Source organism: Pseudooceanicola aestuarii (genome assembly GCF_010614805.1).
Classification (GTDB): domain Bacteria; phylum Pseudomonadota; class Alphaproteobacteria; order Rhodobacterales; family Rhodobacteraceae; genus Pseudooceanicola; species Pseudooceanicola aestuarii.
The window spans coordinates 169,983-227,653 of the sequence record NZ_JAAFZC010000001.1 but is presented as its reverse complement, the minus strand read 5'-3'; the positions used below and the strand labels follow the sequence as shown (position 1 = coordinate 227,653).

The window sequence follows — 57,671 nt, the reverse complement described above, 5'->3', positions numbered from 1 at the left end:
GTCAAAGACGATCTCCGCTTCCACTTCCTTGCCCGAGAGGATCGGCAACAGCGCGATCACGTTCTCCGAAGCGGCCAGGCCGACATCGCCCTGGCTGCCCATCCAGACCGGCGCGCGGGTGACGACATCGCCCTGGCGCATGATCTCGCGCTCGGCGAATTGGCGGAAGGCCCAGTTGACCAGCGCCTGCGCCTCCTCGGCACGCTCCTTGGTGCTGCTCAGCCCGGCGAAGGCGAAGACGATGCGACGGTTGCCCTGTTTGGCCGAGCCGACAAGGCCGTAGCCGGCTTCCTCGGTATGGCCGGTCTTCAGCCCGTCGGCGCCGATCCCCAGCCCCAGCAGCGGGTTGCGGTTGCGGATGTTCTGCGGCGCGCGTCCGTCGAATTCGAATTCCTGTTCGGCGAACATCGGGTAGAAGTTCGGGAAATCCTCGATCAGGTGGCGGGCCAGCAGGGCCAGGTCGCGCATCGTCATCCGATGGCCGGCCTGGGGCCAGCCGTTGGAATTGGTGAAGGTGGAGCCGGTCATGCCCATCTGCTGCGCGCGCTGCGTCATGTAGCGGGCAAACCCGGCCTCCGTCCCGTCTGGGCTGAGGGCCTCCGCGATCACGGCGCAGGCGTCATTGCCCGACAGCACGATGATGCCGCGCAGCAGGTCCTCCACCCGGACGCGGTCGGTGGTGTCCAGGAACATGGTCGACCCGCCATAGCTCATGGCGTGGCTGGAGACGGGCAGTTCCTCGTTCAGCGACAGGCGGCCGTCGCGGATCGCCTCGAAGGCGACGTAAAGCGTCATCAGCTTGGACATGGAGGCCGGCGGCACCGGCTGGTCCGCATTCTTGTCCAGCAGCACTGTGCGCGTGCCGAGGTCCATGACAAAGGCGGTCCTGGCGCGGGTGTCAAAGGCCTGCACCTGCGCGGCGCAGAGCAGGATCGCGATGGTGGCCGCGGCGGCCTGTCGGAGCGTGGAAAGCATCAAGGGCTCTCTCCCTGGCGTGGTCCAAACGTTCGGGCCGGGGCCCGGAGGGGCAATGCGGCAGGCCCGGACGACCCGGACAGCAGCCAGTTCAGGTGATAGCCGCTGCCACTGACGGGGTCCAGTGCGGCGCCTTCATCAGTTCGTGACGGCGTAGGCGTCGGCGAAACCGGCCTGCTTGATCGTCTTCAGCAGGACCGCGCGTTCGGTGGTGGAACTGGCCGGGCCGACGATGACGCGGTAGAAATCCTTGCCGCGCGAGGATTGCTTGCGCACCAGCGGGACGATCCCGCGCTGGCGCATCGCGGTGGCGGTATTCCGCGCATTCTGTTCGACGCTGAAGATCCCAAGCTGGATGAACGGCTTTTCCAAGCTGGAGGCCGGCCTGGCAGGCGTGGGCGCGGCAGGAGACCGGGCCGGTGTGCCGGCGGGCTGCTGCGTGGTCTGCACGTCGTTCGCGCTGGCGGAGGCGGTATCGGGCCCGGAGGTCGTTTCGGAGCTGTCCTTGCGCCGCAACCAGCCGAAAAGTCCCCCCTTGCGCGGGGCCTCGGCAGGGGTGGCCTGTGCGGCGGAGGCGACAGCGGTCCCGGAGGCCGCCCCGGTGGCGGCCAGCGTGGACGGGGCGGCGGCGCCGGCCCTGGCGGCGGGCTGCGCGGCCTGGCCTGCGGCGCGTTCGCCGGCGGAGGTGTCGGGCGCGGCCTCGATCGCCCGCGCCGTGGCGGCGGGGTCCAGGCGGGTTTCCTGCACCGTGTTGGCGGCGGGCAGGGCGGCGGGCGCGGTGCTGGCGGGCGCGGTCTCCACATCTGCCTGCGGGGTCACGGTTTCCCGCCGCAAGGCGGTGACGTTCAGCCGTGTCGGGGCGCCGGCCAGGATTCCAAGCGCCGCCGCCGCGTCCGAGGAAACCTGAAGCCGGGGGCCGGGGTTGTCCCGCTCGCGCCGGAACAGAGCGCCGATGACGAACTTGTCGTTGGTGGTGTTGCGGATCAGCACCCGTTCGGGATCCTGCACATCGGGATGGGCGACCCAGACGCCACCCAACGAGGGCCTGCCGTCCCACAATCCGGCCTCGGTCACCTGAAAGACTTCGGGGGCCTCGATGTCGCGTTCCACCAGCTTGGTCGCGCGCCCCACCTGCGGCTCTCCGCCATCTGCGGTTTCGGATTTCTGGAACAGCGGCAATTGGTTGTCGCCGGTGCAGCCCGCGAGGGTCAGTGCTCCGCTCAGCAGCAACGCGGCGCGCAACCCGTTGCGCCGGGCGCGGGCGGCACCACCCGTGTCGCCGCCGCGCCCTGCCAGATCGCGCGCGTCCCCTGTGCCGGAGTCCTGCATGTTCCTGCCCCTTGCCTGCTGCGGGCTGCCCCGCCGACCGATGGTTCGGTCACTGCCGTGATGCCTCGGCCCCGGATCTGCCCGAGGCGTCATTGTTTTGCGTCAGTCTAGCGCGCCGCGCGCGATCTGGAAAGGTCCGACACGTATCCCCGTCGCGAGGGGAAGCAGCGGCCCGTGCCGCGCCGGCGTGCGTCCGCACAATGCCCGCGCTCGCGCCCCGCCGCACCGGCGCAAGCAGGAGGCGACGCCACCGCTGCGCGGATGCCCTTCCAGAATCGCTCCGCCCGGATTAATCCCCGTCAGAACGGAGGAGTGGCAGAGTGGTCTAATGCACCGGTCTTGAAAACCGACGTAGGTGAAAGTCTACCGTGGGTTCGAATCCCACCTCCTCCGCCATTCCCGAACAAAAATGGGCACTACTGTAGGTCCGGTGTTTCCGGCTGCATGGGTAAGAGCTGCTGACTCGATATCTCTTTGATCTATAAGGATCTTCACGCTGTTTTCGTTGACTGTGATCTTGTCGATGACGGCGCGCAGGTACTGGCGTTTGAACTGGAGGTTACCCTCGGCGAGCTGTTTTCTGACGAAGTCGGCGAACTTCTTCACGGCCTTCTCGGTCAGTTCGGCAGTCGGCTGGAGCTCGGCCAGCGCGCGGTCCTCGGCGGCTTTGGCGAGGTTTCGTTTATCCGTGAGCTCGGCCTGCCGCTCCTTGAACGTAGGTTCGGAGGGATCGATCGCGCCTGTCTCCATTGCATCGTAGAAGCGCCTGAGCCTTTTTTCCGCCTCGTTGAGTTCGGCACGGATCCGGTCCAGATGACCGCTGTTCTCGTGGCGCCTGATCGCTTGGCGATCCATTAGATCCGAGAGCATTTTCGCGGACCCGCTGGCTTGAGAACAGGTGCGTGCTGACCGTCTCGATGATGAACTGGTCGAAGGCTTCCATGGGAACGCGCATTCCTGGGCATGTGGACTTGCCCCGGCGCCTCTCCCCGGAGCAGTTGTAGTAGCGATATTTTCCGCTCTTGCCCCTTGCGAGCTTCATGCCGGAACCACAGTGACCGCAGACAGCTACTGTCGAGAGGAGGATGTCACTGGTGGTGTCCCGCGGAGGTTTCTTCTTGGGGCTTCTTCCGCGCAGGATCCTCTGCGCCATGTCGAAGCGGTGCGCAGGAATGATCTCCGTAATCGGAACGTGGACTGCGGTATCGATGCCTGCCTTTTTTCCGTACAAGTAGTCCCCTTTGACCGCGCTGTCCGTCACCCGCTTGTGAACCATACCGATAGTCCAGTATTTTCTACGCCGGGTTCGATAACCGTTCTCGTTGAGCCAGGCTGTGATCGACTTGACACCCATGCCCGGCATGGTTGTCGTTGCCCAAAGGCGAAGGCCCGCCGGGTCACGGCGGGCCTTGGATGGTGGGTCTGCGGGTCGCGCCGGCCGCGGGCTTGGCGCGGCGGGCCGCTCAGGGGATCAGTCGGGCGACGATGGCATCGGCGGCCTCCTCCGGGGTCATCTCCGTGGTGTCGATCGTCAGCTCCGCGCCATGCGGTTCCTCGTAGGGGCTGTCGATCCCGGTGAAGTTCTTCAGCTGACCGGACCGGGCCTTGGCATAAAGGCCCTTGACGTCGCGGGCCTCGGCCACTTCCAGCGGGGTGTCCACGAAGACCTCGATGAACTCGCCCGGTTGCATCATGGAGCGGACCATCTCCCGCTCGGAGCGGAAGGGCGAGATGAAGGCCGTGATCACGATCAGCCCCGCATCGGTCATCAGGCGGGCAACCTCGCCCACGCGGCGGATATTCTCCACCCGGTCCGCCTCGGTAAAGCCCAGATCCTTGTTCAGCCCGTGGCGCACGTTGTCGCCGTCCAGCAGGAAGGTGTGGCGGTTCATCCGGGCCAGCTTTTTCTCCACCATGTTGGCAATGGTGGATTTGCCGGACCCCGACAGCCCGGTCAGCCAGACAACGGCGGGTTTCTGGTTCTTCATCGCCGCATGGCTTTCGCGGCTGATGTCGGTCGCCTGCCAATGGATGTTCTGCGCCCGGCGCAGGGCAAAGTGGATCATCCCCGCCGCGACGGTCTGGTTGGTCATCCGGTCGATCAGGATGAACCCGCCCAGATCGCGGTTTTCCGCGTAGGCGGCAAAGGGGATCTCGCGGTCGGTGGTGATATTGGCCACACCGATGGCATTCAGATCCAGCGTCTTGGTCGCCAGATGTTCCTGGGTGTTGACGTTGATCTCGTATTTCGGCGCCTGCACCGTGGCGGAAACGGTCTGGGTGCCGATCTTCATCGCATAGGCGCGGCCCGGCACCATTTCCTGTTCGTCCATCCAGATCAGCGTCGTCTCGAACTGGTCGGCCACCTCCAGGGGCGATTGCGCCGCCACGATCACCTGCCCGCGCGAACAGTCGATCTCGTCCTCCAGGGTCAGGGTGATCGCCTCGCCGGCCAGTGCGCGGCCGCGATCCCCGTCGAAGGTGACAATCCGCGCCACCTTGGATGTCTTGCCCGAGGGCAGCACCCGCACCGGATCGCCGGGCTGCACCTGGCCGCTGGCGATCAGACCGGCGAACCCGCGGAAATCCAGATCCGGCCGGTTCACCCATTGCACCGGCATCCGGAAGGGGGCAGCCTGCGGCTCGCGGGTGCTGTCGATCTCCACCGTTTCCAGATGGGGCAGCAATGCGGTGCCGTCATACCAGGGCGTATTGGCGGAGGGCGCGGTGATGTTGTCGCCCTTGTAGCCGGAGATCGGGATCGGCACGAAGGTCTCGATCCCGATGGAGCGGGCGAATTCCGTGTATTCCGCAACGATGCGGTCGAACACGACCTGATCGTAGTCAACCAGATCCATCTTGTTCACCGCCAGCACGATATTGCGGATGCCCAGCAGCTGCACGAGATAGCTGTGGCGCCGCGTCTGGGTCAGCACGCCCTTGCGCGCATCCACAAGGATCACCGCCAGATCGGCGGTAGAGGCGCCGGTGACCATGTTGCGGGTATATTGTTCGTGGCCGGGCGTGTCGGCGACGATGAACTTGCGTTTCTCCGTCGCGAAGAACCGATAGGCCACGTCGATGGTGATGCCCTGTTCGCGCTCGGCCGCCAGCCCGTCCACCAGCAGGGCGAAATCGATCTCCTGCCCCTGGGTGCCGACCTTCTTGCTGTCGGCTTCCAGCGTGGCGAGCTGATCCTCGAAGATCATCTTGCTGTCGTACAGCAGCCGCCCGATCAACGTGGACTTGCCGTCATCCACCGATCCGCAGGTGATGAAGCGCAGCATCGTCTTGTGCTGGTGAAGGTCGAGATAGGCGTCGATATCCTCGGCGATCAGCGCCTCGGTCTGGTAGATCGCGTCGTCTTGGGCGGGGGTCTTGTCGGTCGTCATGGGGTCACCTGGAAATCTGGAAGGGCCGGGAAGGGGGCAGGGCGATCAGAAGTATCCGTCCTGCTTCTTCTTCTCCATGGAGGCAGCCTGATCATGGTCGATCGCGCGGCCCTGGCGTTCGGAGGTGGTGGTCAGCAGGGTTTCCTGGATGACCTCGGGCAGGGTGGTGGCGGTGCTTTCCACCGCGCCGGTCAGAGGGTAGCAGCCCAGCGTGCGGAACCGGACAGAGCGCATCTGCGGCGTCTCCCCCTCGCGCAACGGGAATCTGCCGTCATCGACCATCAGCAACATGCCGTCGCGGGTCACCGTGGGACGGGGCGCGGCGAAATACAGCGGCACGATCTCGATCCCCTCCAGATGGATGTATTGCCAGATGTCCAGCTCCGTCCAGTTTGAGATGGGGAAGACGCGCATCGATTCCCCCTTGGCCTTGCGGGCATTGTACAGGCGCCACAATTCGGGGCGCTGGTTCTTGGGATCCCAGCGGTGCGAGGCGGTGCGAAAAGAGAACACCCGCTCCTTGGCGCGGGATTTTTCCTCGTCCCGGCGGGCGCCGCCAAAGGCGGCGTCGAACCCGTGCAGGTCCAACGCCTGTTTCAGCCCCTCGGTTTTCCACATGTCGGTATGCAGAGAGCCGTGATCGAACGGGTTGATGCCCTGCGCCTTGGCTTCGGGGTTCTGGTGCACGATCAGCTCCATCCCGGCCTCGCGCGCGGCGCGGTCGCGCAGCTGGTACATGGCCTGGAACTTCCAGGTCGTGTCCACATGCATCAGCGGAAAGGGCGGCGGCGCGGGAAAGAACGCCTTTTTCGCCAGATGCAGCATGACCGCGCTGTCCTTGCCCACGGAATAGAGCATGACAGGGTTCTCGGCCTCGGCTGCCACTTCGCGCAGGATGTGGATGCTTTCGGCTTCGAGGCGCTGAAGATGGGTGAGGGGTTTCGCGGTCATGCTCGAATCATCTCTTGCTGAGGGGGTTTCGCCTAGCTAAGGCGCGGCGCCTCTTGGCGAACCTCCCAAATGGGAGGTATGCTGCCCGCATGGCACATGTGGATGAACAGACGGCCCTGATCCGGGCGCTTTTCGCGGCTGCCGCAGGAGGCGCGACGGAGTGCGAGGCGGCCGATGGTGGCGACAGTGCGGTCGCCGGGGCGCCCTGGCAGGACATGTTGCAGCGGCTGCGACAGGTGACCCGAGCGGATGGCGCCGCGCTGTGGCTGGATCCCGCGCGGGGGCGCGGCCCCTCCTGGGTCCACGGCACGATGGCCGGGCCGGAGGCCGCGATTCGCCGCAGCCTGCGGTTCGATCGGGTTTATGGCGCCGACGAACTGCCCGGCGATCCGGGCGATGCGGGGGCCCTGCGCGTGGTCAAGGCGCGGGCGGGCACGCATCTTCAGGCGACGTTGGGCATCGCGCGGCAGTCGCACCGGCAGGATTTTCGCAGTGCCGACGGGCAGCAGCTGAACGCGCTGGCGCCGTTTCTCGGGCAGGCGGCAGAGATCTGGGCCCGGCATCAGGCCGCCCGCGAGCGGGCCGCGCGCGACGCCGGGCTCGCCGCCGGGCTGGGGGCCGGGTGGCTGCTGCTGGATGCGACAGGGCTGATCCTGGACCTGTCGCCTGCCGCCCGCACCTGGGGTGCGGCGCTGGGTCTGCAACTGGCCGCGCGGCGGCGGCTGGATCTGGCAGATGGAGCGCGGGCGCTGGCGCTGCGCGGCGGCCTGACGGCCTGCCTGGCGGGGGAGGGGCCGGTGCCCCTGACCCTGTCGCGCGATCCGCTGGTCGAACTGGTCCTGACCCGCGACCCCGGCCCGGGGGACGCGGCGATCCTGGCTCGCCTGCGCCATTCCATGCCTTGTGCCGCGATTCCGCCCGCAAGGATCGCCCGCCATTTCGCCTTGACCCTCAGCGAAGCCAGGCTGACCGCGCTGATCTGCGACGGCCATTCCCTGCGCGACGCGGCCCACCGCCTGGGCTGGACCGAAGCCACGGCCCGCACCTGTTCAAAGGCGATCTTTGCCCGGCTGGGCGTGTCCGGTCAGCCCGGCCTGGTGCGGCGCGTCTTGTCCGGTGCCCTGTGGCTGGAGGCGTGAGCGCGCGACAAAATCGGGCAGGGGCGGCGGGGAATGGCCGGATCGTCATCGAACTGCAATGTCGCTGTGGACCTTTGGTCGGCGGCAATGACAGAAGAAACTGCGAAAGATGGGGGCTTGCATGAGCGAGATACAGACGGCGGAGCATCTGGCAGAGCGGCCGCAGGAAACCTGGTTCCTGGCGCAGCTCAAACCCAATTGCGCCGCGATCGCCGACAAGAACCTGACCCGGCAGGGCTTTGCGACCTTCCTGCCGATGGAGGAAGAGACCCGCCAACGCTCCGGGCGCTTTGTCACCGCGCGCAGGCCGTTGTTTCCGGGATATATCTTCGTGGCTTTCGACGTGGCGCAGGGCGTGTGGCGCAAGGTGAACTCAACCTACGGGGTGACGCGGCTGATCAGTTTCGGCGGCGGCCCGGCACCGGTGCCCGCCGATCTGGTCGCAGGGTTGAAGGCGCGTTGTGACGACACCGGCCAGCTGGTCCCCGACGCCACGCCGCAGCCCGGCGACACGGTGCGCGTGACCCATGGGCCCTTTGCCGATTTCGTGGCGCGGGTCGAATCGATCGCCAAGGATCAGCGCGTCTGGGTGCTGATGGACCTGATGGGCGGAGAGACCCGCGTGGCGGTGAATCCGCGCCACCTGCGCGCCGGATGACCGACCGGTGCGGGCAGGGTGAGGGCGGAAGGTTCGGGCGCAGGTCGCCCCTCCTCCGCACCGCCTGCCTGCCTGCCTGCCGGAATGGCGCACACCCGCATGGCAGCTACAGGCTAGTCCTTCGTCGCGGAATCGTCTTCGGATAGCAGGGCGGACAGGTCCATCCCGCGTTTCTCGGCGGCCTGGCGCACCGCCTGCCGCAGGGCAGGGCTGCGGCGCAGGAACCGGCGAAAGCGGAATTCGTCCAGTACCAGGAAGGTCGTCGGCGCGATGGTGCGGACCTCCGTCCGGCGGGGTTTCTGCATCAGCACGGCCATCTGGCCGAACATCTCCCCCTGACCAAGCCGCCAGGTCTGGCCCGCCGTCTCCAGCTCCACGGCGCCGGAGGCCACGAAATAAACGCTGCGCGCCGGATGGTCCTTGCGCAGGATGACATCGCCCGCATCGGCGAATTGCGCCACCAGCGCACGGCCCAGGCGTTTGCGCGTCGTCTCGTCCAGGTCGGCGAACAGTGGCAGGCGTTGCACCAGTTCCGCCCGGCGCAGGGTCAGGTCCAGCGGCGGGCGGCCTTCGGCGGCGGCGCGCCGCGCGCCGAGATCCTGCAACAGGACGGTGTGCAGTTCCGCGCCGATCAGCCCGTCCTCGCGCATGGCACCGTATTCGGCCTCCTCCAGGCGCAGGGCGGTGCGGCGCAGGAAACGGCGCTCCAGCTCCTCGGCATAGCCCGGATATTGCAGGCGCAGGCCTTCCAGCGCGGTTTCCATCCGTTCCACCCGGCGCGACAGCAGCTCTTGCAGCAGATCGGTGACGCGGCGGCCATGGATGCGGCGCAGACGTTGGTCGAGGAACCGCCCCAGGTCGCGTAAGATCAACCGTTGCGTCAGCAGCAATTCGAACCGGTCCGCCGTGACCCGCGCCAGGGGGGCGGAAATTCGCAGCCGGTTGCGCAGCCAGACCGCGATGCGAAACGTCGGGCCGTAGCCGATCGCCCGGCGCGCCGCGCGGTTGTAGCCCGATCGCCCGCCGGAGCGTGCCGCCTCGATCAGGCGGTCACTGTCGGACAGGATCTGTTCCGCCAACCGGGCCGAGATCATGCGGTCCCGCACCCGCGCCAGGATGGTGTCCCGCTCCGCCCCGGCCAGCGCGATCAGGCCCAGGGTGATGCGGTCGCGGTCCAGGATTTCGCCACCGTCCTCCGCCGCCTTGACCGCCGCTTCAAGGGTGTCGCCGAATTGCTTGGCCTCGGCGCGGACGATGTCGCGGGACAATTCGTAATTCTCCGCCGTGCGGGAGACATCGGCCCGCACCGTCTGCAAGGCCACGGCGACGACCTGCCGCGCCAACGCGCGGTCGATGGGCGACAGCCGGTCCAGTCCCAGCCAGCGGATCACGCTGCGCAGCGTCGTCCCCTGTACCAGCAGCGTGAACAGGGCAAAGCCGGTGGCCAGGATGCCGACCAGCCGCTTGACCTCCAGCGGGACGCGGACGCTTTCGGTCACGGCCAGGGCCAGCGCCAGCGTGACGGCGCCCCGCAGGCCGCCCCACAGGATCGCCACCCGGTAGGGCCGTTCCACCACCGGCGACAGGCGGGTCACCGACAGCAGGGGCATCAGCCCGAACAGGATCAGCCCGCGCGCCGCGATGGCGGCCGCGACGACCACGCCGATCAGGCCAAGGTCGGTGAGGCGGATCTCCTCCATCAGGCGGGGGATCAGCAGCGCGGCCAGGATGAAGATCAGGGCGCCGCCCCAATGGGCGAGCAAATCCCAGACCTCCCGCAGCTGGGTCCAGGCTTGCGGCGGCAGGCGCCCCGGCGCAGTCAGGTTCAACGTCAGCCCCGCCGCAACCACGGCGATCACGCCCGAGGCGCCGATGCTTTGTTCCGCGCCGATATAGGCCAGATAGGGCAGCGCCACCGAGATCGAGATCTGCGCCAGCACGTAGCGTTCGAACAACGCCATCACCCAGACCGCCAGCCGTGCCGCGACCCAGCCGGTGACCGCGCCGCCGCCGATCAGCAACGGGAATTGCGCCAGCGCATCGCCCAGGGCGGGGTTGGGCACGCCCAGCATGACAAAGCTCATGAACAGGCCGAACAACGCGATGGCGGCGGCGTCGTTCAGCAGGCTTTCGCCTTCGATGATGCGCGCCAGCCTCTGCGGGGCCGAGATCGAGCGGAAGATGCTGACCACCGCCGAGGGGTCAGTGGTCGACACGATGGCGCCGATCAACAGGCAGGCCGCCAGCGGGAGCGGGCTGACAAGCGCCAGCGCATAGCCCACCACCAGCGTGGCCACCACCACGGCCACCACCGCCAGCACCAGGATCGGCACCCAGTCGTCCAGCATCCGCCGCAGGTTCATGCCCAGCGTTGCCTGGAAGATCAGGGTGGGCAGGAAGACGTAGAGGAACACATTCGAGCGGATCGGCAAGCCAAGGATCGCTTCGGCCACCGGGTTCAGCGCATCGGTCAGATCCGTCCGCAGGAAAAAGATCGCCCCGGCGCCGATCAGGATGCCCAACAGCGCCAGGATCACGCTATAGGGTAGCCGCAACCGGGCCGCCAGCGGCTCGGCCGCGCCGATGACCAGAAACAGCGACGCGATGACAGCAGTGATCAGAACGATATCCATATGGGGCAGATAGCGTGTCACCCGCGCGCATGGAATCACTGGCGGTGAAAAATCTTCGCCTGTGGCAGGTTTGGTCTGAGATCGGTCGGGGCTTGCCAGGGCGGGGCCCGGCGCCGTAGCAGAGAACCCGGGCCGAGGCGGACTCCCGTCGCAACACCCCGCCCGCGCCCCGCGCCACAGGAGACGCCCCATGATCGACCTGCCCCGCCCGCCCGCCTTTGGTCTGCAGGACCGCGTCGCCCTGATCACGGGGGCGTCCTCGGGGATCGGGCAGGGGGCGGCGGTGGCCCTGGCCGATGCCGGCGCGCATGTGGTCTGCGCCGCACGTGGAGCGCAGGCGCTGGAGGGGACAATCGCCGCGCTGCATGAAAGGGGCTATTCCGCGGAGGCGCTGGTCCTGGACATGGCCGATCTGGATGCGCTGCGCCCGGTGCTGGCGACGCGGCGGTTCGACATCGTGGTGAACTCCGCCGGGACTGCGCGGCATTCCCCGGCCGTGATGACCGATCCTGCGGATTATGACGCGGTGATGGGGCTGAACCTGCGGGCGGCCTATTTCCTGTCGGCCTGGGCGGCAGAGCGGATGATCGCCGAGGGGAAACCGGGCAGCATCGTGCATGTCGGCTCACAGATGGGGCATGTCGGCGGGATCGACCGCGCGGTCTATTGCGCGACCAAGCACGGGCTGGAGGGGATGGTGCGGGCCATGGCCGTGGAATGGGGGCCGGCGCAGGTGCGGATCAACACCGTCTGCCCGACCTTCATCGCCACGCCGCTGGGCGCGCGCACCCTGGACGACCCAGCGCGCCGGGCCTGGGTGGAAGACCGGATCAAGCTGGGCCGCGTGGGGGAGGTGGAAGACGTCGCCGGCGCCATCCTCTACCTGGCCTCCGACGCGGCGGCGCTTGTCACCGGTACGGCGCTGATGGTCGATGGCGGTTGGACAGCGGATTGATCGCGCTGCGGCGCGGCAGACTGCCCGCCGCGCCCGCCGCCCGGCAGGGGCGTCGAAAAGGCCGCCGGGATGTATCGATGTCGGATGGCCTGTCGGAGCCGTGCGCTGCCAAGGCGCGCGGCCATGGCTTGACTTTGCGGCGCCGATGCCCCAAATCCCCCCTACGCTGCGCTGCCGCGTGAGCATGCCGTGCCCCTGGGCACACCAGCGTACCAACTTCCAGTTCCCAATCACGCAGGGTTCTTGACGCCGTGGCCGGACAGGCCGGGATACGCCCGATCGTCCAGAGGCCCCGTCGCCCTCCGTTGGTCGTGCGATCCCCGCCTGGCCAAGCATAACATCCGCCGGGCCTGCCCGTGCGGAGATGAAGGAATAGACTTGTCCGAATTCGACACGCTGGGCCTGTCCCAGGCATTGAACGACGCGATTGCCCAGGCCGGGTTCTCCGAACCTACCCCCATTCAGCAACGCGCCATCCCGCTGGCGCTGGACGGCCATGACGTACTGGGCCTGGCCCAGACCGGCACCGGCAAGACGCTGGCCTTTGGCCTGCCGCTGGTCGATCACCTGCTGGCCCAGCCCGGCAAACCCGCGCCGAAAACCGCCAAGGCGCTGATCCTGGCCCCCACCCGCGAACTGGTCAACCAGATCGCCGACAGCCTGCGGCGGCTGACCGACCACACCAAGGTCAAGGTTGCGACCGTGGTCGGGGGGCAATCGATCAACCGCCAGATCAACATGCTGCAACGCGGCACCGATATCCTGGTGGCCACGCCGGGCCGCCTGATCGACCTGATGGATCGCGGCTCCGTCGATCTGGGCCAGGTGCGTCATCTGGTGCTGGACGAGGCCGACCAGATGCTTGACATGGGCTTTATCCATGCGCTGCGCCGTATCGCGCCGAAACTGGGCACGCCCCGCCAGACCATGCTGTTCTCCGCCACCATGCCCAAGCAGATGGAGGAGCTGAGCCGCGCCTATCTGACCAATCCGCAACGGGTTCAGGTCTCTCCGCCGGGGAAAGCCGCCGACAAGGTCACGCAATCGGTGCATTTCCTGCCCAAGGCCGAGAAGCCGACGAAACTGCGGGAAATCCTGTCGCGCGATACCGATGCGCTGACGCTGGTTTTTGGCCGCACCAAACACGGCGCGGAAAAGCTGATGAAGGGGCTGGTGGCCGATGGCTATAACGCCGCCTCCATCCATGGCAACAAGAGCCAGGGCCAGCGCGACCGTGCCATCAAGGCGTTTCGCGATGGCACCGTTACCGTTCTGGTGGCGACCGACGTGGCCGCGCGCGGTATCGACATTCCCGGCGTCGCCTACGTGATCAACTACGATCTGCCCGAGGTGCCGGATAATTACGTTCACCGCATCGGCCGCACCGCCCGCGCCGGGCGCGAGGGGGAGGCGATCGCCTTCTGCTCCCCGGAGGAAGGCGATCTGCTGCGCCAGATCCAGAAGTTGATGAAGGTCGATATCCCCGTCGCCTCGGGCACCGCGCCGGCGCCCGGAACGGGAGAGGGCGTCAGCCGCCGTGGCGGTGGCAACCGTCGCGGCAAGGGCGGGGGCGGTGGCGGAAAGCCCGCCAATGGCCAACCCGCGGCCAAGCGTCGCCGCCCGCGCCGGCATCGCGCGGCCTGATCTTTCGAACGATGACGTAAACGCAGGCGGCCCCGAACCGGGCCGCCTGTTTGCTTGTCCGGGGCGCCGGGCCTTGCCGATGGTTCGGCGTCCCGCCTGGCGGGACGCGCCGACACCGGCGCCAGGCACCGCGCCGCATGTGCCGTCGTGCGGTCGCACCCGCATGGCGGGAAACGCGCGACCCTGACGGCCCTGCCGATCCGCCGTTCGGAGAAAAATTCGCCTTGATCAAAGCGGGATAGCGCTTTTGCGGGGTTGAGTGACCCGCAGGTGTTGCCGTTTTTATAGGCAATCCCATATGGTGGCGCTATCCGAACGGGTACGGGTGCTGCGAAACGTGGCGAACCGGCCCGGATTCGCCACCCAATCGCGAAGGAGGTACTGCACCCGTTCCGCGTCCAGGCAGCTGATCGTCCGCTCCGCCCCGATTGCTGGCGGACCGGTACCAGCCGCCGCCGACAGTCCTTTCCGTGGCTGCGGGTGACGCGGGGAAACCTTTGGACTCTGGCGAAAAACAAGGCAAATCGGCCCGGCTTTGCGTTCTGCCGCCCATCTGGTGGCTTGGCGCGGGGCAGGGTCGAGGCGGACGCGGATCCGGGACAACCGGATCGTGGCAAGACCGCTATCGAGCCGAAACCACAACACAGGGAGACTGCAATGTCTTTTAAGAAACTACTTTCCTCCGGCGCCATGCTGTGCGCGCTGGCAGCGGGCGCCCAGGCGCAGACGCTGGTCTATTGCTCCGAAGGCTCCCCCGAGGGGTTCGACCCGGCGCTGTTCACCGCGGGCACGACCTTTGATGCGTCCAGCCACCCGATCTACAACCGTCTGGTCGAGTTCAAGACCGGCACCACGGAAGTGGTCCCTGGCCTGGCGGAAAGCTTCGAAGCGTCCGAGGATGGCCTGGAATACACCTTTCATCTGCGGGAAGGCGTGAAGTTCCATTCCACTGACGGCTTCACCCCCTCGCGCGATTTCAACGCCGATGACGTGCTGTTCTCGTTCGAGCGTCAGATGAACGAGGATCACCCCTATAACGGCGTCTCCGGCGGCACCTGGGAATATTTCGCCGCCATGTCCATGTCCGACCTGATCGAGAGCATCGAGAAGGTGGACGACATGACCGTGAAATTCACGCTGACCCGTCCCGAAGCGCCGTTCATCGCCAATATGGCCATGGATTTCGCCTCCATCCTGTCCGCCGAATACGGCGATGCGATGATGGATGCCGGCACCCCGGAGATGATGAACCAGGCGCCCGTCGGCACCGGCCCGTTCACCTTCGTGGCCTACCAGAAGGACGCGGTGATCCGCTACGCCAAGAACGCGGATTACTGGAAGGAAGGCCTGCCCAAGGTCGACAACCTGGTCTTCGCGATCACGCCCGACGCATCGGTCCGCTACCAGAAGCTGCAAGCGGGCGAATGCCACGTCATGCCCTATCCCAACCCTGCCGACGTGCAGGCGATGCAGGACGATGAGGGTATCGAAGTCAAGGAGCAGGAAGGCCTGAACGTCGGCTACCTGGCCTACAACACCAAGGTTGAACCGTTCGACCGTCCCGAGGTCCGCAAGGCCCTGAACATGGCGATCGACAAGCAGGGCATCATCGACGTGGTGTTCCAGGGCTCCGGCCAGATCGCCAAGAACCCGATCCCGCCGACCATGTGGTCCTACAACGACGCCGTGGAAGACGATGCCTACGATCCCGAGGCCGCCAAGCAGGCGCTGGCGGATGCGGGCGTGGAAAATCTGTCCATGAAGATCTGGGCGATGCCGGTGCAGCGTCCCTACAACCCCAACGCCCGCCGCATGGCGGAGCTGATGCAGGAAGATTTCTCCAAGGTCGGTGTTGACGTGGAAATCGTCTCCTACGAATGGGGCGAATATCTGGACCGTTCCAAGGCCGAAGACCGTGACGGCGCCGTCCTGCTGGGCTGGACCGGGGACAACGGTGATCCCGACAACTTCCTGGCCGTGCTGCTGGGCTGTGACGCCGTGGGCGGCTCCAACCGCGCGCAATGGTGCCATGAGCCGTTCGACGACGTGGTGCAGCAAGCCAAGTCCGAAACGGATCAGGCCGAGCGGACGCGGCTTTATGAGGAAGCACAGCAGATCTTCAAGGATCAGGCACCCTGGGCCACAATCGCCCATTCGGTCGTCTACATGCCGATGCGTCCCGAGGTCGAAGGTTACGTGGTGCACCCGCTGGGCGGCCACATCTTCACCGAAGTGGGCCTGAGCCAGTAAATCAACGCAAGAACGGGGCCGGAGACGGCCCCGTTCGCCAACCGGGGGTCTGATGGATCGTTTTTTCGAATATCGCGCACTTGCCCGTCAAATGGGGGTTCAGGCGGTGGGGCTGGTGCCCGGGCCGAATTTCACCCGTGCGCTGGGCGTGAGCTTCCACACCAACGAACGGCCCTTTCTGGTCGTCATCCCGGCGGAAGGCGCGCCCGCGGCCATCATGCCCAATCTCGAACTCGGATCATGGTCCGATGCCGGCTTCGAAGGCGAGACCTTCGATTGGCGCGATCAGGACGGCTACCAAAGGGCGTTCGACACTCTGGCCGCGCATCTGCCGCTGACCTCCCTCGCGGTGGAGGGGCAGGCGATGCGCGTGTTCGTGGCCGAGGCCCTGCGCCGTGCCAATCCCGGTATCGCCCTGCGCGACGGGGAACGTGAAATTTCCGGCCTGCGTCTGATCAAGACGCCCGCCGATATCGCTGCGCTGACCCGCGCCATCCGCATTTCCGAGGCCGCGCTGGAGGATGTCCTGTCCACTGTCGCCGCAGGCCAGACGGAAAAGCAGATCGAGGCGCGGCTGATCCAGGCGCTGTTCGCCCACGGGGCGGATGACATGTCATTTGGCCCGATCGTCGCGGCGGGGGCCAATTCGGCGAAACCCCATGCCCATGCGGGCGATTATGCGGTGCAGCCGGGCGATGCGCTGCTGTTCGATTTCGGTGCCCGCAAGGACGGATTTGCCGCCGATATCACGCGCACCGTTTTTGTTGGCCACGTCCCGGAAGAGGGGCGGGCCGTCTACGACACCGTGCTGGCCGCCAACCTCAAGGGCCACGAGGTGACCCGCGCGGGCGTCTCCGCGCATGAAATCGACGATGCCGTGACCGGCGTGCTGGAGGCCTCTCCCTTTGCGGACCGCATCCGCACCAAGACCGGGCACGGGTTAGGCCGCGACGTACACGAGGCCCCCTATATCATGCGGGGCAACCACGAGGTTCTGGAGGCTGGAACGGTCTTTACCAACGAACCGGGACTATACCAACTGGGCGGGTTCGGCGTTCGGATCGAGGATGACGTGCTGGTCACCGATACCGGCTGCCGATCCCTGACGACCTTCCCCAAAGACCTTAGGGTGGTGGGCTGATGCTGAAATATATTCTCTCGCGACTTGCGACTTTCATCCCGACCTTCCTGGGGGTGACGCTGATCTCTTTCGCGTTCATCCGCGTGTTGCCGGGTGATCCGATCATCGTGATGGCCGGTGAACGCGGGCTGAGCCAGGAACGCTATGACGAGCTGGTGCAGCAATTCGGCTTTGACCGGCCGATCTACGTTCAATTCTGGGATTACTTCACCGGGGTGCTGCAGGGCGATCTGGGCAATTCCTTCGTGACGAAGAAACCCGTCTGGGATGAATTCTTCGCCCTTTTCCCGGCGACGCTGGAACTGTCGCTCTGTGCCATCGTGCTGGCGATCTGCCTGGGCCTGCCCGCGGGGGTGATCGCGGCGGTAAACCGGGGCAAGTTCTTCGACCGGGCGCTGATGTCCACCGCGCTGGTGGGCTATTCGATGCCGATCTTCTGGTGGGCGCTGCTGTTGATCATCGTCTTCTCCGGCAACCTTGGCTGGACGCCGGTGTCGGGACGGATCGATCTTTTGTATTACTTCCCGCAGGTCACCGGCTTCATGCTGATTGATTCCCTGTTGTCCGGGCAGGACGGCGCCTTTGTCTCGGCGCTGCGCCACCTGATCCTGCCGTCCTTCGTGCTGGCGACGATCCCGCTGGCGGTGATCGCCCGGCAGACCCGGTCCGCCATGCTGGAAGTCCTGTCCGAAGACTACATTCGCACCGCCCGCGCCAAGGGGCTGCGCCCCTCGCGCGTGAACGGGCTGCATGCGCTGCGCAACGCGATGATCCCGGTGATCACCGTGATCGGCCTGTCGGTCGGCACGCTGCTGGCTGGCGCCATTCTGACGGAAACCATCTTTTCCTGGCCGGGCATCGGCAAATGGATGGTCGATTCCATCTTCCGCCGCGACTACCCGGTCGTGCAGGGCGGGCTTCTTCTCATCGCTGTCATGGTCATGCTGGTGAACCTTACGGTCGACCTTCTCTATGGCCTCATCAACCCCAAGATCAGGAAACGCTGACATGGCCGACGCATCCTCGCAGACCGCCCGCAATGTCATCGACGACCGCCCCGGCCGCCTCAAGGAATTCTGGCGCTACTTCAAGGAGAACCGGGGCGCGGTTATCGGGCTTTACGTCTTTGCCGCCTTCGTGCTTATCGCGATCCTGGCCGATGTGCTGGCGCCGCACAGCCCGACGCAGCAATTCCGTCAGTTCACGCTGGTGCCCCCCGTCTGGGCCGAGGGCGGAAGCTGGCAATTCCCGCTGGGCACCGATCCGCTGGGCCGGGACATGCTGTCGCGGTTGCTGCATGGGGCGCGCTTCTCCTTCTTCGTGGGGATCGTGGTGGTCGTGGTCTCTGCCACGGGGGGTATCCTGATCGGGCTGCTGGCCGGGTTCGCGCCGAAATGGCTGGACACGATCATCATGCGGGTCATGGACATCATCCTGGCGTTCCCTTCGCTGTTGCTGGCGCTGGTGCTGGTTGCGATCCTGGGGCCGTCGCTGCTGAACGCGATGATCGCCATCGCGCTGGTGCTGCAACCGCATTACGTACGGCTGACCCGCGCCTCGGTCATCAACGAACGGACCAAGGAATACGTGATCTCAGCCCGCGTCGCAGGCGCCGGGCTGTGGCGGCTGATGTTCATCACCGTGCTGCCCAATTGCCTGGCACCGATCATCGTGCAGGCCGCGCTGTCGTTTTCCACCGCGATCCTGGATGCCGCTGCGCTTGGCTTCCTCGGGATGGGGGCGCAGCCGCCGACGCCGGAATGGGGCACCATGCTGGCAGAGGCCCGCGAATTCATCCTGCGCGCCTGGTGGGTCGTGACCTTCCCAGGCCTCGCCATCCTGATCACCGTGCTGGCCATCAACCTGATGGGCGACGGCCTGCGCGATGCGCTTGACCCCAAGCTGAAGAGGAGCTGACCGATGTCCCTTCTCACTATCCGCAACCTGTCGGTGGACTTCGCCACCGCCTCCGGCGCGTTCCGCGCGGTGGACGGCGTCGATCTGACCGTGGAAGAGGGCGAATTGCTCGCCATCGTGGGCGAAAGCGGCTCTGGCAAATCCGTGTCGATGCTGGCCACGATGGGCCTGCTGCCCTGGACTGCCACGATCACGGCGGACGAGCTGTCCTTTGACGGGCATGACCTGCGCCGCATGTCCGCCGCCGCCCGCCGCCGGGTGATCGGCAAGGACATGTCGATGATCTTTCAGGAGCCGATGTCCTCGCTGAACCCCTGTTTCACCGTGGGGTTCCAGATCAAGGAGGCGCTGCGCCAACACCTGCAACTGGACCGTCGCGCGCGCCATGCCCGCGCGGTCGAGCTGCTGGAGATGGTCGGCATTCCCGATCCGGCGAAACGGCTGTCGGCCTTTCCGCACCAATTGTCGGGCGGGATGAACCAGCGGGTGATGATCGCCATGGCCATCGCCTGCAAGCCGCGCCTTCTGGTGGCGGACGAACCCACCACCGCGTTGGACGTGACCATCCAGGCCCAGATCCTTGATCTGCTGACCGACCTGCAAAAAGACACCGGCATGGGTTTGATCCTGATCACCCATGACATGGGCGTGGTGGCCGAAACCGCCGAACGCGTCTGCGTGCAATATGCCGGCCAGAAGGTGGAGGACCAGCCGGTCGGGGATCTTTTCGACACGCCGCACCATCCCTATACCGCCGCCCTGCTGGCCGCGCTGCCCGAACGGGCGACCGAACGGCGCCTGCCGACCATTCCGGGCGTGGTGCCGGGGCAGTTCGACCGGCCGCAGGGCTGCCTGTTCTCGCCGCGCTGCAAATTCGCGGATGACACCTGTCGCGCCGTGGCTCCGCCGGTGCAGCCGCCCGAACTGGGCCGCGCGCGCTGCCACTACCCGCTTGCCACCGAACAGCATGAGGTCACCGCATGAGCGTCGTCACAGCCGAGGGACTGAGCCGCCACTACGAGGTTGGCGGCGGCCTGTTTTCCAAGCCGCAGACCGTGCGCGCGGTCGAAGGTACCAGCTTCTCCATCGAGGCCGGGAAAACCCTGGCTGTGGTGGGTGAATCCGGCTGCGGGAAATCCACGCTGGCCCGCATGGTTACGCTGATCGAGGAGCCGACCAACGGCAGTCTGACGATCGACGGTGTGCCGGTCACGCCGGACAAATGGGCATCCATGCGGGAAACCGTGCAAATCGTGTTCCAGAACCCCTATGGGTCGCTGAACCTGCGCCACAGGATCGGCGCCATCCTCGAAGAGCCGCTGAAGATAAACCGCCCCGAGATGTCAGCCAGGGATCGCGAGGCCAAGGCCCGCGAAATGATGGCCCTGGTCGGCCTGCGCCCCGAGCATTACGACCGCTACCCGCATATGTTCTCCGGCGGGCAGCGGCAACGGATCGCCGTCGCCCGCGCCCTGATGCTGGAACCCAAGCTGCTGGTGCTGGACGAACCCGTCTCGGCGCTGGACCTGTCGATCCAGTCGCAGATCCTGAACCTGCTGCTGGATCTTCAGGATCGGTTGCAGCTGGCCTACCTGTTCATCAGCCACGACCTGTCGGTGGTGCGCCATGTCGCGGACGAGGTCATCGTGATGTACCTTGGTCGTCCCGTGGAGCGCGGCCCCAAGGACGATCTCTTCGACGCACCGCGCCACCCATATACCAAGGCACTGCTTTCCGCGACGCCGATGGCCGACCCGCACGGCACCCGGCAGCGGATCAAGCTGGAGGGCGAATTGCCCTCGCCACTGGCGGTGCCGGCCGGCTGCCCCTTTGCGCCGCGCTGCTGGAAGGCGCAGGACAAATGCCGGGCAGAGCGTCCGCCGCTTGAGGGAACGCCGCGCCCGGTCGCCTGTTTCTTTCCCGAAAACTGAAGCTGCTTCGCTGGGGGGCAGGGCACCCGCCTCTGCCCCCCTGCGTCTGGCCTCCCCCCGCCGGGTGCCCCGCCCCGCTCCCTTCGGGCGCGAAATACCGCCGCGCGGAGCGCACCGCCCGGCACGGGCGGTCCCCACTCGCGCCGCTCTTTCCCTGCTCCTGACATGCCCGAGTTTGCACAAATATCGGGCAGCTTCGCCCTTTCCGCCCTGTCAGGCACCGGGACCGGGGGCTAGGGTGCCCGGATGAACAGATCTCTCGACAGCCGATATTCCTGGGCGCGGCTTGCTTTGTCACTTCTGATCGCGGTGGTCGGCAATGCCGGCATGTGGTCCGCCGTCGTCGTCATGCCCGCCGTCCAGGCCGAATTCGCCACCGGCCGGGGGGAGGCGTCGTTGCCCTATACCTTGACGATGATCGGCTTTGCCCTGGGAAACATGTCCATCGGGCGGGCGGTAGACCGGTTCGGTGTCGTCTGGTCGATGAGCGTGGCGGCCCTGATCTGTTCACTGGGTTATGTCGCGGCGGCGGCCAGCCCCGGAATCGGCCTGCTTTCGGCAGCGCAATTGCTGATTGGGCTGGGTACGGCCGCCTATTTCGGGCCGCTGATCGCCGATATCTCCCTGTGGTTCCGCCGTCGTCGCGGCATTGCCGTGGCCATCGCGGCCAGTGGCAATTACCTGGCCGGGGCGATTTGGCCGATCCTGCTGGCCGGGGTACTGGCCGATAGCGGCTGGCGCGCGGCCTACCTGGTGCTGGGGGTCTGCGCCACCGTTCTGATCGTGCCGCTGAGCCTGGCGCTGCGCCGGCGCCTTCCGGCGGCGGAACTTTCCGCCGAAGCCCAGGGATCAGCCTTGTCGGCGCGCCGCCTGTCGTGGTCGCCCGCCAAACTGACCTGGGTTCTGGGCGTAGCCGGGGTAGGCTGCTGCGTGGCAATGTCGATGCCGCAGGTGCATATCGTTTCGCTTTGCGTCGACATGGGGTTCGGCCCGGCCGTCGGGGCGGAGATGCTGTCGCTGATGTTGCTGGGCGGGGTCGGGTCGCGCCTTGTCAGCGGGGTGTTGGCGGACTGGCTGGGCGGGGTAAAGACACTGCTGATCGGCTCGGTCCTGCAAATGTTGGCGCTGGCGCTCTATCTTCCGGCCGGGGGGCTGACATCGCTATACGTGGTCAGCCTGGTGTTCGGCCTGGCGCAGGGAGGGATCGTCCCGTCCTACGCGATCATCGTGCGGGAATACATGCCGGCGCAACAGGCCGGGGCGCGGGTCGGCTTCGTTATCATGCTGACGATTTTCGGGATGGCATTGGGCGGCTGGCTGTCGGGTCTGATCTACGAGGTCTCTGGCAGCTATACCCTCGCCTTCCTGAACGGCATCGCTTTCAACGGAGTGAATATCGCGATCATGTTGCTGATCCTGTATCGCAGCCGTCCCACCACGCCCCGCCCCGTGGCCGAGCCGGCGCCGACCCCAATCTGACTCTCGCCCCGTGAGGTTGAAATTTATGCAGTTCTCATGGCGTGAGGCTATGATGGACCTCATTTCAAATCGCGAATGTGCAAATCTCCGACGGGGCGAGGCGGCACTTTTGGGGAATGGAAACGCGAAACGGCCCGCCGTTCAGGGCGGGCCGTTCTATCCTGTCCGGCGGGGCGGCGCTCAGCCCGCGTCGCGGGACACCACGCGCAAGGTGCTGCGGCTGGCCCGGCCGGTCAGTCGTTTCAACGTGCCCGCGCTCCAGGTGGCGAGGCCGGCTGCCACCAGGTGTCGGGCGCATTGCACTTTCATCAAGGGACGCACCGGCGCATAGCCCTCGCCTTCCTGGTGCAGAAGCAGGGGGCGCAGGCTGTTGCGATCCGCAGCCGACAGCGACCGCAGGGCGGCCACGCCAGGGTAGAAGGATTCCGTGGGTGCTCCTTCGGCAAACAGCACCTGATGCCGGTCGAAGAACAGGTGATGATAAGTCACGCGGCGGCGGCCGTTCTGCTGGCGCACACCCGGCAGATCCAACAGCGCCTTGGCCGCGACCAGTTGGCCGTCTTCGGCGTCGGGCACCAGCATCCGGTGCTGCGGCGAAACGACCAGCTCCCGCCGGGGCAGGCCCGCGCCCAGGCTTCCGGGTTTGAACTGCACCGGCTTCTGGTCATTGCTTTCGGCGGCCCAACCATGCGGAGAAGCGCGCTTCCATCGGATCGGCTGCGGGCCGTGGTCCAGCGTGTCGATCAGGTCGCCCTCCGCTAGGTCCTCGACGGCGATGTCGCCCTTGGGGGTGCTCAGCCGGGTGCCTTCAGCGAAACACAACACCGTCTCGATCTGGCTGAAGTTGACGACCGTCCCGTCGCGCAGGGTGGCATAGCCGGTCAGCCCGCCGTTTTCGTCGTCGTCATCGGTGATGACGACCGATCCCCAGTCCAGCTGCCCGTTGAAATCGAGCGTATCGCCCAGCGTCTCGTCGCCTTCGCCACCTGTAATGGAGATCGTGCCGCCGCCGGTCAGCGCATCGGGATCGATGCGAAAGACGTCATCTCCGTCATCGCCGCTGACCGTGTCGTCGCCACCGGCCAGGATGGTGTCGTTGCCACCGCCGCCGCGGATGAAATCTTCCCCCGAACCGCCGGAAATCTCGTCATTGCCGGCGCCGCCGATCAGCGTGTCATCGCCCTGGCCGCCGAGGATGGTGTCATCCCCGCCACCGCCGTCTATCTGGTCATCGCCGGATTCCCCATCCAGGGTATCGTTGCCGGCGATCACCGGGGTCACGACGGAATTGGTGATGTCCTGCCCGTTAAAGCCGAAGCCAGCCGTGACGCCGGGGTAGATCAGGGTGAAATTGATCTCGGACTTGCCGTCGAACATCGCCTGGAACCAGGCGTCCTGGTCATTGGGGTTGTTCTGTTCTGTCCCCTTGGCCGTCACCATGCCGTTGGACTGGCTGACCTCCAGGGAACTGTCCTGAGACACCGCGAAGGAGGAAAAATAGCCCGCGTCCAGTACAAGGTTTTCAGCGGTGCCGGTGCTGCCGGAATTGTCGTCCAGATCGCTGAAGGTGGCCGAGCCGGACAGGACCAGCGGTTCGCCGGTGGCCTGGTCCAGGAATTCGATGCGGATCTCCGCCGTCTCGCCCTGCTGGCTACTGCCGCCCGATAGAAGGATCGTCTGATTCGTCGTTCCGTTGGTCAGGTTGACGTTCAGGTTGCTGCTGGACTTGTCGACCAGCGTGACGCGCATCGCGACGTTGGTGCCGTCTTCCAGCTGGGCGGCATTGTCATAGATGACCGAGGTGCCGTCATTCGCGTTGGAGGGGTTCCCGCCCTGGGCGGAGCCGTCGCGCACCTCGTTCGGGGACATGGTCAGGCTGCCGACCTCGAATGATTCGGTGACGCCGATGGGCGATTCCGCATCGCCGTACAATACGTCGTTGCCGGAGCCGCCGCTGATGGTGTCGTCCTCGGTCCCGCCTTCGATCGTGTCGTCGCCGCCGCCGCCGTCAAAGTTGTTGGCATTTTCGTCGCCGCGGCCCCAATCGTTGCCGTCGGGAAGCACGAAGTCGAAGAAACTGAACTCCGTATTGCCGCCCATGCTGGCATCGGCGGAGGCATTGGTGGTCGCGTCCCGCACGGTGAAATCCGACGATCCGTTGTCGATCGTCAGCTGGCCGGACATCTGGTTGACCGAAACGGTGAAATTGCTGGGAAGCGAACTGAAATCGAACGTATGGCCACCAGAGCCATAGTTGATGGAGGACCAGAAAGAGGGACTGTTCCAGTTCGCAGTCGTGATACTTATGGTGGCCATGCCCTATTCTCCGGAATAGCGATACAGACGGAATTTCACTTGAATTACGGGTGTACACGGCAAGTTGGGGTCAAGTTGAGGCGATGAGGCTGTAAAAATGTGGCAATGAGACTTTGCCGCAACTGCATAATTGTCCCGCATTTCCGCCTAACTTGCCCCGTTTCGCCGCCCTGCCCGGGGACCGCTTCAGCCACGGATGGGGCAAGCAACTGGTTTCAGGAGGGTTTCGATTTTCCGGCCGTTGCGCCTTCGTCCCGCACCGGCGGGGCCATGCGGGGTCGGTGCCGGTCGCGGAAATGTGGCAGCTTTGCCCCAAGGGCAAGTCGCGGGACAGTTCATTTTTCGTAATACTCCCGGAACCAGGTGACGAAACGGGTCACCCCGTCGGCGAATCCGGTGTTGGGTCGGTAGCCGGTGAGGCTGTGCAGCAGGGAGGAATCGGCCCATGTGGCCGGCACGTCGCCGGGTTGCATCGGCATGTAGTTGCGGATCGCGGGGCGCCCGGTTTCCTGCTCGATGGCATCAATGAAATCCAGCAGACGCACCTTGTCCGAATTGCCGATATTCACCACCCGGTAGGGTGCCACCGGGCTGAGACTGTCGCCCGGGGCGATTTCCGTCGGGCTGGCGGGGCGGCGGGGCACCGCGTCGATCAGCAGCCGGATGCCGCGCACCAGGTCGGCAACATAGGTGAAATCGCGGGACATGTCGCCGTGGTTGTAGATGTCGATCGGCCGGCCATCCAGGATCGCATCGGTAAAGCGGAACAGCGCCATGTCCGGTCGGCCCCAGGGGCCGTAGACGGTGAAGAACCGGAACATCGTCACCGGCAGGTCGTGCAGATGGGCATAGGAATGGCCCATCGCCTCGTTCGCCTTCTTGGTGGCGGCGTAGATGGTCAGGGGCAGATCGGCCTGCTGTGTTTCCGCGAAGGGCATGTCGGCATTGCCCCCGTAGACGGAGGAAGTGGAGGCCATCAACAGGTGGTCCACACCGCGCCGGCGCGCCGCCTCCATCACGTTGAAGGTGCCGATCAGGTTCGCCTGTACATAGGCGCGGGGGTTTTCAAGCGAATGCCGCACCCCCGCCTGGGCGGCGAGGTGGATGATGACGTCGGGGGCGAATTCGTCGATGGCGGCAGAGAGAGTGTCGTCATCTTCCAGCATCGCCTCCGTCGCTGTGAACTGCGCGGATTGCATCAGCATGGCATGACGGCGACGTTTCAACCCGACATCGTAATAATCGGTCATGCCGTCATAGCCATGAACGGCAAACCCCTCGGACAGGAGAAGGTCGGCAAGATGACAGCCGATAAACCCGGCAGAGCCGGTGACAAAGGCGCGTCGCATGGGCGCAAAACTCGTTAACATCGGGAACAGGAAAAACACGTCACAAAACACTGGCAGCCTGCCGGTCGTGGCGGATGGCTTCAAGGATTGCTTACCTAAAGTTTGATCTATCGCGCGGCGGCAACCAGGGAGGCACCGCAAGGGGCGCCCGCGGAGGCGGCTCAGTCCAGGCCGCGGTGCGGGGCCAGGCGGCTGGGCACTTGCCGGGCCCAATCGGCGTAATCGCCGCTGGTGGCAACTTTGTGCAGATTGTCCAGCGCGGCCAGCGGGTCGCGGGCGTCGTGATCCACCCGCAGGGTCAGTGGCGCATGGGAGGGGTGCAGCACCAGCAGCGCGGCAGACAGCAATCCGCGACTGTCGCCCCCCGCCCGCTGCGCAGCGTGCAGCGCGGCCAATAGCCGGTGACCGGGCGTGCCGCGCGTATCCATGTAGGCGTCGATCAATCGATCCAGAATATCCACGTCCGTCAGCATGTTACCGGCGGCGATCCCGTGTTCGAAACGTTGCGTGCCCATCTGCGGTGTATTTTCCGCCCCGGTGAACGCGCCGGTGCCGCCTTGGGGGTCCAGTGCGCTCAGCTGGCGTTGATCGCGACCGGGATCGGCGGCGGTGATGGCCGCAACCGCAGCCGCCGCATCCTGCCCGTCGGCCATGGAGGCCAGCACGTCCTCCCCCCAGAAGGTGGAGGGGGCAGCGCCCTGGCTGGCCGACAAACCGGCTTCCAATCGCCCGCGCAAGACCCACCCGCCCACGCAGAGGCTGCCGGTGGCCGCTGCGGCGGCCAGGGTGCCTGTTTCCGGGTCGCGGGCGAGAAGAGAGAAGGTCATGGCAATCCTGATTGGGTATCCGAACATTTATCATGATAATTTGACCGATGCAAATTATCATGATAATTTAAGCTAAGAAGAACGTCGCAAAGACATCCGCAACCCCGACACAGATCCATCAACAGGGAGTCCCCACATGAACCTTACCGCTTGGACCCGCCGCGCGGTGGTGGCCGCCATGGGTGCCACCATGCTGTCCGCCCCGCTGGCGCTGCCGGTCGCGGCGCAGACGCCGCCGGGCGTGCTGATCGTCGGCCAGATCGCCGAGCCGAAGTCGCTTGACCCGTCCACCGTGACGGCGGTCAATGATTTCCGCATCCTCTACAACATGTACGATGGGCTGGTGCGCTACAAATCCGGCACGCTGGAGGTCGAACCGGCCCTCGCCACCAGCTGGGAGATCAGCGATGACGGCAAGACCTACACCTTTGCCCTGCGCGAGGGGGTGAGCTTTCACGACGGCAGCCCGATGAACGCGGAGGCGATCAAGTTCAACTTCGACCGGATGCTGAACGAGGATCACCCCCAGCACGACACCGGGCCCTTCCCGCTGGCCTTCTTCTTCTCCGCCATCGACAGCGTCGAGGCGGTGGACGACATGACGGTGAAATTCACCCTGAACGAGCCCTACGCGCCGTTCCTCTCCAATCTCGCCTATACGCCGGGGCTGATGGTGTCCAAGGCGGGCGTCGAGGCGCAGGGCCAGGATTTCGGGCGCATGCCGTCGGGCACCGGGCCGTTCAAATTCGTCGAATGGCGGTCGAACGAGGCGGTCGTGGTGGAGAAGAACCCCGATTACTGGGACGGCGCGCCGCAGCTGGAGGCGGTCGTCTATCGCCCGATCACCGACGCCAACACCCGCACCGCCGAGATGCTGGCCGGGGGCATCGACCTGATGGTCGAGGTGCCGCCCGTCACCCTGTCGGAATTTCAGGGGGAGGAATTCAAGATCGTCGAACAGGCCGGTCCGCACGTCTGGTTCCTGATCCTGAATGCCAAGGAAGGGCCCTTCGCGGACAAGAAGGTCCGGCAGGCCGCGAATTATGCGATCAACAAGTCGGCGCTGGTCGATGACGTGCTGGAAGGCACCGCGCAGGTTGCCGCAGGCCCGACGCCGCCGGCCTTTTCCTGGGCCTATAACGAGGCGCTGGAACCCTATCCCTATGATCCCGAAAAAGCCAAGGCCCTGATCGCGGAGGCCGGTGCAGAGGGCGCGGAGCTGACGTTCTACGTCACCGAAGGCGGGTCCGGCATGCTGGATCCGGTGGCCATGGGCACGGCGATCCAGGCGGATCTCGAGGCCGTGGGCTTTGACGTGAAGATCGAGACCTACGAATGGAATACCTTCCTGGGCGAGGTCAATCCGGGTTTGGAGGGCAAGGCCGACATGGCGGAAATGGCCTGGATGACCAATGACCCGGATACGCTGCCTTTCCTGGCGCTGCGCACCGATGCCTGGCCGGACAAGGGCGGGTTCAACTCCGGCTATTATTCCAACCCGGAGGTCGACAAGCTGCTGGAGGACGCCCGCGTCGCCACCAGCCAGGAAGAGCGCGCGACCCTTTACAAGGAGATGCAGGAAATCGTGCAGGACGACGCACCCTGGGTTTTTGTCGCGAATTGGAAGCAGAACGCCGTCACCTCCGCCAATGTGGAGAACTTCCAGCTGGAACCGTCGTTCTTCCTGCTGCTGCGCGACGTGGTAAAGAACTGATCCGCTCCTGATGTCAGGGCGGGGGCCGTTCCGATGGCCCCCGCAACCAGAAACGCCACGACACACGCCGCCACCCTGCGAGGCACGCCATGGGCAGCTACATCCTGAAACGCCTGATCTCCGCCATTCCGGTTCTGCTTGGGATCACGGTGATCGTGTTCCTGATCATGGCGATGATCCCCGGCGATCCGGCGACGGCGATTCTGGGCAGCTATGCGACACCGGAGAACGTGGCCAAGCTGAACCGGGATCTGGGGCTGGATAAGCCTCTGGTACAGCGGTATTTCATCTGGCTCGGCTCTATGTTGACCGGGGATTTCGGGCGCAGCTTCTCCCTGAACCGTCCGGTGCTGGACGAGATAATCGAACGCTTCAACGCGACGCTTATCCTGGCGGGCACGTCCTTTGTGCTGTGTTCGATCCTTGGCATCCTGGCCGGTGTCGTCTCTGCCGCGCGTCAATACGGGCTGGCGGACAAGGCGATCACCTTTGTCGTGCTGATCGGGATCTCGGTGCCCAGCTTCTTTCTGGGGATGATGATGATCCTGGTCTTCGCGGTGAACCTGCGATGGCTGCCGGTGTCGGGGATGTATGCGATCTACGGTGGCGGGGATCTGCCCGATTTGATCAATCACCTGATCATGCCCGCCACCGCCCTGGCTGCCGTGGCCACCGGGGTCATTGCCCGGCTGGCGCGTTCCGCCATGCTTGAGGTGCTGCGGCAGGACTACATCCGCACCGCCCGCGCCAAGGGCGTGTCGGAGCGTCGGGTGCTGATGGGCCATGCCCTGCGCGCGGCGATGGTGTCGATCATCCCGGTGCTGGGCATCCAGGCCGGGTTCGTCCTGTCCGGGTCGGTCTATATCGAAATGGTGTTCCAATGGCCCGGCGTCGGGCGAATGCTGGTCGATGCGATCCTGAAACGGGACATCCTGCTGGTGCAGGGCGGTGTCGTCTTCGTCGCTGCCTGCTACGTTTTGTTCAACATCGCGGTGGACGTGGCGCAGGGCCTTCTGGACCCGAGGATCAAGACATGAGGCGCACGTTGTCCCTGCTGTTTCGCAACCGGCTGGCGGCCTTCGGCGCCGTGGTGCTTGCCGCGATCCTGCTGCTGGCGCTGATCACGCCGTTGCTGCCGATGCCCGCGCCCAATGTCACGGATACGGGAAACAGGTTCCTGCGGCCGATGTCGCCGGGCCATCTGCTGGGCACCGATCACCTGGGCCGGGATCTGCTGTCGCGACTGATGTACGGCACGCGGATGTCGCTGGCGGTGGGGATCGCGGCGGCGGTGGTGGCGGCGAGCATCGGGTCGGCGATCGGCATCGTGGCGGGCTATTTCGGGGGACGCACCGACAACATCATCATGCGCGGCGTCGATATGCTGATGGCCTTTCCCTATATCCTGCTGGCGCTGGCCATCGTGGCGGCCCTGGGGCCGGGGCTGATGAACGCGCTGATTGCCGTGGCGGCGGTGAACGTGCCGTTCTTTGCCCGCAACATCCGCGGCGTCACCGTCTCTCTCTCCGGGCGCGAATTCGTCGATGCGGCGCGGCTGGCGGGGATGGGCCACGGCCGCATCATCGCGACGGAGATCCTGCCCAATGTTCTGCCCGTCATCGTCATCGCCATGTCCACCACTGTCGGCTGGATGATTCTGGAAACCGCCGGGCTGTCGTTCCTGGGGCTGGGCAGCCAGCCGCCGCAGGCCGATCTCGGCTCCATGCTGGGAGAGGCACGGGCGGCGCTGATCACCGCGCCGCATACTTCGGTGGTGCCGGGGGTGATGATCTTCCTCATCGTGATGAGCGTGAACCTGCTGGGCGACGGGGTGCGCGATGCGCTGGACCCGCGCCTGCGCTCCGGCGCGCTGTCGCGGCCGCGGGCGCGCACCCAGGTCGATCGCCAGGGCCCGGTCCCCGAGGCCGAAGGCGCCGGCGTGCTGGAGGTCCAGTCGCTGGACACCCGGTTTCACGTCGGCCCGCGTGTCTTTCGCGCGGTCAACCAGGTCTCCCTGTCGGTGCGGGCCGGCGAATGCCTGGGCGTCATCGGGGAAAGCGGGTCGGGCAAATCCGTCACCGCGCTGTCGATCACCGGGCTTGTCGCCTCGCCGCCAGGCGTGATCACCGGCGGCGCCGTGCGTTTCGCGGGGGAGGATCTGCTGGCCGCGCCCTATGCCCGGCTGCGGCAGCTTCGCGGTGACCGTATCGCCTATATCTTTCAGGATCCTCTGTCGACACTGCACCCGCTCTACCGTGTTGGCGATCAACTGGCAGAGGCAATCCAGGCCCATCACAACACCACCGGCGCCGAGGCCCGCGCCCGCGCCCTGGATCTGTTGAAATCCGTGCGCATCCCCAATCCGCAGGCCCGGCTGCGGGACTACCCGCACGAGATGTCGGGCGGGATGCGTCAACGTGTCGGGATCGCCATGGCGCTGGCCAATGACCCGGACGTGATCATCGCCGATGAACCCACCACCGCGCTGGACGTGACGGTTCAGGCGCAGATCCTGGCGCTGCTGGACGATCTGCGGCGGGAACGCGGGTTGGCCATCGTGTTCATTACCCATGATTTCGGCGTGGTCGCGCAGCTCTGTGACCGGGTGGCGGTCATGTATGCCGGGCGCATCGTGGAGGAGGGGCCGACCGCTCGTGTGCTGGACGCGCCCGCCCATCCCTATACCCGACGGCTGATCGCCTGTGTGCCCGAACTGGGCGGTGGCCGCCGCCGGCTAGAGGCCATCGCGGGGCTGCCGCCGGTGGTCGACGACCTGCCGCCCGGCTGCGCCTTTGCGCCGCGCTGCGACAAGGCCCGCGCCGAATGCCGCGCGGGGGAGATCCCGCTGGCCGGTCGCGCGCCGCGCGCGGTGCGCTGCCTCTTCCCGGAGGAGCCCGTGCAATGACCGATTCCGCCCAACCGGCGCTGCGCGTCAGCGACCTGTCCAAGACCTTCGCCCGGCCCGCGCCCCCGTTCGGCAAGGCGCAACCGGGGGTGCGCGCGGTGCGGCCGCTGTCCTTTTCCGTCGCGACGGGGGAGACGCTGGGCATCGTCGGCGAATCCGGCTGTGGCAAGTCCACGCTGGCGCGGATGCTGGTCGGTCTGCTGGGCCCCTCCACCGGTGCGATCGAGATCGCGGGGCAAGCGCTGGACACCGGCGATCCGGCGGCCTTCGGCCGTTTGATCCAATATGTCTTTCAGGATCCTGTCAGCAGCCTGAACCCGCGCAAGACCATCCGCCAGGTGATGGAGGCGCCGCTGAAGAACCTGCACCGCATGGCCCGTGCGGATCGCGGCGCGCGGATCAACCAGATCTTCGACAGCGTGAACCTGCGGCCGGAGTTCCTGTCGCGCTATCCGCATGAATTCTCGGGCGGACAGGCCCAGCGGATCGGCATCGCCCGCGCCCTGGCCGCAGCGCCGCGCATCATGGTTCTGGACGAGCCCGTCTCGGCGCTGGACGTGTCGGTGCAGGCGCAGGTTCTGAACCTGCTGGCCGATCTGCGGCGCGAATTCGGCCTGACCTACCTTTTCATCAGCCACGACCTTGCGGTGGTGGAGGCGGTCAGCGACCGGGTCATGGTGCTGTATTTCGGTGCCGTGGTGGAAATCGGACGGGCGGAGACGATTTTCAACGCGCCCAAACACCCCTATACCAGACTTCTGGCGGATAGCGCACCGGTGGTCGGCCGCCCTCTGACCGCGCCGGAACAGAAGGGCAGCGAATTGCCCGACCCGTTGAACTCGCCGCCGGGCTGCGCCTTTGCCGGCAGATGCCCGCGCGCCACGGATCTTTGCCGGACCGAAGATCCGGCCCTGGAACAGATGGAAGAGGACCAGTTTGCCGCCTGCCACCACCCGATCACCCCGTGACGCCAAGGTCAGCCGCCCCGTCCAGGTCGCCGAGGCGATCAAGGACTGGGTCGTCGAACAGGGTCTGCGTGCCGGAGACCGCCTGCCCGGCGAGGCCGAGTTGATCCAGCGGTTCGGCATGGCCAAGAGCACGATCCGGGAAGCGATGCGCATCCTGGAGGCCCAGGGTCTGATCAAGACCCGCACCGGCCCCGGCGGCGGCAGTTTCGTGCACGAGGTCAGCCGCCAGCGCGCCCGCGCCCTGCTGGGCAATTACTTCTACTTCAAGAACCTGACCATCGGCGACATCTACCAACTGCGGCTCGCGCTGGAGCCGCAATTGGCCGGGCAACTGGCCGGTCAGCTGGACGCGGCTGTGCTGGACCGGCTGGCGGCCCATATCTCCGATTATTCCGACCCCTCCACCAGCGTGGAGGAAGAGCGGGCTCAACATATCGCATCGCTGGAATTTCACGCCATCCTGGCAGAGCAATCGTCGAACCCGCTGCTGGGCTTCGTTATAGATTTCATGGTCAGCCTGCTGTCCGACCTGACCGTCTATCGCAAACTCTACGCTCCGCCCAATATCGAGCTGTGGCGCCGGGGGCAGGATTATCAGGCACGCCTGTTGATGGCCCTGCGCGAAGGCGATTCCGGCGCGGCGGAGGCGATCATGCGCGCCCATATGGAAACCGCCTGGTCACTGATGCGCGGCCAGGAAGTGCGTATGGCACAGCGCTTCATGCCAGAGTGACCATTGGGCCGGTGCGCGGGCCCTCCGACGGGGCCTGTCCGCAGATCTTGCGCGGTCCGCCGCAGATCGGGCCCGCGACCGGGCAGGGGCGGTTCAGCTGCCGCGATAGGTCGAATAGCCGAACGGCGACAGCAGCAGCGGCACATGATAATGCACCGCCTCCGACATGCCGAACCGGATCGGGATCACGTCCAGGAACCGGGGATCTTCTGCCGGGGTGCCGATACTGTCCAGCCACGCCCCGGCGGCAAAGACCAGCTCATAGGTGCCGGTGACGAATTCCGCCTCTGGCAGGATCGGGCTGTCGGTGCGGCCATCGGCATTGGTGGTCATGCTGGCCAGCCCCTCCCGCCCTGAGCGGGTGATGCGAAACAATGAAATGCCCAAGCCCTGTGCAGGTTGGCCCCGCGCGGTGTCCAGAACATGGGTGGTCAGGTAGCCGGGCATGGTTGCGCTCCCTCGGGTGGTGATTCCTGTTGCCTGTGCGCAGGTGTCGGCGCAGGCTTTGCCAAACGACTATCTCATCGTTTCAGACAATTGCGAAGACCCCGCGCCAGTCGCGCGGGCGGAAAGGACGGATGTGACCGACAGGACAATGACGCCGCAGGGCGGGGCGGAGGAACCGCAGGGCAGGGCAGGGCCAGGGGCGGCGACGGTCGACAGCATCGTCATCGCCGCGCTGGACGCGGGCGCGTTCGCGCCGTTCGGACAGGTGATCGACACGCAAGGCGATCCCGACCGGATCATCAACCAGGGCTTGTGCGGGCGCTACAACGATCGGGCCGCGATGGAGTTCGGCACCGGGCGCGCCGGGATCAGCCTGTTCCGCGCAGAGCCGCGCGCATTGCCCCTGCGGCTGGACATGGTGGAGCGTCATCCTGACGGCTCCCAGGCGTTCATCCCGATGTCGATGGATCCGTTCCTGGTGATCGTGGCGCCGGATCACGACGGCATTCCAGGCCGCCCGCTGGCCTTTCGCACCGCGCCGGGACAGGCGATCAACCTGGCGCGCGGCACCTGGCACGGGGTTCTGACCCCGCTGCATGCGCCGGGCCTGTTTGCCGTGGTGGATCGCATCGGCCCCGGCGACAATCTTCAGGAACATTGGTTCGGGGCACCCTATACCGTCCGGCTCCCCACCCCTGCCGCTCCGGCGGCGGACTGACCCTCAAGGCAGAAGGACCGCACCAGACCTCACCCGATAGCGGCGTGCATCGCCGCCCCCCGAATGGCGCAACCGTCGACACAGGCGGAGCCAGGACAAACGACAGACCCAACGACAGGGAAGGGCCAGACATGGCAGACATATCCATCGGCACCGCCGAACAGCTACGTGATCCGAATTTCACACCACCCCTGCACAAAGCCGTGCCGATGGGCATCCAGCACGTGCTGGCGATGTTCGTCAGCAACGTGACCCCCGCGATCATCGTCTGTGGCGCGGCGGGCTTCGGCTTCGGCTCTGACAGCGCGGATTTTCCGCAGATGCTGTACATGATCCAGATGTCGATGTTCTTTGCCGGGGTGGCGACCCTGTTCCAGACCATCGGCCTGGGCCCGGTGGGGGCGCGGTTGCCGATCGTGCAGGGCACCTCCTTTGCCTTCATCCCGATCATGATCCCGCTGGTCGCCGGAAAAGGGGTCGAGGCGATGGCCCCGCTGATGGGCGGCGTATTGGCGGGGGGGCTGTTCCACGCCGTACTGGCCCTGTTCATCGGGCGCATCCGCTTTGCGCTGCCGCCGCTGGTCACCGGGCTGGTGGTTACCATGATCGGGCTGGCGCTGGTCAAGGTCGGCATCCAGTACGCCGCCGGCGGGGTACCTGCCATCGGAACGCCGGAGTACGGCTCGGCGCAGAACTGGTTCGTGGCGGGCGTGGTCATCGTGGTGACGCTGGCGCTGAAGTTCTTTGCCCGGGGGATGCTGTCCGTCTCGGCGGTGCTGCTGGGGCTGATCGCGGGCTATGTGGTGGCTCTGCTGCTGGGGATGGTCTCCTTTGGCAATGTGGGGCGCGCGGCGGTGCTGGCGCTGCCCGATCCGCTGCATTTCGGGCTGGAATTCTCGGTCGCGGCGGTGCTGGGCTTCTGCCTGATGGGCTTTGTCTCGGCGGTGGAGACGGTGGGCGATGTCAGCGGCATCACCAAGGGCGGCGCCGGGCGGGAAGCGACGGACCGGGAGATCACCGGCGCCACCTGGGCCGATGGTCTGGGCACGGCGCTGGCGGGGCTGTTCGGGGCGCTGCCCAACACTTCGTTCAGCCAGAACGTCGGGCTGATCGCCATGACCGGCGTGATGAGCCGCCACGTCGTCACCATCGGCGCGCTGTTCCTGATCCTCTGCGGCCTTGTGCCCAAGGTAGGCGCCATCATCTCGACCGTACCGATCGAGGTTCTGGGCGGCGGCGTGATCGTGATGTTCGGCATGGTGGTGGCGGCGGGCGTGTCGATGCTGTCCGACGTGGAGTGGAACCGGCGCAACATGGTGATCTTTGCCATCGCCCTGTCACTGGGCCTGGGGTTGCAACTGGAACCGGGCGCGTTGCAACACCTGCCCGCCACGCTGAAGGTGCTGGCGACCTCGGGTATCCTCCCCGCTGCGCTGATCGCCATCGTGCTGAACCTCCTGCTGCCCGAGGACCTGGCGGCCGAGGCGACGGAAGATATCTCCGGCGGGCTGTCGGGGCGGAAGTAGCAGCGGCGCGCGGCAGGCGCATCTGCCCGCGCGTCCTCCGCACAGCGAAACGGCCGGGGCATTGCCCGGCCGTTTTTTCGTTCTGCGCGGGCTGCTACAGCGCCAGCCGGGGGTGGCGGTTCACATCCTTGTACAGCAGGTAGCGGAATGTCTCTGGCCCGCCAGCGTAGCAGGCCTGCGGACAGAAGGCGCGCAGCCACATGAAATCGCCGGCTTCGACCTCCACCCAATCCTGGTTCAGGCGGTAGACGCCCTTGCCCGACAGGACCAGCAGCCCGTGTTCCATCACATGCGTCTCGGCAAAGGGGATCACCGCGCCCGGCTCCAGCGCGACGATGTTGACATGCATGTCGTGGCGCAGATCGTCGGGTTCGACAAAGCGCTTGGTCGACCAGCGGCCTTCGGTGCCGGGCATCGCATTGGCGGTGACATCGTCCTCGTGGGTGACAAAGCTTTCGGGTGTCTCCAGTCCGGGCGCGGGATCATGGCGTTTGCGAACCCAGGCGAAAAGTATCGGCGCCGCGTCCGCGTTCCGCACCCGCCAGGGGGCACCGGGGGCCATCCAGGCATAGCTGCCGGGGCGCAGCGCGTGCTCCTGCCCGTCCAGCGTCAGCACCCCGGTTCCCGACAGCACGAACAGCACCCCCTGGGCCTGTGGCTCCGGTTCGGCCCGGTCGGCGAATGTGCCGCCGCCGGGCGCGACCTCCACCAGGTATTCGGCGAAGGTCTCGGCAAAGCCGGTCAGCGGGCGGGCCAGGATCCAGGCGCGCGTTCCCTCCCAGCCGGGCAGCAGACTGGTGACGATATCGCCCATCGTGCCGCGCGGGATCACGGCATAGGCCTCGGTAAAGACCGCCCGCCCGGTCAGCAGCTGGTCCTGGCCCGGATGGCCGCCGGGGGCGGGGAAATGGGATGGGGGCATCATGCTCTCCTGTGCAGGGCCGGGCCGGGAAGGGGGCCGATCACCCAGACCGGCCCGGCGGATCAATCGGTATCTATCGAGGCGCCGATGGCGGCATAGACCAGCCCACCGTCAACCGCGATCGTGTCCCCAACGACGTAATCGCCCGACCGCGCCGCCAGGTAAAGCGCCGTTGCCGCGATATCCTCGGGCGCGCCGATGCGTTTGGCCGGGATCTTCTGCGCCACCGCGTCACCATGGTCGCGCGCCGCGCGGTTCATGTCCGAGGCAAAGGCCCCCGGCGCGATGCCGGTGACGTTGATATGATCCGCGATCAGCCGCGCGCCGATGCGGCGGGTCAGGTAGATCAGTCCGGACTTGGAAGCGTGATAGGCATAGGTCTCCCACGGGTTAAGACGCAGCCCGTCGATGGAGGCGATGTTGATCACCTTGCCCGGTTGTTCCGCGCTGGCCCCGGCCTTCAGCAGCCCGTGCAGTTTCTGCACCAGGAAGAAGGGGGATTTCAGGTTGATGTCCATCACCTTGTCCCAGCCCTTTTCGGAATATTCCTCGAACGGTTCACCCCAGGCGGCGCCGGCGTTGTTGACCAGGATATCCAGCTTCTTCTCGTGTTTTGAGAATTCGGTGACAAAGCTGTCGATCCCCTCCAGCGTGGAGAGGTCGGCGGGGATGGCGATGCAGTTCTCTCCCAGCTCCTCGGCGGTTTTCAGGCAATCGGGGGCCTTGCGCGAGGTGATGTAGACCCGCGCCCCGGCGGCGATGAAGGCCTCGGCCATGTGGCGGCCCAGGTTGCGCGTCCCGCCAGTGACCACGGCAACGCGGCCCTCCAGGGTGAACAACTTGCTGATATCCATATATTTCCTCCCGGTATGGCGCGGCATTTGCGGCGCTTGTCGGGGCAAATCTGGCGGCAATCCACGTCCGGCGCAAGTCGGGAGGTCAGAGAATCTTTCGTTCAGCGGAAAACCATTCCGCGAATTCGGTGCGCTCCGCCATGCTCATGTGCAGGCCTCGCTTGGTCCGGCGCCACAGGATGTCCTCGGCTTCGGTGGCGAATTCATGAGCGACCAGCCAATCGGCTTCGCGTGCGGTAAGGCCGGCGCCGAAGGCCCGGCCCATGTCGGCGCGGGTCGTTGCGCCCGCCAGCAGAGCCAGCGCCTCGGTCCCGTAGCTGCGTAGCAGGCGCGCGACCTCGGCCGGCGTCAGGAAAGGCGCGGCGGCCGCGATGCGGTCATGCAGGGCGGGGCGGTCGGTTTGGGCGAAATCGCCGCCGGGCAGGGGCGCGCCGGCGGTCCAGCCCGGCGCGGGCTGCCCCAGCAGCGGCGCCAGCTGGTCCACGGCCTGTTCGGACAGCTTGCGATAGGTGGTGATCTTGCCGCCGAAGACTGACAAGCGTGGCGCCCCGGCGTCCTGTTCCAGCCGCAGGTCGTAATCCCGTGTCGCGGCGGCGGCAGTCGCCCCGCCGCTGTCCAGCAAGGGCCGCACCCCGGCATAGCTGTGCACGACATCCGCCGGAGTCAGGGTCTGACCCAGCTGATCGGAGGCGATGCGCAGCAAATAGTCCCGCTCTGCCTTTGTGCAGATCGCGGGGGTGTCGGGGTCGTCGTGGTCGGCATCGGTGGTTCCGATCAGGGTAAAATCATCCTCGTACGGGATCAAAAAGACGATGCGCCGGTCAGCCCCTTGCAGGAAGTAGCATTTGTCGTGCTCATACAGCCGCCGGGTGATCACATGGCTGCCGCGCACCAGCCGCAGGGGCTGTCGCGGGGCCCCGGTCCGGGTCTCTACCTCTCCCGCCCAGGGACCGGTCGCATTGACCAGCGCGCGCGCGGCAAAGCGGCGGCCATCCGCAAGCGTGATCTGCCACTGCGCGTCGGCGCCGTGGCCCTCGCGGGTGGCGCTGGCAACGGGCGCGCGGGTCAGGATCGTGGCCCCGCGCGCTGCCGCGTCGCGGGCGTTCAGCGCCACCAGCCGGGCATCGTCCACCCAGCAATCGGAATATTCCCAGGCGACGGAGACACCGGGCGCCAGGGCCTGCCCCTCGGGGCCGGCCAGGTCGACGCGGCGGGTGCCCGGCAGAATCTGCCGCCGGCCCAGCGTGTCGTACAGAAACAGCCCCAGCCGGATCAGCCAGCCGGGCCGCCGCCCGCGTGACCACGGCATGACCCGCGCCAGCAGGCGCGAGGTCGGGGTGTCGCCGTCGAACCGCATTTCCGACCGGACCGGCAGCACGAAACGCAGCGGCCAGGAGATATGCGGCATCATCCGCAACAGCACCTCCCGCTCCTGCAGGGCCGAGCGGACCAGCCCCCATTCGAAATATTCGAGGTAGCGCAGCCCGCCGTGAAACAGCTTGGTCGAGGCAGAGGAGGTATGCGCCCCCAGATCGTCCTTTTCCGCCAGCACCACCCGCAACCCGCGTCCGGCGGCGTCGCGAGCAATCCCGCATCCGTTGACCCCGCCGCCGATCACGAAGAGATCGCACTCCTGCGGGACGGTCTGGTCGGGACGTGGGCCGGGGGGCTGGTCGGGCATATGCGGTCTATCCGTGGTCATCCGGCAGGCCCTAACCTGCCGGGATGACAATGATAAGACGCGGCCGGCCTGACGAAAGCGTGACCGGGGGCGCACAAGGCCGGGGCGCGGCGGCCAGGGCGGCGGCGTGCGCCGGGGTTGGCCCGGCGCGGCGGATCAATCCAGCACCGCTTCGATCAGGGAGGGGCCGTCGCGGTCCAGCGCCTCTTCCAGCGCCAGCGCGAATCCGGCGACATCTTCGACACGAATGCCGGTGACGCCCATGCTTTCGGCCATTTCGGCAAAGCCGATATTGGGTCGCCCGATGTCCAGCATGTCGGTGATCGCCTTGCCCCGGTTGGTTTTTTCCAGCCGCTCGACCTCTCCTTGCAGGATCCGGTAGGACCGGTTCGCCAGGATGATGGTGACGATGTTCAGGTTCTCCCGTGCCTGGGTCCACAGCGCCTGGATCGTGTACATCGCCGATCCGTCGCCACAGATGGTGATCACCTGGGCGTCGGGTTCCGCCAGGGAGCAGCCAATCGCCACCGGCAGCGAATACCCGATGGAACCGCCCAGATTGTGCAACTGACGGTGCGGCGCGGCGCCCATTGTCGCCGCCGTGATCGGGAAGGAATTGGTGATCGATTCGTCCACGAAGATCGCATTTTCCGGCATCGCCTTGGCCAGCACGCAGCCTATGGCATGGGCGTCGATCCTGCCTTCGGGGATATCCGGGATATGGGCCGCGTTGCGCTGCGGCTCGGCCTCGGCGGCGTCCAGAATGGCGGCCAGCGCGGCCAGTGCCTCCGTCGCGTCGCCATGGGGCGGGGCGAGTTCGTGGATTTCGCAGCCCTCCGGTGTCAGCACGCCGGGCTTGCCGGGATGGGCAAAGAAGGCGACGGGGGCCTTGGATGTTGCCAGCACCATGTGTTCGACATCCGACAGCACCTGAATGGCCTGATCAATGGCAAAGGGCAGGCGCTCGATTCGCACCCGGCCCGCGCCGCGATCGGTCACGGGGTTGGAGGTTTGTCCCATGATCCGCGCGCCGGTCTTCGCGGCAATGCGCCCCGCGATTTCCAGCGCCTCGCCACGGACAGAGCCGAAGCCCAGGAACAGCACCGCATTGTCCTGTTGCAGCGCCTCGGCGCAGGCACGCAGCGTCGCCTCGTCCGGGGCGGGCGCACGGGGGTGCGGTGCCGCAGGCGTGCCCTCACGGTCGGCGTCGCCCGCGTCGTCCCAGGCGGAATCACCCGGCAACAGAAGGGAGGCGATGCCCGGCCGGCCGGCTGCGGCCTCCGCCACGGCGGCGCGGGTTTCGGCCTTGGCGCCATGGCCCGGCTGGACGGTGCGGACAGAGGCCGACAGATGCGCCGCCAGCCCTTCGATGTCCGAAGTCAGGGGCGCGTCCAGCTTGCGGTGATGGGTGGCATGATCGCCGATGATATTGACCACGGCGGACATTGCACGATGCGCGTTATGGAGGTTGGCCAGCCCGTTCGACAACCCCGGCCCAAGGTGCAGCAGCGTGGAGGCCGGGCGCCCGGCGATGCGAAAGAACCCGTCGGCGGCGCCGGTGGCGATGTTCTCCTGCAAGGCCAGCACCGGGCGGATATCCGGGCGGGCATCCAGCGCGGCGAGGAAATGCATCTCGGACGTGCCGGGATTGGTAAGGCAGAGGTCGATCCCCTCGTCCGCCAGGGCTTCGACCACCTTGTCCGCGCCGTTCATCACGTAATCCTCCGTTGTTTCAGCGCCATCCTAAGGGCGACCCGCGCCGCCGCAAGGGCAATTTGACCTGTGGGTAAGTCCGCGTCCTGACCGGACCCGGCAATTGACCGGCGCGTCAAGCTCAGGGGCAGGACCGGTGGGGCAGGTGGCCGGGCCGCCGGCCGGCCGGGGCGATCAACCGGCAGGCAGGGCTATGCCGTTGATGAACAGGTCCAGGAAGGTCTCGGCCGTGTCGCGGGCGGACATCTCTTCTTCTTCCACCCGCCAGCGCAGCAACCAGTTGATGGACCCCAGGAAATAGCTGGACGTCGCGGTCACGTTGAGGGGCCGTACCGCGCCGTCCGCGATGGCGGTTTCCAGCAGCATCCGGGTGTAGGCTTCCAACTGGCGGCGGCGATCCATCACCTCTGCCTGGTGGTCTTCGGGCAGGGCACGGATATTGGCGGTGGTGGTGTAGGCGCCGCGCTCCTCGATCAGCTGTTCCATAAAGGAGCGGTAGAAATATTGCAGCTTTTCAAAGGCGGAACCGTTCAGTTTCTCCGCCGCAAGCCGGGCCTCCTGCCCGCTGTCATAGGTCATCTTCAAGCATTCGTAGAGCAATTGCTCCTTGTTGCGGAAATAGTAATACAGGGCCGTCTTGGTCACGCCGATCTCGTCCGCGATCTCGTCCAGCGAGGTGGCGTGATAGCCCTTTTCGTTGAAGATCCGTGCCGCCACGCGCACCGCCGCCCGCCGCTTCAGCTCGCGGATTTCCTCCCGTGTGGCGACTGCGCCGTTCCAGTTTGCCATACCCTCTCCCTTGGCCTGTCGCGGATCAGCATCAAATCTCTCCCGCCGTCAACCGCTCTGCGGAATATAACCGGGGCTGTGCTGCCTGAAAGACAACATATCGCGGATTCGTTGACGCGTGAGTAAAAAAGTGTTCTCTTGAGTTCGACGGGAGGATACCGGGCGCTCCGTCGGCCGGTTATTGCCGTGTCTGCACGCAGGGGGTCACCGAGGGGAGGCCCCCCATCCGAATGGTTGAGGGAGGCATCTATGACCATCGAGAAAACCCAAGTGAATCGTCGCGCCCTGCTGCGCGGCGCAGCTGTCGCGGCCGTCGCGACCCCCGCCCTGGTGGGCAAGGGCCTGGCGCAGGGCAAGGTGACCTGGCGCGTGCAATCGCACTGGCCCAAGGCGTCCAGCTCCTTCTCCGGCAGCCTGGCCGTGCTGGCCGAGCAGTTGGACGCGCGCACCGAAGGCGCCTTCAAGCTGGAAACCTTCGGCGCCGGCGAATTCGCCAAAGGCCCGGATATCTTCAACATCGTGCGCAAGGGCGTCGTGCCCATGGGTTCCATCGCAGCGTCCTACATCCAGGATCACGCGACGACCGCGAACTTTATCTACGGCATCCCGGGCACCTTCCGTGCCAGCTGGGAAATGCAGCACGCTGTGAAGAATCTGGGCCTGGAAGACCTGATCAACGAGGAACTGGCCGAGGACGGCGTCCTGCTGATGTCGGAAAAAGTCCTTCCGGTCGAAATGGTCGTGTCCAAGAAGATCGAAAGCGCGGATGATTTCCGTGGCCTGAAAATCCGGTCCTCCGGGGCGATGCTGGACTACCTGCAATCCGCAGGCGCCGCGCCGCAATACATCCCCGGCTCGGAACTCTACCAATCCCTGTCCTCCGGCGTGGTGGACGGCGCCCATTGGGGTGCGGCCGTGGGCGCGCAATCCATGTCCCTGTGGGAAGTCTGCAAATACCATTACAAGCCCGCCCTGGGTCAGACCACCGACAGCTGGATCGTCAACCAATCCGAACTGGACAGCCTGGACGACGACCTGCGCCAGGCGCTGCTGGATCTGATGGAAGTCCGGTTCTTCCAGCGGTCGGCCGAATACAGCCATGCCGAGGTGATCGCCATCTCCGAAGGCAAGGCGAACGAGGGTCTCGAAGTCATGACCCTGCCGGACGACGTGTTGCAGGTGCTGGCGGAGGCCTCCACGAACATCATGAACGCCGAGGCGGAAAAAGGCGAATACGCCGCCAAGGCCAAGGACATCTACATGTCCCTGATGTCCGACCTGGGCTACGTCTGATCGGGCGGCGAAGCTGATCTGAAACGGGGAACGGCGCGGGGAGGACCGCGCCGTTCCGACGCATTTGCCGAGCGCCAGACCAGGCGCGGCAACCGACCTTCGGCGCGCGGCACGCGCCGCACGCACAGGCCACCGGCGCGGATGTCGCGCCTCACGAAAAGGGAATGGGTATGCTCAAGCTCGCTCGGGCGGTCACGAGCCTGAACAGGTGGATCGGACGGTGGATCTCCCTCGCGGTTCTGATCATTTTTGCGCTGCTGCTGGCCGATGTGGTCATGCGGTATCTCGTCGGACAACCGGCGATCTGGACGGCCGAACTGGCCACGCTGATCTTTGGGGTCTATGCGATCCTGGGCGGCGGCTATCTGCTGGCCGAACGGGGGCACGTGAATGTCGACATCATCTACGGGTCGTTTTCGCGCAAGCGTAAGGCGCTGATCGACATCGTGACCTGGCCGCTGTTCGCATTGTTCGTCTTTGTCCTGCTGTGGCAGGGCTATGACATCGCACACGAAGCGATTTCCGATATGGAGCGGTCGAATTCCGTGTGGAAAGCGCCCCTCTGGCCGACCAAGGCGTTCATCCCGATCGCCGCCGCGCTGCTGCTGGCGCAGGGTTTGGTGCGGCTTTGGGCCGATGTGCGCATCCTGATGGGATTGCCCGTGGACGAGGCGACATTCGGCGTACAGGCCGCAGATGCAACTGACAGCGAAACCGGGAGCATCCAGGCATGAGCGTCGAACTACTGACTATTCTTTTCTTCGGGTCGCTGCTGGTTTTCGTGCTGATGGGCACGCCGCTGGCCTTCGTCCTGGGCGGTGTCTCCGTCATTTTCCTGTTCTTCGAGATGGGTCCGATCGGATTCTATCTGCTGGCCTCGAAGATGTGGGAATCCATGTCAAACCCGACGCTGATGGCCATTCCACTCTTCGTCTACATGGCGATCTTGTTGGAAAAGTCAGGCGTCGCCAATGACTTGTATGACATGATGCATGTCTGGTGGGGCGGGCTGCGCGGCGGGCTGGCGATCGGCACCGTGCTGATCTGCGTGATCTTCGCCGCCATGTCCGGGATTTCCGGCGCCGCCGTCGTGACCATGGGCACCATCGCGCTGCCCAAAATGCTGGAACGCGGCTATGACAAGCGGCTGGCGCTGGGGGCGATCAACGCGGGCGGCGGTTGGGGCATCCTGATCCCGCCGTCGATCCTGATGGTGCTGTATTCCCTGCTGACCGAGGTTTCGGTGGGCCGTTTGTTCGCCGCCGGTGTCGGTCCGGGGCTGCTGCTCTTCGCGCTGGTCTCCGTCTATATCGGCGTGCGCTGCTGGTTCCAGCCCGAGCTGGGCCCGGCCTTGCCCAAGGAAGAGCGCGCCGGCTGGAGCGTCAAGTTCGCCTCTCTCAAGGCCGTGATCCTGCCGATCATGATCGTGGTCATCGTGCTGGGGGCCATCTTCGGCGGCTTTGCCACTCCGACGGAGGCTGCGGCCATCGGCGTCTTCGGTGCGATGTTCGCCACGCTGGTGAACCGTCAGCTGTCCTGGGGGGTGATCAGCGATGCGGCGCTTGCGACGCTGAAGCTGACCGCGCTGATCATCTGGATCCTGTTCGCGGCGCATGCGTTCTCCACCGCCTATACGGCCCTGGGCGCGCAAAGCCTGATCCAGAACCTGATGGGCTTCATCCCCGGTGGCAAATGGGGGGCGCTGGCCTTCATGCTGCTGATCCTGTTCGTCTTCGGGATGGTGCTGGACCCGGTGGGCATCATGCTGATCACCCTGCCGGTGTTCCTGCCGGTGGTTCAGGCTTCGGGTTTCGACCCGATCTGGTTCGGCATCCTGTTCATCATCATGATGGAGGTCGGCTACATGACCCCGCCCTTCGGGTTCAACCTGTTCTACCTCAAGGGTGTGGCGCCACCGGATGTTTCCATGGGGGACATCTACAGCTCGGTCGTGCCCTATGTGCTGGTGACCTTGCTGGGGGTGGTCCTGATCATCCTGATCCCGGGGATCGCGCTGTATCTGCCGGACATGTTCTACGGCAGGTAGCCGCAGGACATCGCCGAAACGTCCCGCCCGTCGCATCCTGCGGCGGGCGGTTCGCATTTCTGGGTGAAGTTTGGCACGCAACCAGTTGGTGTCGCGTGGCTTTTGCCCTGGGGGAAGGCTGGGGTCGCTCGGCCCGGCATCTCAACTTCGGCGGCCAAGCCGTTGATTTGGCCGGGCCGGCCCGCTGGCGTCGGGCGGTCCCGGCGCAGTTTGGGCGAGGTTATCCACGAAATGTCGGAAAAGGTATTATTCGGTGCCGAATTCTGGGGATAACTGGCTGCATCTGCGCGCCTATGTGCAGGAATGATCATTGGTCACCCCGTCCCGATCCCTATTCGTATCGCCGCAATTCTCGCATTTCCCCTGTCGCCAAGTCGCATTACCCTGCCCCTGGCACAGGACCAAGGGGACAGACCATGGCAGCGAAACGCAGCGGACGGGTGGAGGACGCACGGCTGGTGACCGGTGCGGGGCGCTTCACCGATGACATCGCCAACGGACCCATCGGGGAAGGCGCGTTGCACGCCGTCTTTGTCCGGTCCCCGCACGCAGCGGCACGGATCACCGGGATCGATCTGTCGGAAGCCCGCGCCACCCCTGGTGTCATCCAGGTGCTGACAGCCGAAGACCTGGCCGCCGACGGCATCGGCCCGGTACAGGCCGATGCGCAGCTGACGGGGCCGGACGGGCGCGATTGGCCGGTCACCCCACGGCCGCTGCTGGTCGCGGACAGGGTGCGCCACGCGGGGGAGCCGGTGGCCCTTGTCCTGGCAGCCACCGCCGCCGCCGCGCAGGACGGGGCAGAGGCGGTGGCGGTGGATTTCGAGGATCTGCCCGCCGTCGCCGCCCTGGCAGAGGCGCGGGCCACGGGCGCGCCGCTGGTCGATGACAATTGCCCCGGCAACCTGGCGGCGCAATGGGGGCGCGGCGATTGGGACGCTGTGATCCGCGCCATCGACGCCGCGCCGCACCAGCTGCGCATGGTCACACCGGTCTCCCGCGTCACCGCCGTCGCGCTGGAGCCACGCGCGGCGCTGGCGCGCCCGGAGGCGGATGGGCGCATGACGCTGTACCTTAGCCACCAGAACCCGCAGGCGCTGCGCGGTACGCTGGCCGATGCCTTTGACCTGCCCGTGGCGGATCTGCGGGTGGTGGCGCCTGATGTCGGCGGTTCCTTCGGCATGAAGGGCGGGCCGCTGCGGGAGGAGATGCTGATCTTCTGGGCCGCGCGACGGTTGGATCGGGCGGTGCGGTGGCGGGCCGACCGGGGAGAGGATTTCCTGACCTCCGAGGCCGGGCGCGATGTCGAGGTGGAGGCTCGGTTGGGTCTGTCGGAGGAGGGCGATTTCCTTGCCATGAGCTTTGCCCTGACGCAGAACATGGGCGCCTATTATACCGGTCGCTCCCTGTCGATGATGAACAATTTCGGCGGCGTGGCGGGGATGTACCGCACCCCGCTGATCGCCGGCCGGCTGGAGGGCTACCTGACCAACACGGTGCCCATCGCCGCCTATCGCGGCGCCGGCCGTCCCGAGGCGACATTCGCGGTGGAGCAGTTGATCGACCGGGCCGCGCGACAGCTTGGGATGGACCCCGTCGCGCTGCGCCGGCGCAACCTGATCGGGGCGGATCAGATGCCCTGGACCTCGCCATTCTGGTACGACTACGACTGTGGCGCCTTCGAACAGGTGCTGGATACGGGGATCGCGCAGGGCGATGTCGCGGGCTTTGCCGCGCGGCGGGCAGAGGCGGCGCAGCGCGGGCGCCTGCGCGGCCTGGGCGTGGCGCTGTGCATCGAGACGGCCGGCAGTCTTTATGGCAAACCGGCCGAAGACGTGACCGACCTGATCGCCGGGCCCGACGGGCGGCTGACCCTTGCTGCCGGATCGTTTTCTGCGGGGCAGGGGATCCCCAGCACGTTGATCGACCTGGCCGCCGAGGCGTTGCAGATTGCCCCTGACCGGCTGGATCATGTCCAGGGCGATACCGATGTCATGGAGCAGGGCGCGGGCATGGGCGGCTCTGGCGCGATGGTCAAGGGTGGCTCGGCCACGCTGGATGCCGCGCGCGACCTGGTGGCGCAGGGCCGGCGTCTCGCGGCCCGAGCGCTGGACGCGGCGGAGGCGCAGATCACTTATCGCGATGGTGGCTTTCACCTGGCTGGCACCAACCGCCATCTGTCGCTGGAGGACATCGCCCGGCGGGCCCATGCGGCGGGCGGGGCGTTGCGCGGCAAAGGCCGGTTCCGCAACCCGGCGCCGACCTTCCCCAACGGGTGCCATGTTTGCGAAGTGGAGATCGACCCCGAAACCGGCCGCTGTGAAATCGCCGCCTATCACGCGGTGGAGGATATCGGCCGCGTGCTGAACCCGCAGTTGGCCAGGGGCCAGATCCACGGCGGTGTCGGCCAGGCCCTGGGCCAGATCTTCATGGAGCAATTGGCCTATTCCCGCGATGACGCGCAGCTGATCACCGGGTCATTCATGGATTACGCCATGCCGCGCGCCGAGGATTTTCCCAATTTCGACTGTGCCTTTCATCAGGTGCCCACGCCCGGCAACCCCCTGGGGGTCAAAGGTGTGGGGGAGGCCGGATCGGTCGGCGGGCTGGCCGCCGGGATGAGTGCTGTCAACGACGCGCTGGCCAGCGCGGGCGTGCGCGATTTTGCCATGCCGGCCACGCCGGACCGGATCTGGGCCGCGCTACAGGCTGCCGGATCCCATCAGGCCGAGCAAGGGTGCTAGCGGCAGCCGGGCGCGGCGCGGCCGTTGCGTGCGGCGCGGAATTCTACTCGCGGGTCAATTCGTGTTGACGCCCGGTTTGCGCATGTCATAGCTTGGGCTTGCGCGAAAATCGGTTCTGCATTGCGGAACCGTAGCGCAGGGAGGGAAGCCTTGACCACCAACGGATCGCCGGTCCTGCGCCGCCGTCTGACCCTGCGGACGGGCCGCCCGGCCGTCGCGGTGGGACAGGCGGCGTGGTCAGACCTTCCCCGATCGAAACGATGCGGCCCGCGTGGCCGCCCCGGCGCCCCGGCGCGCCGAACATGGAAGGACACCGCATGACGGCGACGCCTCAACGGCCCTGGCAGGATTGGTACGCACCCGGCGCGACCCGCGATTTCGTGCCCGAACGGGACACCATCGCCCAACGTGTCCACGGAAGTTTCCTGACCCATGGTCCGATCCTGATGGTTGAATATTTCGGCGAGGAGATCACCTATGCGCAGATGCATGGCCGGGTCAGTCAGGCTGCCCGCGCCCTGACCGCCGCCGGGGTGAAAAAGGGCGACCGGATTGCCCTTCACCTGCCCAATTGTCCCTGGCACCCGGTGCTGTTCCTGGGCGCGATGTGGATCGGGGCCAGTGTCACCCACCTGTCTCCGTTGGATGCCACGGCAGAGCTGGCGCACAAGATCACCGACAGCGGCGCGGCGGCGGTATTTTCCCTCTCCACCCCCGAGCTGAGCGAGAAGCTGTTGCCGCTGCTGGCCGATGGCACCTGCCCGACGCTTTACCTCTGTCCCGATCCGGTGTCGGCGCAGGGGCGCGACTGCCCGATCCCTGAAGGGGCGCACCCGGTGGAGGATCTGCTGGCCGGCCAGTCCGACGCGCCGATGGCACCGGCCGCTGATGTCACGCCCGACGATCTGGCCTTGTTGCAATATACCGGTGGCACGACGGGCGTGCCCAAGGCGGCGATGCTGACGCAAGGCAACCTGTCGGCCTCGCAGCAGATGTACACCATGGCGTTCACCGGCGAGCCCTCGGCGGTGCCGGGGTCACGGGGGCTGTATTATTCGCCGCTGTTCCACATCATGGGCCTTTGCGCCGGGATGCTGAAACGCGCGGTGGAAGGCGGCAGCATCTACCTGCGCCCGCGCTTTGACGCCGCCCGCGCGGTTGCGGAGGTGGAGAAATTCAAGATCGAATATCTGACCTCGGTTCCGACCGGCTGGATCGCCATTCTGGGCACCCCCGGGGTAGAGGATCGAGACCTGTCCAGCCTGTCCTATATCGGGTCGGGCGGCGCGCCGCTGCCCTCCGAGGTCTTCCTGCGGGTGGAACGGCTGACCGGGCTGAAACTGCGCGGCGGCTGGGGCATGACCGAAACCGCCGCGGCGGGCACCACGGTGCCGGCCAACATGCCGGAGGACAAGCTGGGCTCCATCGGGATCCCGACCTGTGGGCTGGATCTGAAGATCGTCGATGTGGACGACCCGTCGCGCGACCTGCCGGTGGGCGAAGCCGGGGAAATGGCGGTCAGGGGGCCGAACGTGACGTCGGGCTACTGGAACCGCAGTGCCGAGGAAAACGCCGCCTGCTACACGCCCGACGGCTATCTGCTGACCGGCGACATCGGCTACATGGATGCGGACGGCTGGTTCTTCGTCGTGGACCGCAAGAAGGACCTGATCCTGTCGGGCGGTTTCAATGTCTATCCGTTGACGATCGAAAACGCGATCCACCAGCACCCCGCCGTGCTGGAAGCGATGGTAATCGGCGTGCCGGACGATTACCGCGGCGAAAGCGCCAAGGCCTTTGTGGTTTTGAACCCCGGGGCGGAGGCCTTCACGCTGGAGGAGATGCAGGCATTCCTGGCCGACAAGCTGGGCCGGCACGAGATCCCGCGCCACCTGGAATTCCGCACCGACCTGCCGCGCACCGTGGTGGGGAAGGCTTCGCGCCGGGCGCTTCGTGACGAGGAAGACGCAAAGGTCAAGGCCACGCAGGGCGTCTGATCCGCGCCACCGGAGGGAGAGCGGGGGCGCCGCGCGGAAGGCGGCCACCCCGGAGACACGAGGAGCAGTGAAGATGGATATCGAACAGGCGATGCGCGACCGGCGCAGCATTCGCGGCTATTCTGACAAGCCGGTGCCGCGCGCCCTGCTGGAAGAGGTTCTGGAGCTTGCGGGCTGTGCTCCATCCTCGATGAACACGCAGCCGTGGAATTTCCACGTCCTCTCCGGTGAGGTGCTGGAGCGGGTGCGCAAGGGCAATACCGAACGGATGCTGGCCGGTGTGCCGCCCAGCCGGGAGATCCCGGCCCATGGCAAATACGAGGGCGTGCATCGCGACCGGCAGGTGGATATCGCCAAGCAGCTGTTCGCGGCGATGGGCATCGCGCGGGAGGATGCGGAGCGTCGGCAGGATTGGGTGATGCGCGGCTTTCGCCAGTTCGACGCGCCGGTTTCGGTCGTCGTGACCTACGACCGCGCGCTGGAAGACCACGGCCCCATCGGCATCTTCGATGCCGGGGCCGCGACCTATGGGCTGGTACTGGCGGCCTGGTCGCGGGGGCTGGGCGCGGTGATCAACGGGCAGGGGATCATGCAATCCCCGGTGGTCCGAGAATGCGCCGAGATCCCGGAGGACCAGGTGATCCTGACCTGTGTCGCCCTGGGCTGGCCGGACGCCGAATTCCCCGCCAATGACGTCAAAAGCGTCCGCCGCCCGATGTCGGAGATCACCAGTTTCCAAGGCTTCGATGCGCAGGGCATGGGCCGCCGCCCGGGCCAAGGCGAAAGCCAGGCGGGTTGAACACCAGCAGGGCTGCGAAATCCGCAAGGGCCGGGGGGAATACCGGCCCTTTTGCATGGCTGACATGGGACGCGAGGCCGGTGACACGCGGCGGTCTGGCGGTTTTCCGCGATATCGGGCGACGGAAGGTTGGCGGGTCAGCGTATCACTCCTGTAACGGCGCCGAACCGGGCCGATCACGACAGCAGGAGACCCTACATGCGACCCATGCGTACACTCATCCTTGGCGGCCTGACCGCAGCCATGACCCTTTCGGTGGCACTGCCGGCAACGGCCGCAGATCGCCATGACCGGAACGACCGGCGCGGCGACAACGATGTCGTCGTGGTGAAGGTCGATCGCGAAAAGGACCAAAAGCAGGACCGTGGCCACCAGCGCGGTGCCGAGCGAAGCCAGGACCGCCGCGATGCCCGCGACAATCGTGACAGCCGCGCGGCCAAGGCGCGCGTCACGCATCGTCATTCAGTGGGATCGCGGGTCAGCCAGGACAAGGTGGTCGTGATCAATGATTGGCAACGCCGTGGCCTGCCGCGCCCCGCGCGCGGGGAAAATTACGTGATCGACGGCTCCGACATCTATCTGGTCGCGGCGGCCAGCCTGCTGGTCAAGGCGATTGTCGACTGATCTGCGTGCCTGGGCATTCGATAGGTCTGGCAGTCCGCGGGTCGGGGTGACGTCGCCCGCCGGATGCGGGCCGCCCCCCCCCCCGCTCCCCGACCGCCTCGATCCAGGTGCCGAACGAACAAGGGCGGCGAACCCATCGGTTCGCCGCCCCTTTCAATCGCCTGCCGCGTCCTCGGATCAGGGGCGCCTGGCGGTCACTCCGCAGCCTGTGCGGTCGCGTTCCAGCCGAGGGTCGCGGCCAGCCGTTGCTGGGCGGCGATGTACTCACGCTCGAACCGGGCGACCAGCTGTGCGGTGGGCAGGATCTCCTCAACCGCTCCGATGCCCTGACCGGCGCCCCAGATTTCCTTCCAGCTTTTCGGCTTGGATCGACCGGGGCCGAAATCCATGTTGGACGGGTCGGAGCGTTCCAGGTTGTCGGGGTCCATCCCGGCCGCCGCGACGGAGGGCTTCAGGTAATTGCCCCAGACCCCGGTGAAGAGGTCGGAATAGACGATGTCATTGGCACCGTTTTCTACGATCATCTGCTTGTAGCCGTCGACGGCGTTTGCTTCCTCGGTCGCGATGAAGGCCGATCCGGCATAGCCGCCGTCGGCGCCCATGGCCTGTGCCGCCAGAATCGCATCGCCGCGCGCGATGGCGCCGGACAGGTAGACAGGGCCGTCGAACCAGGCGCGGATTTCCTGCATCAGCGCCAGCGGCGACAGTGCACCGGCATGGCCACCCGCACCGGCCGCCACGGCGATCAGGCCGTCGGCGCCTTTCTCGATGGCCTTCTTGGCAAAGCGGTTGTTGATCACGTCATGCAGGGAGATCCCGCCGCAGGAATGTGCCGCCTCGTTCACCCAGGTCTGTGCCCCCAGCGAGGTGATCCAGACCGGCACGTCATGCTTGGCGCAGATTTCCACGTCCCGTTCCAGCCGGGAGTTGGACTTGTGCACGATCTGGTTCACCGCATAGGGCGCGGCGGGGGTATCGGGGTTCGCCTGATTGTGACGGTCCAGCTCTTCGTTGATGCGGGTCAGCCATTTGACCAGCTCGATCTCTTCGCCGTCCTTCTCGCGGGCGTTCAGCGCCGGGAAGGATCCGACGATCCCGGCCTTGCACTGGGCGATGACCAGATCGGGGTTGGAAATGATGAACAGCGGGCTGCCGATCAGCGGAATGCGAAGTGAGTTGAGAATTTCGGGCACGGCCACGGGTCTGATTCCTCCCCAGAAAGTTCATGGCCCCGCGGCGCGGAGCCTCTTACGGACGATGGTGGTCCCGACAGGGGGTGCGCATCGCCCGATGCGGCGTCTATTGTGACAAAGAGATGGGGCAGAGTCACCTGCGTCGCTGCGTCACGGAACAGGTGTTGCAGAGGGTAGGGCGGTGGCGAAGCCCTTGTTCAGGCAGAATATTCCGCAGGGAGGAAATAGAATGGGCAATGCGCATGTCCTGATCGCGGGTGGCGGAATCGGTGGGCTGGCCACGGCGCTGACCCTGCATGCCATCGGCGTCCGTTGCACGGTGCTGGAGGCAGTGGGCACGCTGCGCGAATTGGGGGTGGGGGTGAACCTGCAACCCAACGCGGTGCGGGAACTGTACGAGATGGGGTTTGACGCGCGCGCGCTGGACCGGATCGGGGTGCAGACGCGGGAATGGGCGCTGGTCGGGCTGAACGGCAATGACATCCACGCAGAGCCGCGCGGACTGGAGGCCGGCTATGGCTGGCCGCAATATTCGGTGCATCGCGGCAAGTTGCAGATGATGCTGCACGATGCGGTGCTGGACCGGCTGGGCCCGCAGGCGCTGCGCACCGGGCACCGGGTGACGGGCTATGCGATGCGGGACGCAGGGGTCACGGCGTTTGTCGACGGCCCCGATGGCCCGGCCGAGGTCGCGGGCGATCTGCTGATCGGCGCCGATGGCATCCATTCGGCAGTGCGCGCCCGGATGTATCCCGACCAGCCCGGCCCGAACTGGGGCGGGGCGATCATGTGGCGTGGCACTTCGCCGGGGCGACCGGTTCGCAGCGGGTCGTCTTTTGTCGGGCTGGGCACGCATCGCCAGCGCATGGTGATCTATCCGATCACCCCCGCCGATCCCGAGACCGGGCTGGCCCGGATCAACTGGATTGCCGAGGTCACGGTGGATCCCGGCGCCGGCTGGCGCGGCGGTGACTGGAACCGGCAGGTCGGGGTGGAGGAGTTCATTCACCATTTCGAGAACTGGAATTACGACTGGCTGGATGTGCCCGCCCTGCTGCGCGCCGCCGGTCCGGTCTGGGAATACCCGATGATCGACCGCGATCCGGTGCCAAGCTGGGTCGACGGGCGGGTGGCGCTGTTGGGCGATGCAGCCCATGCCATGTATCCCACCGGCTCCAACGGGGCCAGCCAGGCTATTGTCGACGGCCGCGAACTGGGCGCGCGTATGCTGGTCCACGGGGTGACCCCGGCGGCGCTGGCGGCCTACGACGCGGCGCTTTGCGGGCCGGTGTCCGAGGTGGTGCTGCGCAATCGTGGTGCGGGGCCCTTCGGGTTGCTGAACCTGGTGGACGACCGCTGCGGCGGGCGGTTCAACCGGATCGACGACGTGGTCCCGGCGGCCGAACGCAGCGCCTTCATGTCCGCCTACAAGGCGGCGGCGGGCTTTGCCCAGGAGACGCTGAATGCCGCCCCGCCCCGGATTCCGCCCGGCGCACGGGTGGCGGCGGGATAGGCGACGACGTTGCGGGGCGGGGCTGATCGGGGCGAGGCCATACAGCCCCAGGTCCGGGGCGTGAAATGGTCCCAACCGCCCTTGCCGGACCCGGGACCGGGGGGCGCGCGACCGCTTGATCGTGCATCCGCAGCATGACAGGACTGGCGCAGGGGGCGTGACTTGGCGTAGTTTGCCACCTAGGCCGCCCACGGGCGCTGCCCCGACGTCATCGTGAACAGGGAAATCAGCCGCCATGACCACTACCAAGACGCCGACCACCACCCGCCGCGGCGCGTTGAAAACGCTGGCCGCCGGGGCCGGGGCCGCCGCCCTGCCGTTGTGGGCGCGCTATACCCATGCCCAGACCGCCACGCCGATCCGCATCGGGTTCCAGAAACACGCCACCGGCATCGGCGCGGCTTATGGGCGCTGGTACGACCGGGCCAGCCAGGCTGCGATCACCAAGATCAACGCCGAGGGCGGGGTAAACGGCCGGCCGCTGGAACTGGTGACGGAGGATGATGGCACCGACCCCAAGCGCGGCGCCGAGGTGCTGGAGAAATTCGCCAATCAATCCCGATGCGATGTCGCCTTCGGCACGCTGTTCTCGCATGTGGTCATCGGCTCGGCCCCGCGCGCCGGAGAGTTGAAACTGCCCTATTTCGTGGTGTCGGAGGGCACGCATGTCGCCTCGGGGATGTTGAACCGCTGGACCATGCAGCCGGGTATCACCGACGTCAAAAGCCAGGTGCTGTCGATGGCGCCCTTCATTACCGGCACGTTGGGGAAAAAGGTCACGATGATCTACCCCGACTACGGCTTTGGCTACGATCACCGCGATAACCTGACCCCAGCGGTGGAGGCCGCGGGCGGCGAGGTGGTGGCCCAGATCGCCATCCCGCCGACGGAGACGTCGTTCACCAAATATTTCCCCAAGATCCCCCGCGACACGGAGGTGATCTACCACGTCATGGTCGGGCCCGCCGTCCTGACCTTCGTCAAGGAAATGGGCGAGTTCTTCGGCCCCTCCCGGCCCGAGATCTTCGGCTTCATCGATTCGCTGGAGGCGGTGGATATCGCCTCTCCCGGACTGGATTTCCTGGAGGGGACATATTTCTGGGAGGGGATGCCCCGCTATCTTCAGGATGACGCCCCCGATTACGTGCGCAAGTACCGTGATGCGGTGGGGATCGATGCCACCGGCGCCAGCGTGGAGGATCCGCGCGATGTTTCTACCGCCGGGCACATGTTCGGCTGCTGGGAAACCCTGCATGTCATCAAGGCAGGGATGGAGGCCGCAGGCTATTCCGGCCCCGAGGACCGCCAGCTGCTGATCGAGGCGGTGGAAGCCATGGAGGAGATGCCCGGCGGCATTGCCCATCCGCAGGGTCCGAAACGGTTCAATGGCAAGACGCACCAGGTCTTCGGCCAGCAATATATCTCTCAGGTCGAGGGCGGGAAGCTGATCCGCCGTAAGACCGTCGCGGTGGAAGATACCTTCTACCCCGACCAAGTCGACTACACCACGCGGAGCTTTTGATTACATGGTCACGATTACCCCGTTCCTGATGTTCCAGGGATCCGGCGCCGAGGCGGCAGACTTCTACGCCGACCTCTTCCCCCGCAGCGACCTGGTGGTAGAGCAGGAAAACGCGGACGGGGAGCCGATGCTGATGACCCTGACCATCGGCGGCCAGCAGGTGCGCTTGCTGGACAGCCCGCCGATGCATGGGTTCGATTTCACCCCGACGTTTTCCTTTTACGTCGAATGCGCGGACGCCTCCGAGGTGGATCACCTGCACGACGCCCTGTCAGAGGGTGGCAAGGCCCTGATGCCGCTGGATTCCTATCCGTTCTCGCCGCGCTATTGCTGGGTGACGGATCGGTTCGGCGTGTCCTGGCAGGTGGGGGTTCCGGCCGCCTGAAGCGGCGGACGCATTGCCCCTCACCCCTTCGGCAGGGAAGGTTCCGCCATGGATTTCGGACCATATCTGATGCTGGCCATGCTGGAGGGCGCCGTCCTGGCCTCTGTCCTGGCGCTGATGGCCTCGGGGCTCAGCCTCGTCTTCGGCGTCATGCGTGTGGTCAACGTGGCGCATGGCGAGTTCTACATGCTTGGCGCGGTTCTGGCCTGGGTCGTCTCGACCGGGCTGGGCGGCTCGCCGGTCGTCGGTTTCGCGGCGGCGCTGGTGGTGGCACCGCTGGCGGTGGGACTTCTGGCGGCGGCGGCGGATGCGACGATCCTGAAGCGGCTGGACCATGATCCCGAACGGGTGATCGTGGCCACCATCGGGCTGCTTTATATCGTGCAGCAGGCGACTCTGATGGGCTACGGCCCCGAGGCCCGCCCGGTCACCGCACCCTTCAACAGCCGCATCGCGCTGCCCTGGATCGAATGGGGCGAGGGGGGACCGTCCCTCTATTACCCCTGGGGGCTGTCGATCACCTCCTACAAGTTGTTCGTGATCGCCGCCGCCGCCACGCTGGTCGCCGCGCTGCGCCTGTTCATGGCCCGTACCCGCACCGGGCTGATCATGCGCGCCACCCAGCTGGACGGCGACATGGCCACCGCCTTCGGCATCCCTGTGGCGCGTGTCCATGCCGGTGTGTTCGGCGCGGGCGCGGCGCTGGCAGCTTTGGCCGGGGTGCTGGTGGTGCCGATCCAGCAGGCGCATTACCTGATGGGCGGGGAGGCACTGTTGCTGTCGTTCATCGTGGTGATTATCGGCGGGCTGGGCAGTCTGGCCGGCACCGTCGTCGCCGCCATCCTGATCGGGATGAGCGACGGCGTCATCTCTGTCTTCTTTTCGCCGACCCTGGCCAAGATCCTGGCCACGCTGCTGGTGGCGCTGGTCCTTGTATTCCGCCCGCAGGGCCTGTTCGGAGCCCGCGACAGATGAGCCGCCGGGACTGGATGTTGCATCTGGGGCTGGTCGCGCTGCTGTTGGCGCTGCATTTCGTTCTGCCCGCCTATCACCACGGCAACATGGCGCGGATCATGGTGCTGGCTGTTTATGCCATGGGCTACAACCTGGCGTTCGGCTATTCCGGTCTGCTCAGCCTCGGGCATGCGATGTTCTTTGCCGCCGGCATGTATGGCACCGGCCTGGCCAGTCTGCACCTGGGCTGGAGCGCCGCGCCGGCTTGGGGGCTGGGCCTGGTTTGCGGGGCGGCGCTGGCGCTGGCGGTCGGGGCGCTGGCGTTGCGTACGGCGGGCGTGGCTTTCATGATCGTGACGCTGATGTTTTCGCAGGCGTTCTACCTTGCGATCCTCTATTTCGGCGATCTCACCCACGGTGACGAAGGGTTCGTCCTGCCGGCCGCCACCCGCCAGGTCGCAGGCCTGGCCCTGGGGGGAGAGGGGATACGCTATCTGGTGGCCTGGGGGCTGTTCTCGGTCTGCTTGATAGGGTCGCTCTGGCTGGTGCGGCACCGGTTCGGACGGGTGCTGATCGCGATCCGCGAAAACGCCGAGCGGGCGCAGTTGCTGGGCTATGACATCCGCGCGCGCAAGCTGGTGGCGCTGGTCCTCTCGGGCACCATGTCGGCGGCGGCGGGCGGCGCCTACGGGGTGCTCTTTGGCTATGCAGGGGCCAGTTTCGCGGCGGTGCAATATTCGATCT

The 57,671-nt window shown here is 66.2% G+C and carries 46 protein-coding genes, 1 tRNA gene and 1 pseudogene (2 of these 48 cut by a window edge); 31 read left to right on the top strand and 17 right to left on the bottom strand.

Annotation, left to right across the window (positions count from 1 at the left end; all coding sequences use genetic code 11):
* Positions 1–975: the 5' portion of a D-alanyl-D-alanine carboxypeptidase family protein gene (locus tag G5A46_RS00985; RefSeq protein WP_163846456.1), read on the bottom strand. The gene continues 195 nt to the left of window position 1, outside the view; 975 of the gene's 1,170 nt are visible here — the first part of the coding sequence; its start codon is at positions 973–975; its stop codon lies off the left edge, out of view.
* Between the two features lie 138 nt (positions 976–1,113).
* Positions 1,114–2,304, bottom strand: a complete 1,191-nt coding sequence (locus G5A46_RS00980; RefSeq protein WP_163846455.1) for an SPOR domain-containing protein — start codon at positions 2,302–2,304, stop codon at positions 1,114–1,116.
* 306 nt (positions 2,305–2,610) lie between these two features.
* On the opposite strand from G5A46_RS00980, the gene G5A46_RS00975 reads away from it, so the two are divergent.
* Positions 2,611–2,700 (top strand) — tRNA-Ser (locus G5A46_RS00975).
* Here G5A46_RS00975 and G5A46_RS00970 read toward each other — a convergent pair.
* From G5A46_RS00970 to cysD, 4 genes and pseudogenes are all read right to left on the bottom strand, one after another.
* Positions 2,668–3,159, bottom strand: a complete 492-nt coding sequence (locus tag G5A46_RS00970; protein WP_239520553.1) for a hypothetical protein — start codon at positions 3,157–3,159, stop codon at positions 2,668–2,670. The two genes, G5A46_RS00975 and G5A46_RS00970, sit on opposite strands and share 33 nt — an antisense overlap.
* A 64-nt stretch (positions 3,160–3,223) precedes the next feature.
* Positions 3,224–3,658, bottom strand: a pseudogene (locus G5A46_RS19925) (recombinase zinc beta ribbon domain-containing protein); the annotation flags it as partial.
* A gap of 109 nt (positions 3,659–3,767) precedes the next feature.
* Entirely contained in the window at positions 3,768–5,696 is a 1,929-nt protein-coding gene (gene cysN / locus G5A46_RS00960) for a sulfate adenylyltransferase subunit CysN (RefSeq protein ID WP_163846451.1), read from the bottom strand.
* 45 nt (positions 5,697–5,741) lie between these two features.
* Positions 5,742–6,647, bottom strand: coding sequence for a sulfate adenylyltransferase subunit CysD (gene cysD / locus G5A46_RS00955; RefSeq protein ID WP_163846449.1), 906 nt, complete (start codon positions 6,645–6,647; stop codon positions 5,742–5,744).
* An 89-nt stretch (positions 6,648–6,736) separates the two neighbouring features.
* Here cysD and G5A46_RS00950 point away from each other — a divergent pair, with 89 nt between their 5' ends.
* Together G5A46_RS00950 and nusG are read left to right on the top strand one after the other, a co-directional pair.
* On the top strand, positions 6,737–7,786 hold the full coding sequence (locus G5A46_RS00950; protein ID WP_163846447.1) for a helix-turn-helix transcriptional regulator: 1,050 nt from the start codon (positions 6,737–6,739) through the stop codon (positions 7,784–7,786).
* A 121-nt stretch (positions 7,787–7,907) separates the two neighbouring features.
* Complete coding sequence (nusG, locus tag G5A46_RS00945) at positions 7,908–8,444, top strand: transcription termination/antitermination protein NusG (protein WP_163846445.1); 537 nt, start codon at positions 7,908–7,910, stop codon at positions 8,442–8,444.
* Between the two features lie 113 nt (positions 8,445–8,557).
* Here nusG and G5A46_RS00940 read toward each other — a convergent pair whose 3' ends face one another.
* Complete coding sequence (locus tag G5A46_RS00940) at positions 8,558–11,077, bottom strand: cation:proton antiporter (RefSeq protein ID WP_163849819.1); 2,520 nt, start codon at positions 11,075–11,077, stop codon at positions 8,558–8,560.
* A gap of 190 nt (positions 11,078–11,267) precedes the next feature.
* Between G5A46_RS00940 and G5A46_RS00935 the strand changes: the two genes are divergently transcribed.
* The 9 genes from G5A46_RS00935 to G5A46_RS00895 all read left to right on the top strand — a co-directional run bounded on the left by G5A46_RS00935 (position 11,268) and on the right by G5A46_RS00895 (position 22,394).
* Positions 11,268–12,032: an SDR family NAD(P)-dependent oxidoreductase gene (locus G5A46_RS00935; RefSeq protein WP_163846443.1), complete on the top strand. Its 765-nt coding sequence runs from the start codon at positions 11,268–11,270 to the stop codon at positions 12,030–12,032.
* 378 nt (positions 12,033–12,410) lie between these two features.
* Positions 12,411–13,676, top strand: coding sequence for a DEAD/DEAH box helicase (locus tag G5A46_RS00930; protein WP_163846440.1), 1,266 nt, complete (start codon positions 12,411–12,413; stop codon positions 13,674–13,676).
* 657 nt (positions 13,677–14,333) lie between these two features.
* Positions 14,334–15,926, top strand: coding sequence for an ABC transporter substrate-binding protein (locus G5A46_RS00925; protein WP_163846438.1), 1,593 nt, complete (start codon positions 14,334–14,336; stop codon positions 15,924–15,926).
* 52 nt (positions 15,927–15,978) lie between these two features.
* The gene (locus G5A46_RS00920; protein WP_163846436.1) at positions 15,979–17,067 is read left to right on the top strand and encodes a M24 family metallopeptidase; all 1,089 of its coding nucleotides are present in this window, start codon (positions 15,979–15,981) and stop codon (positions 17,065–17,067) included.
* The gene (locus G5A46_RS00915) at positions 17,067–18,074 is read left to right on the top strand and encodes an ABC transporter permease subunit (protein WP_163846434.1); all 1,008 of its coding nucleotides are present in this window, start codon (positions 17,067–17,069) and stop codon (positions 18,072–18,074) included. The genes G5A46_RS00920 and G5A46_RS00915 overlap by 1 nt, the downstream gene beginning before the upstream one ends.
* 1 nt (position 18,075) lies before the next feature.
* Positions 18,076–18,984, top strand: coding sequence for an ABC transporter permease subunit (locus G5A46_RS00910; RefSeq protein ID WP_163846433.1), 909 nt, complete (start codon positions 18,076–18,078; stop codon positions 18,982–18,984).
* A 3-nt stretch (positions 18,985–18,987) separates the two neighbouring features.
* Positions 18,988–19,968, top strand: a complete 981-nt coding sequence (locus G5A46_RS00905; RefSeq protein WP_163846432.1) for an ABC transporter ATP-binding protein — start codon at positions 18,988–18,990, stop codon at positions 19,966–19,968.
* Positions 19,965–20,915 (top strand): ABC transporter ATP-binding protein, encoded by a 951-nt coding sequence (locus tag G5A46_RS00900; protein ID WP_163846431.1) that lies wholly within the window; start codon positions 19,965–19,967, stop codon positions 20,913–20,915. The genes G5A46_RS00905 and G5A46_RS00900 overlap by 4 nt, the downstream gene beginning before the upstream one ends.
* A 246-nt stretch (positions 20,916–21,161) precedes the next feature.
* Positions 21,162–22,394, top strand: a complete 1,233-nt coding sequence (locus tag G5A46_RS00895; RefSeq protein WP_163846430.1) for an MFS transporter — start codon at positions 21,162–21,164, stop codon at positions 22,392–22,394.
* Positions 22,395–22,574: 180 nt separating this feature from the next.
* Here the strand turns inward: G5A46_RS00895 and G5A46_RS00890 are convergent, their stop codons facing one another.
* From G5A46_RS00890 to G5A46_RS00880, 3 genes are all read right to left on the bottom strand, one after another.
* A complete protein-coding gene (locus tag G5A46_RS00890) occupies positions 22,575–24,710 on the bottom strand; it encodes a Hint domain-containing protein (protein WP_163846429.1) in 2,136 nt (711 codons plus the stop codon).
* 335 nt (positions 24,711–25,045) lie between these two features.
* Positions 25,046–26,059 (bottom strand): NAD-dependent epimerase/dehydratase family protein, encoded by a 1,014-nt coding sequence (locus G5A46_RS00885; protein WP_163846428.1) that lies wholly within the window; start codon positions 26,057–26,059, stop codon positions 25,046–25,048.
* 161 nt (positions 26,060–26,220) lie between these two features.
* Positions 26,221–26,886 (bottom strand): DUF1028 domain-containing protein, encoded by a 666-nt coding sequence (locus G5A46_RS00880; protein ID WP_163846427.1) that lies wholly within the window; start codon positions 26,884–26,886, stop codon positions 26,221–26,223.
* A 136-nt stretch (positions 26,887–27,022) separates the two neighbouring features.
* Between G5A46_RS00880 and G5A46_RS00875 the strand changes: the two genes are divergently transcribed.
* The 5 genes from G5A46_RS00875 to G5A46_RS00855 all read left to right on the top strand — a co-directional run bounded on the left by G5A46_RS00875 (position 27,023) and on the right by G5A46_RS00855 (position 33,206).
* A complete protein-coding gene (locus tag G5A46_RS00875) occupies positions 27,023–28,600 on the top strand; it encodes an ABC transporter substrate-binding protein (RefSeq protein WP_163846426.1) in 1,578 nt (525 codons plus the stop codon).
* An 89-nt stretch (positions 28,601–28,689) separates the two neighbouring features.
* Complete coding sequence (locus G5A46_RS00870; RefSeq protein ID WP_163846425.1) at positions 28,690–29,637, top strand: ABC transporter permease; 948 nt, start codon at positions 28,690–28,692, stop codon at positions 29,635–29,637.
* Positions 29,634–31,505 carry a dipeptide/oligopeptide/nickel ABC transporter permease/ATP-binding protein gene (locus G5A46_RS00865; RefSeq protein WP_163846423.1) on the top strand — a complete coding sequence of 624 codons (1,872 nt, stop codon included), beginning with the start codon at positions 29,634–29,636 and terminating at the stop codon, positions 31,503–31,505. The genes G5A46_RS00870 and G5A46_RS00865 overlap by 4 nt, the downstream gene beginning before the upstream one ends.
* On the top strand, positions 31,502–32,473 hold the full coding sequence (locus G5A46_RS00860; RefSeq protein WP_163846421.1) for an ABC transporter ATP-binding protein: 972 nt from the start codon (positions 31,502–31,504) through the stop codon (positions 32,471–32,473). The genes G5A46_RS00865 and G5A46_RS00860 overlap by 4 nt, the downstream gene beginning before the upstream one ends.
* Positions 32,442–33,206: a FadR/GntR family transcriptional regulator gene (locus G5A46_RS00855; RefSeq protein ID WP_163846418.1), complete on the top strand. Its 765-nt coding sequence runs from the start codon at positions 32,442–32,444 to the stop codon at positions 33,204–33,206. Before G5A46_RS00860 ends, G5A46_RS00855 begins: the two co-directional genes overlap by 32 nt.
* Before the next feature lie 93 nt (positions 33,207–33,299).
* On the opposite strand, the gene uraH is transcribed toward G5A46_RS00855, so the two are convergent.
* Positions 33,300–33,653: a hydroxyisourate hydrolase gene (gene uraH / locus G5A46_RS00850; protein WP_163846416.1), complete on the bottom strand. Its 354-nt coding sequence runs from the start codon at positions 33,651–33,653 to the stop codon at positions 33,300–33,302.
* 133 nt (positions 33,654–33,786) lie between these two features.
* Between uraH and G5A46_RS00845 the strand changes: the two genes are divergently transcribed.
* Both G5A46_RS00845 and G5A46_RS00840 read left to right on the top strand, forming a co-directional pair.
* Positions 33,787–34,371 carry an ureidoglycolate lyase gene (locus G5A46_RS00845; RefSeq protein ID WP_239520552.1) on the top strand — a complete coding sequence of 195 codons (585 nt, stop codon included), beginning with the start codon at positions 33,787–33,789 and terminating at the stop codon, positions 34,369–34,371.
* Positions 34,372–34,502: 131 nt separating this feature from the next.
* The gene (locus G5A46_RS00840) at positions 34,503–35,897 is read left to right on the top strand and encodes a uracil-xanthine permease family protein (RefSeq protein WP_163846414.1); all 1,395 of its coding nucleotides are present in this window, start codon (positions 34,503–34,505) and stop codon (positions 35,895–35,897) included.
* Positions 35,898–35,991: 94 nt separating this feature from the next.
* On the opposite strand, the gene G5A46_RS00835 is transcribed toward G5A46_RS00840, so the two are convergent.
* The 5 genes from G5A46_RS00835 to G5A46_RS00815 form a co-directional block, all read right to left on the bottom strand.
* Complete coding sequence (locus G5A46_RS00835) at positions 35,992–36,822, bottom strand: bifunctional allantoicase/(S)-ureidoglycine aminohydrolase (protein ID WP_163846412.1); 831 nt, start codon at positions 36,820–36,822, stop codon at positions 35,992–35,994.
* Between the two features lie 59 nt (positions 36,823–36,881).
* Entirely contained in the window at positions 36,882–37,673 is a 792-nt protein-coding gene (locus G5A46_RS00830; protein ID WP_163846410.1) for an SDR family oxidoreductase, read from the bottom strand.
* 85 nt (positions 37,674–37,758) lie between these two features.
* The gene (glpD, locus tag G5A46_RS00825; protein ID WP_163846408.1) at positions 37,759–39,354 is read right to left on the bottom strand and encodes a glycerol-3-phosphate dehydrogenase; all 1,596 of its coding nucleotides are present in this window, start codon (positions 39,352–39,354) and stop codon (positions 37,759–37,761) included.
* A 156-nt stretch (positions 39,355–39,510) separates the two neighbouring features.
* Entirely contained in the window at positions 39,511–41,067 is a 1,557-nt protein-coding gene (locus G5A46_RS00820; protein WP_204318670.1) for an acetolactate synthase large subunit, read from the bottom strand.
* Positions 41,068–41,241: 174 nt separating this feature from the next.
* Positions 41,242–41,856 carry a TetR/AcrR family transcriptional regulator gene (locus G5A46_RS00815; RefSeq protein ID WP_163846404.1) on the bottom strand — a complete coding sequence of 205 codons (615 nt, stop codon included), beginning with the start codon at positions 41,854–41,856 and terminating at the stop codon, positions 41,242–41,244.
* A 249-nt stretch (positions 41,857–42,105) separates the two neighbouring features.
* Between G5A46_RS00815 and dctP the strand changes: the two genes are divergently transcribed.
* The 7 genes from dctP to G5A46_RS00780 all read left to right on the top strand — a co-directional run bounded on the left by dctP (position 42,106) and on the right by G5A46_RS00780 (position 51,360).
* Positions 42,106–43,149 (top strand): TRAP transporter substrate-binding protein DctP, encoded by a 1,044-nt coding sequence (gene dctP / locus G5A46_RS00810; protein ID WP_239520550.1) that lies wholly within the window; start codon positions 42,106–42,108, stop codon positions 43,147–43,149.
* A gap of 170 nt (positions 43,150–43,319) precedes the next feature.
* Positions 43,320–43,883 carry a TRAP transporter small permease subunit gene (locus G5A46_RS00805; protein WP_163846402.1) on the top strand — a complete coding sequence of 188 codons (564 nt, stop codon included), beginning with the start codon at positions 43,320–43,322 and terminating at the stop codon, positions 43,881–43,883.
* On the top strand, positions 43,880–45,196 hold the full coding sequence (locus G5A46_RS00800; protein ID WP_163846400.1) for a TRAP transporter large permease: 1,317 nt from the start codon (positions 43,880–43,882) through the stop codon (positions 45,194–45,196). The genes G5A46_RS00805 and G5A46_RS00800 overlap by 4 nt, the downstream gene beginning before the upstream one ends.
* Before the next feature lie 416 nt (positions 45,197–45,612).
* The gene (locus G5A46_RS00795; RefSeq protein ID WP_163846398.1) at positions 45,613–47,940 is read left to right on the top strand and encodes a xanthine dehydrogenase family protein molybdopterin-binding subunit; all 2,328 of its coding nucleotides are present in this window, start codon (positions 45,613–45,615) and stop codon (positions 47,938–47,940) included.
* Positions 47,941–48,257: 317 nt separating this feature from the next.
* The gene (locus tag G5A46_RS00790; RefSeq protein WP_163846396.1) at positions 48,258–49,937 is read left to right on the top strand and encodes an AMP-binding protein; all 1,680 of its coding nucleotides are present in this window, start codon (positions 48,258–48,260) and stop codon (positions 49,935–49,937) included.
* Positions 49,938–50,010: 73 nt separating this feature from the next.
* A complete protein-coding gene (locus tag G5A46_RS00785; protein ID WP_163846395.1) occupies positions 50,011–50,736 on the top strand; it encodes a nitroreductase in 726 nt (241 codons plus the stop codon).
* Between the two features lie 198 nt (positions 50,737–50,934).
* Positions 50,935–51,360, top strand: a complete 426-nt coding sequence (locus G5A46_RS00780; protein WP_163846392.1) for an RcnB family protein — start codon at positions 50,935–50,937, stop codon at positions 51,358–51,360.
* Between the two features lie 194 nt (positions 51,361–51,554).
* Here the strand turns inward: G5A46_RS00780 and G5A46_RS00775 are convergent, their stop codons facing one another.
* Positions 51,555–52,559, bottom strand: coding sequence for an NAD(P)H-dependent flavin oxidoreductase (locus G5A46_RS00775; RefSeq protein WP_163846390.1), 1,005 nt, complete (start codon positions 52,557–52,559; stop codon positions 51,555–51,557).
* Positions 52,560–52,782: 223 nt separating this feature from the next.
* Between G5A46_RS00775 and G5A46_RS00770 the strand changes: the two genes are divergently transcribed.
* From G5A46_RS00770 to G5A46_RS00750, 5 genes are all read left to right on the top strand, one after another.
* Complete coding sequence (locus tag G5A46_RS00770) at positions 52,783–54,066, top strand: flavin-dependent oxidoreductase (protein WP_163846389.1); 1,284 nt, start codon at positions 52,783–52,785, stop codon at positions 54,064–54,066.
* A gap of 235 nt (positions 54,067–54,301) precedes the next feature.
* The gene (locus G5A46_RS00765; protein ID WP_163846387.1) at positions 54,302–55,588 is read left to right on the top strand and encodes an ABC transporter substrate-binding protein; all 1,287 of its coding nucleotides are present in this window, start codon (positions 54,302–54,304) and stop codon (positions 55,586–55,588) included.
* A 4-nt stretch (positions 55,589–55,592) separates the two neighbouring features.
* Positions 55,593–55,973 carry a VOC family protein gene (locus tag G5A46_RS00760; RefSeq protein ID WP_204318669.1) on the top strand — a complete coding sequence of 127 codons (381 nt, stop codon included), beginning with the start codon at positions 55,593–55,595 and terminating at the stop codon, positions 55,971–55,973.
* A gap of 48 nt (positions 55,974–56,021) precedes the next feature.
* Positions 56,022–56,948, top strand: coding sequence for a branched-chain amino acid ABC transporter permease (locus G5A46_RS00755; protein WP_163846385.1), 927 nt, complete (start codon positions 56,022–56,024; stop codon positions 56,946–56,948).
* Positions 56,945–57,671 carry the 5' portion of a branched-chain amino acid ABC transporter permease gene (locus tag G5A46_RS00750; RefSeq protein WP_163846383.1) on the top strand. Its footprint extends 212 nt past the window's final position, so 727 of the gene's 939 nt are visible here — the first part of the coding sequence; its start codon is at positions 56,945–56,947; its stop codon lies beyond the right edge, outside the window. The genes G5A46_RS00755 and G5A46_RS00750 overlap by 4 nt, the downstream gene beginning before the upstream one ends.

Coding starts and splice junctions, on each gene's coding strand:
- G5A46_RS00980 (WP_163846455.1), bottom strand. CDS start 2,304: ATGCAGGACTCCGGCACAGGGGACGCGCGCGATCTGGCAGGGCGCGGC.
- G5A46_RS00970 (WP_239520553.1), bottom strand. CDS start 3,159: ATGGATCGCCAAGCGATCAGGCGCCACGAGAACAGCGGTCATCTGGAC.
- cysN (WP_163846451.1), bottom strand. CDS start 5,696: ATGACGACCGACAAGACCCCCGCCCAAGACGACGCGATCTACCAGACC.
- cysD (WP_163846449.1), bottom strand. CDS start 6,647: ATGACCGCGAAACCCCTCACCCATCTTCAGCGCCTCGAAGCCGAAAGC.
- G5A46_RS00950 (WP_163846447.1), top strand. CDS start 6,737: ATGGCACATGTGGATGAACAGACGGCCCTGATCCGGGCGCTTTTCGCG.
- nusG (WP_163846445.1), top strand. CDS start 7,908: ATGAGCGAGATACAGACGGCGGAGCATCTGGCAGAGCGGCCGCAGGAA.
- G5A46_RS00940 (WP_163849819.1), bottom strand. CDS start 11,077: ATGGATATCGTTCTGATCACTGCTGTCATCGCGTCGCTGTTTCTGGTC.
- G5A46_RS00935 (WP_163846443.1), top strand. CDS start 11,268: ATGATCGACCTGCCCCGCCCGCCCGCCTTTGGTCTGCAGGACCGCGTC.
- G5A46_RS00925 (WP_163846438.1), top strand. CDS start 14,334: ATGTCTTTTAAGAAACTACTTTCCTCCGGCGCCATGCTGTGCGCGCTG.
- G5A46_RS00920 (WP_163846436.1), top strand. CDS start 15,979: ATGGATCGTTTTTTCGAATATCGCGCACTTGCCCGTCAAATGGGGGTT.
- G5A46_RS00915 (WP_163846434.1), top strand. CDS start 17,067: ATGCTGAAATATATTCTCTCGCGACTTGCGACTTTCATCCCGACCTTC.
- G5A46_RS00910 (WP_163846433.1), top strand. CDS start 18,076: ATGGCCGACGCATCCTCGCAGACCGCCCGCAATGTCATCGACGACCGC.
- G5A46_RS00905 (WP_163846432.1), top strand. CDS start 18,988: ATGTCCCTTCTCACTATCCGCAACCTGTCGGTGGACTTCGCCACCGCC.
- G5A46_RS00900 (WP_163846431.1), top strand. CDS start 19,965: ATGAGCGTCGTCACAGCCGAGGGACTGAGCCGCCACTACGAGGTTGGC.
- G5A46_RS00895 (WP_163846430.1), top strand. CDS start 21,162: ATGAACAGATCTCTCGACAGCCGATATTCCTGGGCGCGGCTTGCTTTG.
- G5A46_RS00890 (WP_163846429.1), bottom strand. CDS start 24,710: ATGGCCACCATAAGTATCACGACTGCGAACTGGAACAGTCCCTCTTTC.
- G5A46_RS00885 (WP_163846428.1), bottom strand. CDS start 26,059: ATGCGACGCGCCTTTGTCACCGGCTCTGCCGGGTTTATCGGCTGTCAT.
- G5A46_RS00880 (WP_163846427.1), bottom strand. CDS start 26,886: ATGACCTTCTCTCTTCTCGCCCGCGACCCGGAAACAGGCACCCTGGCC.
- G5A46_RS00875 (WP_163846426.1), top strand. CDS start 27,023: ATGAACCTTACCGCTTGGACCCGCCGCGCGGTGGTGGCCGCCATGGGT.
- G5A46_RS00870 (WP_163846425.1), top strand. CDS start 28,690: ATGGGCAGCTACATCCTGAAACGCCTGATCTCCGCCATTCCGGTTCTG.
- G5A46_RS00865 (WP_163846423.1), top strand. CDS start 29,634: ATGAGGCGCACGTTGTCCCTGCTGTTTCGCAACCGGCTGGCGGCCTTC.
- G5A46_RS00860 (WP_163846421.1), top strand. CDS start 31,502: ATGACCGATTCCGCCCAACCGGCGCTGCGCGTCAGCGACCTGTCCAAG.
- uraH (WP_163846416.1), bottom strand. CDS start 33,653: ATGCCCGGCTACCTGACCACCCATGTTCTGGACACCGCGCGGGGCCAA.
- G5A46_RS00840 (WP_163846414.1), top strand. CDS start 34,503: ATGGCAGACATATCCATCGGCACCGCCGAACAGCTACGTGATCCGAAT.
- G5A46_RS00835 (WP_163846412.1), bottom strand. CDS start 36,822: ATGATGCCCCCATCCCATTTCCCCGCCCCCGGCGGCCATCCGGGCCAG.
- G5A46_RS00830 (WP_163846410.1), bottom strand. CDS start 37,673: ATGGATATCAGCAAGTTGTTCACCCTGGAGGGCCGCGTTGCCGTGGTC.
- glpD (WP_163846408.1), bottom strand. CDS start 39,354: ATGCCCGACCAGCCCCCCGGCCCACGTCCCGACCAGACCGTCCCGCAG.
- G5A46_RS00820 (WP_204318670.1), bottom strand. CDS start 41,067: ATGAACGGCGCGGACAAGGTGGTCGAAGCCCTGGCGGACGAGGGGATC.
- G5A46_RS00815 (WP_163846404.1), bottom strand. CDS start 41,856: ATGGCAAACTGGAACGGCGCAGTCGCCACACGGGAGGAAATCCGCGAG.
- dctP (WP_239520550.1), top strand. CDS start 42,106: ATGACCATCGAGAAAACCCAAGTGAATCGTCGCGCCCTGCTGCGCGGC.
- G5A46_RS00805 (WP_163846402.1), top strand. CDS start 43,320: ATGCTCAAGCTCGCTCGGGCGGTCACGAGCCTGAACAGGTGGATCGGA.
- G5A46_RS00800 (WP_163846400.1), top strand. CDS start 43,880: ATGAGCGTCGAACTACTGACTATTCTTTTCTTCGGGTCGCTGCTGGTT.
- G5A46_RS00795 (WP_163846398.1), top strand. CDS start 45,613: ATGGCAGCGAAACGCAGCGGACGGGTGGAGGACGCACGGCTGGTGACC.
- G5A46_RS00790 (WP_163846396.1), top strand. CDS start 48,258: ATGACGGCGACGCCTCAACGGCCCTGGCAGGATTGGTACGCACCCGGC.
- G5A46_RS00785 (WP_163846395.1), top strand. CDS start 50,011: ATGGATATCGAACAGGCGATGCGCGACCGGCGCAGCATTCGCGGCTAT.
- G5A46_RS00780 (WP_163846392.1), top strand. CDS start 50,935: ATGCGACCCATGCGTACACTCATCCTTGGCGGCCTGACCGCAGCCATG.
- G5A46_RS00770 (WP_163846389.1), top strand. CDS start 52,783: ATGGGCAATGCGCATGTCCTGATCGCGGGTGGCGGAATCGGTGGGCTG.
- G5A46_RS00765 (WP_163846387.1), top strand. CDS start 54,302: ATGACCACTACCAAGACGCCGACCACCACCCGCCGCGGCGCGTTGAAA.
- G5A46_RS00760 (WP_204318669.1), top strand. CDS start 55,593: ATGGTCACGATTACCCCGTTCCTGATGTTCCAGGGATCCGGCGCCGAG.
- G5A46_RS00755 (WP_163846385.1), top strand. CDS start 56,022: ATGGATTTCGGACCATATCTGATGCTGGCCATGCTGGAGGGCGCCGTC.